Genomic DNA, 53,279 nt, shown 5'->3' with positions numbered 1-53,279 from the left:
CCCTCGTGCGTGGCGTACTCGGTCATGATGGACTGCTTGATCGCGCTGTCGAGCGGCACAGTTCTCCTCGGATGTCGTTGCGCGGTGCTCCGGGGCAGGTTCTCCCGGGCTCTCTGGGTCCGCGGCCTGGCTGAGCACCACACCGGGGCCGACGACGAGCGTGGTCGCGCCCTTGAGCAGGACGGTCGCCCCGGTGAGCTCGTGCGCTGCCCGGGCGTGCGCCAGCGGGGCCGCCTCGACCTGCTCACGTGCCGTCTCCCGGCCCAGCGCCGTGAGCAGCGCGGCGAGCTCACCGGCATGGGGTGTGAGCACGACGTGCGACCCGAACCGGCGACCGGCTGCGTCCGGTGCCAGCGCGCCCGCGTCCAGCGCCCGGGCGTCCAGCGCGCCCGCGTCCAGCACGGTCGGCACCCCCGCACGCGCCGCAGCCAGCACGGCCGCCAGGTCGGCGCGTCGGGACTCGTCCTGCGGGTCGACCCCGCTGCCGGCCGCCCACGCCTGCACCCGGCCGGCGCCGACCACCACCTCGGGGCGGGCCGCGAGCACAGCGCTCGCCAGCGCCCCGGTGCCGGCCGGCTCGTCCGCGACGAACCTCACCATGCCCACCCCGGCGCGCACCGCACCGCTGGCCGCGAGCACGGCGGCCCCCGGGTAGCGAGCCGTCCCGGCCACCAGGCCGAGCACGCCCCGGGTGTACTTGTGCGCGTCCCGCCCCGGCACCGGCCACAGCGCCGCGACGTCCGCCCCGGTGAGCCGCCCGACGGCCGGCGTCGCCAAGCCCAGGTCGAGCCCGATGTCGATCACCTCGACCCGGCCGGCGACGGTGTCCCCCGGCGGCAGCAGCAGCCCCGGCGTGGCCGCACCGAAGGTCACCGTGAGGTCTGCGCGCAGCACGGCGCCGCGCAGCCCGCCGTCGTCCACCCCGGCGCCCGACGGCACGTCGACCGCCACGACGAGCGGCCGCCGACCGCCCGCGGCGTCGAACCCGGCCACCAGCGCACCGGCCGCACCCCGCACCCCGGAGCCGTCGCCGCCGATCCCCACGAGGGCGTCGAGCACGAGGTCGGCCGCGTGCACCGTCCGGGGGTCGAGCTCAGCCAGCGCGGTGGTGCGCACCCCGGCGGCCCGTGCTGCGACCAGCCCGCCCTCGTGCACCCGGTCTGCGGCGAGCACCGCCTCGACCGCCATCCCCCGCCGGGCCAGCAGCGCCGCGGCGTGCAGCCCGTCACCCCCGTTGTTGCCGGCCCCCACGAGGACGACGACACGTGCCCCCGGCACCCGCCGCCCCGACCGGCGCAGCAGCGCCACGGACCGCACCGCCAGGGCATAGGCCGCCCGGTCCATGAGCGGTACCCCGGCACGCAGCAGGGGCGCCTCGGCGGCACGCACGTCGGCGGCGAGGTAGGCGAGGTCCACCCGACCATCCTGCCGCGCCTCGACCGGACCGGCGCCGGGTGCGGCGCCAGGACGTGTGCGTGCACCCCGACGGTCACGCCGCCCGTGCGTCCAGCCCGCGCTGCCGGACGGCGGATCCACCCCGTGCGTCCGGACGTCTGATCCGCCCGGACGCACGGAGGGCGGATCAGACGGTGAACCGCCCGGCACGTTCGGCGAGATCGCTCGCCCGGGCGGCGAGCTGGGTGACCGCCGCGTCCATCCGCTGCACCACGTCGCTGGTCCCGGCCGCGGCGCTGGCCAGGTCGGTGGTCGCCTCGGCGATCTGACCGGACCCGCTCGCAGCCTCGCTGATGCCCCGGCTCATCTCGTTGGTCGTGACGGTCTGCTCCTCCACCGCCGCAGCGATGGTCGTCTGGTAGTCGTTGATCTGCGCCACGATCGCCGCGATCTGACCGATCGCATCCACCGCACCCCCCGTCTCGGACTGGATCGCCTCCACCCGACGAGCGATGTCCTCGGTCGCCTTGGCCGTCTCCTGAGCCAGGTCCTTGACCTCACCCGCCACCACCGCGAACCCCTTACCCGCCTCACCAGCACGAGCAGCCTCGATCGTCGCGTTCAACGCCAACAGGTTCGTCTGCTCAGCGATCTGCGTGATCGTCTTGACCACCGCACCGATCTCCTGGCTCGACACCCCCAACCGACCCACCTGCTCATTGGTCGCCGCCGCCACATCCGTGGCCTGAGCCGCCACCTTCGCCGCCTGCGACGCGTTCTGCGCGATCTCACTGATCGAGCTACCCATCTGCTCGGCACCCGCAGCCACCGTCTGCACCTCACGGCTGACGCTGCCGGCCGAGGCGGCCACCTGGGTCGCGGTCGCACTGGTGCGCTGCGAACCACCTGCGACCTGCGCGACGTCACCCTCGATCGACTCCGCGGCCCGTGCGACGTCGCGGGCCACGTCGGCCACGTCCCGCACGGTCGCCCGCAGCGACTCCCGGGACTCGTCGAGCTGACCGGCCATGACGGCGATCTCGTCCACCGAGCGGACCGGGGCCGGGACGGTGAGGTCGCCCGCAGCCATCGCGGCGACGGAGGTCTGCACCGAGCGCACGGACCGGCTGATCCGCCGGGCGATCCCACCGGCGAGCAGCAGACCCGCACCGCCGCCGACGACGAGCACGCCGACCGTCCACCACCGTGCCGCGCTCGAGGTCGTGACCGAGGTCCGGGTGAGCGCGTCGACCCGTCCGGCGAGGCTCTCCTGCAACGAGGCCGTCGCCGTCCCCAGCGCGTAGTAGGCGTCGTAGCCCGGCCCGACGATGCGCGCGTCCGCAGCGTCCAGGTCGGCAGGGGTGCCCCGCTGGTAGTCGGTGACCACCTGGTCGTCGACCGCGAAGAAGGCGTCCCACTGCTGGTGCACCGTGGCGAGCAGCGCCTGCTCGTCGGAGGTGAGGGCGTTCGCGTCGATGGCGGCGAGCGCCTTCTGCAGCTGGGCCTTGGACGTGAGGAAGCCGGCCCGGTTCACCGAGGACGGGTCCACCGCCGCCGGTCCGCCGATCTTGCGCGCGTCCCAGGCGTAGGCGACCTGCCACCCCGACACGTCGGAGTTGAGCATCCGGATCTCACCGACCTGCGTGGTGAGCCGCTGCAGCGTCGCCAACCGGGCGACGGTGTCGCCCTGGACGTTCGACGAGGTCACGGACACCGCGCCGACCCCTGCAGCCATCACGAGGCCCAGGAAGGCGACGGCCATCACCTGGCGACGCACGGTCCGCCGCCACCAGCTCATCACCCCGGTCTGCCGCACGGTGCTGCTCGCTTCCACGTCCATGTCGTCCTCCGTCCTGTCCCCCCATCTCGCGCTGTCTCCTGCACGATCGGCCGCCCGCACGAGCCCCTGAGCGGGCGCACCTCACGTTCACGCAACGTTTGCCGGCGCCGTCCGGACCCGCGGTGTGCTCCCGACGCCGGGCACGACTAGCGTCCTGCCATGCGATTCGGGCTCTTCATCCCCCAGGGCTGGCGGCAGGACCTCGTCGGCATCGAACCGGCCGAGCACTGGGCGACCATGCACGGTCTGGCCGCGCACGCCGACGCGGGCGAGGCGTGGGAGTCGGTCTGGGTCTACGACCACATGCACGCGGTCCCCGAGCCCAACGGCGAGGCCGTGCACGAGGCGTGGACCCTCATGGCCGCCTTCGCCGCCTCGACCCGGCAGGTGCGCCTGGGCCAGATGTGCACCTGCATGGCGTACCGCAACCCCGCGCACCTGGCGAAGGTCGCCACCACGGTCGACGTGGTCTCGGGCGGCCGGGTCGAGATGGGGATCGGGGCCGGCTGGTACGAGCACGAGTGGCTCGCCTACGGCTACGGCTTCCCGCGGGCCGGGGTGCGGATCGCGATGCTCGACGAGGGCGTGCAGATCATGCGCCAGATGTGGACCGACGGCGTGGCGACCCTGGACGGCGAGCACTACCAGGTGGCCGGCGCCCAGCTGTCGCCGCTGCCGCTGCAGACCGACGGCCCGCCGCTGTGGGTCGCCGGCGGTGGCGAGAAGAAGACGTTGCGGATCGCCGCCGAGCACGCCGCCTACACCAACTTCGACGGCACCCCCGAAGGCTTCGTGCACAAGTCGGCGGTGCTGCGCGGGCACTGCGAGACGATCGGCCGCCCGTTCGAGGAGATCACCCGCTCGGCCAACTACAACGTGGTCATCGGTGCGACGCAGGCCGAGGTGGACGACAGGATCGCCTGGGTCGAGGAGCACTACGCCCGCACGGTCCCGGCCAAGGCGGCGAACGTCGCCGAGGAGTTCCGCCGCGGTCCGCTGGTCGGCACGCCTGAGCAGATCGTCGAGACCCTGCGGCACCTGGAGGGTCTGGGCATGACCTACGCGCTGTGCTACTTCGCCGAGGCCGCCTACGACCGGTCCGGCATCGAGCTGTTCGAGCGTGAGGTCGTCCCGGCGCTGCGCTGATCCATCGGGATCGACGATGCGTCCCGACGGTGGCACGGTCGTGGGGTGACCACCCGCCGCACCGAGCACGCCGCTGCCCTGCGCTCGCTCCCCGACGCCGAGCTGCGCGCCTACCTCACCGCGCACAGCGGTCTGCCGGGCCCGCGCGCCAACCTCGAGCTCATGGCCGCGGCGGCCGACGTGCTCACCCCCGCCCTCGCGCTCACGCTGGCCGACGACGAGGACGAGTACCTGCGCTGCTGCGGGGTCGTCACGCTGGGTCGCCTCGTGCTGGAGCACCCCGACGACCCCGCCCTCGTCGACCTGCTCACCGCCCGCGCCGCCGACCCGTCCTGGCGGGTGCGCGAGGCCGCGGCGATGGCCGGCCAACGGATCGGCGACGGTGACCCCGACCGGCTGGTCGCCCTCGTCCGGGCGTGGACCGACGACCGGGACCCGCTCGTCGTCCGGGCCGGGATCGCGGCGATCTGCGAGCCGCGGCTGCTGCGCGAGGGCGCGATGGCCGCGGCGGCTCTCGCAGCCTGCTCCCAGGCGACCGAGCACCTGCGGCAGGTCCCGTCGGCCCACCGCCGCGACGCCGACGTCCGGGTGCTCCGGCAGGGCCTGGCCTACTGCTGGTCGGTGGCGGTGGCTGCCGACCCGGTCACGGGGCTGCCCGTCTTCGAGGCACTGTCCAGGGGCCCTGCTGGCTCCGGGGTCGCGCAGGACGGCGACATCGCCTGGGTGGTCGCGCAGAACCTGCGCAAGAAGCGCCTGGCTCGTCTGCTCGACGCCCCGTCGTCATGACCGGGCCGGTCGGGCTCAGTCCCCGCCGGCCGGTCCGGGTCCCTCGGCACGGGCGGCACCCGGCGGCGGGTACGCGCCGCCCGTCCCCGGCAGGATCTCGAACCCCAGCTCGAAGTCGACCAGGAGGGCCGCGAACGCCTCGAGCAGGCTGCCGTCACCGTCGAGCACGACCGTCCCGGCGGCGATCTGCTGCGCAAGCGGCACGGCACCGACGAGTGCCTCCTCCAGGTCTGCCCGGTCGACCGTGATCGTCAGGTCCGGGTCCTCGGCGAGGAAGCCACCGAGGTTCGTGAGCGTCCCGTTGCTGAGCTCGACGACGAACTGCTCGCCGTTGTCCGGAGTCACCAGGTTGACGACGAAGGACAGCCCCTCGGCGGCCGAGGAGTCCAGCCGGATGCCCAGGAAGTCCAGGAGCTGGCCGGTCGTGAGCGCCCGGACGAGGTCCGGGCCGGTGGACGAGGGCGCCTGGCCCGACGGCAGGCCGCTGCGCAGCTCGAACGCCCCGGCCAGGAAGCTGTTCCGGACGCTGGCGCTCTCCTGCTGGTAGCCGATCTGCTCGAACGCGTCGGCCAGCAGCTCACGGGCCTCGACGTCGTCCGGTTCGGCATGCACCAGCTTGTCCAGGATCTCGGTCGCGAGCAGGTACTCGCCGTCGTCGACGAGGCTGCGCGCCCGGTCGAGGATGGCGCGGGCACCGCCCATCATCTCGACGTACAGGGGTGCGGACCGGCGTGGCGACAGCGGGATGAGGGTGGTCGGGTTGCCGTCCCAGTACCCGAGGTACCGGTTGATGACGGCGCGGGAGTTGTGCGCGACCGAGCCGTGGTAGCTGCGCGCCGCCCACTGCTGGTCGAGGCTCGCGGGGACCTGGTAGACGTTGTGGATCTCGTTGATCGTCACGCCCTGGTTCGCCAGGTGCAGCACCCCGTTGTTGAGGTGGGCGTAGGTGTCCCGCTGGGTGCGCAGGACCTCCTGGATGCGCTCGTTCCCCCACCGCGGCCAGGTGTGCGAGGAGAGCATGACCTCGGCCTGCCGTCCGAACATGTAGAGCGCCCGGTTGATCTGGCGGGACCACTCCAGGGGGTCGCGCACCAGGGCGCCGCGCAGGGTGTAGATGTTGTGGATCGTGGCGGTCACGTTCTCCGCGGCCCAGAACGCGTTCCACTGCGGGAACCACGTGTTCATCTCGGCGGGCGCCTCGGTGCCCGGGGTGTTCTGGAAGACCATCCGCACCCCGTCGACGACCAGCTCCTGCAGGTCGTCCTCGATCGTCACGGTCGGGGGGATCAGCCCGACGTTCCCGCTGGCGACGCCCTTGCCGATGGCCTGGTCGACGTGGCCGTACGGGCTGCGCTCGAGCAGGACCCCGTACTGGAAGAACATCCGGCGGTTCATCGCGTTGCCTGCGTAGACGTTCTCCGCGACGGCGTGCTCGAGGAACCCGGCCGGCGCGATGACCTGCACGGCGCCCGACCGCACGGCCTGCAGGTCCACCACCCCGTGCGCACCGCCGAAGTGGTCGCCGTGGGAGTGGGAGTAGACGACCGCGACCACCGGCCGCTCCCCCAGCTGCTCGGTCACCAGGGCCAACGCCGCGGCAGCCGTCTCCGTGGCCGTCAACGGGTCGAACACGATCCAGCCGGTGTCCGACCTGACGAACGTGATGTTGGCCAGGTCGAACCCACGCACCTGGTAGATCCGGTCGGGGACCACCTCGTAGAGGCCGAACTCCATGTTGAGCAGGGCCTGCCGCTGCAGCGACGGGTGGACGGAGTCGAGCTCCTGCCCGTCGAGCAGGAAGTCGTAGCTGCCGAGGTCCCAGACCACGCGCCCCGTCTCGCTGAGGATCTGCCGGGCGGCCGGGGCCGCGATGAAGCCCCGGCGGGCCTCGTCGAGGTCACGTCGGTCGGCGAAGGGCAACGACGCACGTGCGGCGCGCTGGGCCGCCACGGTCACCGCCGAGGGCTGCTTCCCCAGGGGGTGGAAGTGTTCGGTCATGACGAGGCCCTCCGCCGTCGGACCCGGGACGACGCTGTCCCGGTGGCACCACGTCACACGACACTAGCGACGCCCGCCGGACGCGCCACAGGTGGCCCGTCACGCACCGGCACAGCGGGCTCGGCCGTGCCCGGCCCGCGGTCCGCACCGAGGCGGGAACGGGGGAGACTCAGCCCTCGGCGACGGCGACCGCCGAGGCGATCCCGGCGTCGTGCGACAGCGACAGGTGCCACGAGCGCACCCCGAGCTCCTCGGCCCGCGCCGCGACGGTGCCGATGATCTGCACGACCGGCGCACCCCCGGAGACCCGGGTCACGGTGCAGTCCTGCCAGGACAGGCCGCCCGGCGCCCCCAGCGCCTTGGCGATCGCCTCCTTGGCCGCGAACCGCGCGGCCAGCGACTGCGCCGGCAGGTCACGCTCGGCGGCCGTGAACAGCCTCGTGCGCAGCCCCGGCGCGCGTTCGAGCGTCGCGACGAACCGTGCCACGTCCACCACGTCGATCCCGACCCCGACGATCACGGCCGGTCCGCCGGGGTGACGAGGTGGCGCCAGCGGCCCCACTTGTCCTCCAGCGCGGCGTCCAGGTCGACGTCGAACCGTTCGGCCAGCAGCAGCAGGTGGGCCAGCACATCGGCCAGCTCGGCGGCGACGGCGCCGGTGTCCGGCTCCCGCCGCGAGCGCCCCGAGGCCGCGAGGTAGGCCTGGGTGAGCTCGCCGACCTCCTCGGTGAGCTTGAGCACGAGCCAGTCGTCGGTGCGCTCGATGCCGTGCAGGCGCGCGTAGACCCGCGAGATCGTCTCGACCTCGCTCTGGGCCGCGCGCAGCTCCACCGCCGTGCGGCCGCTACTCGACCGTGACCGACTTGGCGAGGTTGCGCGGCTGGTCCACGTCCAGCCCCTTGGCGTTCGCCAGCTCGCAGGCGAACACCTGCAGCGGCACGACGGTGAGCAGCGGGGCCAGCAGGGTCGGTGCCTGCGGCACCCGGAACACCTCGTCGGCGAACGGCACCACGTCCTCGTCGCCGTCCTCGGCGATCACCAGGGTGCGGGCCCCGCGGGCCCGGATCTCCTGGATGTTCGAGACCACCTTGGAGTGCAGCGAGTGCCGCCCGCGCGGGGACGGCACGACGACGAACACAGGCTGCCCGGGTTCGATGAGCGCGATCGGCCCGTGCTTGAGCTCACCGGCGGCGAACCCCTCGGCGTGGATGTAGGCGAGCTCCTTGAGCTTGAGCGCGCCCTCCATCGCCACCGGGTAGCCGACGTGCCGGCCGAGGAACAGCACGGTCTGGGTGTCGGCCATCCAGCGGGCGATCTGCCGGACGCGGCCGGCCCGGTCGAGCACGGTCTGGATCTTGGCCGGCATCGCGCGCAGCTCGGCGAGGTGGGTCGCGACCTCGTCGGCGAACATGTTGCCGCGCAGCTGGGCCAGGTACAGACCCAGCAGGTAGGCCGCGGTGATCTGGGCGAGGAACGCCTTGGTGGAGGCGACCGCCACCTCGGGCCCGGCGTGGGTGTAGAGCACCGCATCGGACTCGCGCGGGATGGTCGAGCCGTGCGTGTTCACGATGGCCAGCGTGGTGCTGCCCTGCTCGTGCCCGTGCCGCACGGCCATGAGGGTGTCCATCGTCTCGCCCGACTGGGAGATGGCGACCACGAGCGTGCGCTCGTCGACGACGGGGTCGCGGTACCGGAACTCGTGCGCCAGCTCGACCTCGACCGGGATCCGGCACCAGTGCTCGATGGCGTACTTGGCCACGTGGCCGGCGTACGCCGCCGTCCCGCAGGCCACCACGACGATCTTGTCGATGCTGCGCAGCACCGCCTCGTCGATCCGGAGCTCGTCGAGCACGAGGCGCCCGGCGGCGTCGGTGCGACCCAGCAGCGTGTCGGCGACGGCCTGCGGCTGGTCGGCGATCTCCTTGTCCATGAAGGACCGGAAGCCGCCCTTCTCGGCGGCGGCGGCGTCCCAGTCGACGGTGAACCGCCGGGCATGGGCCGGGTTCCCGTCGAAGTCGGTGACCTGCACGGAGGTCGCAGTGATCGTGACGATCTCGTCCTGGCCCAGCTCGAGGGCCTCACGGGTGTGCGCGATGAACGCCGCGACGTCCGAGCCCAGGAAGTTCTCCCCCTCCCCGAGCCCGACGACCAGCGGGGAGTCGTGCCGGGCGCCGACGACCTCCTCCGGGTGGTCGGCGTGCACGGCGAGCAGCGTGAACGTGCCCTCCAACGAGCGCGCCACGGTGGCCATCGCCGCCGTGAGGTCACCGGTGAGGTCGTAGGCGGCGGACAGCAGGTGGGCGACCACCTCGGTGTCCGTCTCGGAGGTGAAGACGGCTCCCTGGGCGAGCAGATCGGCCTTGAGCCGGACGAAGTTCTCCACGATGCCGTTGTGGATCACCGCGATCTTGCCGGCCACGTGCGGATGCGCGTTGGTGTCCGTCGGGCCGCCGTGCGTCGCCCAGCGGGTGTGCCCGATCGCGGCACCGGCGGCGGGCAGCGGGTGTGCGTCCAGCTCCTCGACCAGGTTGGCGAGCTTGCCGGCCTTCTTCGCGGTGGCCAGCCCGACGCCGGGAACGACGAGCGCGACCCCGGCCGAGTCGTAGCCGCGGTACTCGAGCCGACGCAGACCCTCGATGACGACCTCGAGCCCCCGCGTGCTGACCGGTCCGCTCCCGACGTATCCCACGATGCCGCACATGGCGCCGATGCTACCTCCGGGCCCCGCGGCGTCCGGGGGCGTCGCGATCCGGCACAATCGACGCCGTGTCTTCGTCCTCCCCCTACGTCGACCTCGACCGGGATGCCTGGGCGCGGCTGTCCGCGTCGACGCCGCTGCCCTTCACCGACCAGGACGTGCGTCGGCTGCGCGGGATCGGCGACCCCATCGACCTGGCCGAGGCGGATGTGGTCTACCGCCCGTTGTCCCGGCTGCTCGACCTGTACATCGGCGCCACCCGCGGGCTGCACGCCGCCAGCGCGGCCTTCCTGCACGAGGACACCCCCCGCACGCCGTTCGTCATCGGGGTGGCCGGGTCGGTCGCCGTCGGCAAGTCCACGACGGCGCGGCTGCTGCGCGAGCTCATCGCCCGGTGGCCGGCGACCCCGCGGGTGGCGCTGGTCACGACGGACGGGTTCCTGCTCCCCAACGCCGAGCTGGAGCGTCGGGGCCTGCTGGGTCGCAAGGGGTTCCCGGAGTCGTACGACCGACGGGCGCTGCTGCGGTTCGTCGCCTCGGTGAAGGCCGGTCGCGCCGAGGTCACCGCGCCGGTGTACGACCACATCGCCTACGACATCGTCCCTGGTGAGCAGATCACGGTCCGCTCACCGGACGTGCTGATCGTCGAAGGCCTCAACGTGCTGCAGCCGGCCCGGCCGACGGGGCGCTCGAACCTCGCGGTGAGCGACTTCTTCGACTTCTCGATCTACGTCGACGCGCGCACCGACGACGTGCGCCAGTGGTACGTGGACCGGTTCCTCTCGTTGCGCCAGACGTCGTTCGCCCAGCCCGGCTCGTACTTCCGCCGGTACGCCGACCTGTCCGACGACGAGGCGCGCGCCGTCGGACGCCAGATCTGGGACGACATCAACGCCCCGAACCTGGAGGAGAACATCAAGCCGACCCGTGAGCGGGCGACGCTCGTGCTGCGCAAGGGCGCGGACCACTCGATCGAGCACGTCCGGCTGCGCAAGCTCTGAACCGTCCGGCCCGGCCCTCGCCGGGCCTGCGGGCCGCTCAGACCCTCGGCCGGTCCCGCAGGGGCTGGTCGGACTCGTCTTCGGGCGGGGCCACCGACGTGCCGGTGGGCTGCGACGGCGGGTCGGCGGACGCCCGGGCGGCGGGCCCACCGGCGCGGGCCGCCCACCGCTGCATGAGCTGGTCGACGAGGAGCCCGAGGAGCACCCCGCCCACGACACCGACGGCCACCGCGACCAGCGGGTTCTTGCCGAGGACCGCCCCAGCGGCGGCCCCGATGACGGTGGAGTACACGGCCCACATGAGCGAGGCGATGATGTCGGCGATGACGAACCGGCGCCGGCGGTAGCGCAGCGCACCCGCGGTCATGTTGACCGCGACCCGACCGACCGGGATGTACCGGGCGGCGATCACGTAGGAGGCGCCCCGTTCGGCCAGGGCCCGTTCGGCCCGGTCGAGCGCCGCCTGGCCGCGCGGCCCGCGGAACAGCCGCAGCCGCCGCACCGCGACCTTGGTGCCGATCTGGTAGGCGATCTGGTCGCCGCTGAACGCCCCGGCCGCCGCCACCAGCACGAGCAGGACCAGCTGTGGGTTTCCCGTCGACAAGGACAGCGCGGTGAGGGCGATGACCAACGACTCGCTGGGGATCGGCGGGAAGAATCCGTCGATCGTCGCGAACAGGTACATCACCACATACACCCAGCCGGAGCCGGCGAGCCCCTCGGCCCACAGCTCGAGCTGATCCATGTCGTTCCCCGCTCTGTCGCACACGTGAGTCCGGCCGCGGCGCGATCCCGGAGCTCCCCACGGTACGTCGATGTGACCTCGGCGACATCACCCCACGGGTTGATCGTGACCCGCCCATGGGATGAGCGAGAGGTCAGTGCGCGTGCACCTCGACGAACCGTCGCAGCACCGGCGGCACCGTGTCGACCCCCGCGGCAGCCGCCCGGGCGAGCACCTGGTCGAGCTCGTCCGGCAGGAAGTACCCGTGGTGCGCGACGGCTCGCACCCGCAGCTGCAGTCCGGCGAAGTCGAGCTCGGGGTGGAACTGTGTGGCGTAGACGTGCTGCCCCACCCGGAAGGCCTGCACGGGCGTCGCGTCCGACCGGGCCAGCGGCACCGCAGAGGCGGGCAGCCGGTGCACGGCCTCCTTGTGCCCGACGAACGCGGTGAAGGCTCCGCCGGCTGCACCGAGCACCGGATCGAGCAGCCCGGCCTGCGTGAGCTCGACGCGCACGGCACCCACCGGTTCGCCGTAGGTGGTGTCGACGGTCGCACCGATGTACCGACCCAGGGTGCCGATCCCGTAGCAGCAGCCCATGAAGGGCGTGTCGGCCGCGACCACCCGGTCCAGCAGGGCGTCCAGGTCACGCTCGACGCGCCGTTGCAGCGCCGACTTGGTCTCCTCCGGGTCGCTCACGCAGAACGGCCCGCCCCCGAGCAGCAGCCCGGAGTAGGCGGTCAGGTCGAGCTCGCCCAGCGGGGCCGCCTCGACGCGCACCCGGTGCAGGTCGTCGGGGTGCAGGCCGGTCGCCGTGAGCATCGCGGCGTACTCGTCGTCCGCGGCGTCGTCCTGCTCCCGCACCCCGAGGAAGAGGAACGGCCTCACGGCAGCCGGAAGCCCAGCTCGGCGGCCGACGTGCGGGGCACCGGCTCCGAGGCCCAGTGCCCGCCCCAGCCCGCCGACGCCGCCAGGGAGCGCAGCTCGGCCTTGTCCAGGTAGAGGATCCCGCCCAGGTGGTCGGTCTCGTGCTGGATGATCCGGGCCGGCCAGCCCGTGAGCACCTCGTCCAGCGCACCTCCGCGCTCGTCGGCCCCCGTGAGGTGGACGCTGCGGTACCGGGCGACGACCGCGGTGTACCCCTCGACCGACAGGCAGCCCTCGTAGAACCCGACCCTCTCGTCGTCGACCGCTGTGTACGCCGGGTTGACGAGCACCCGGGGCGCGAGCGGGCTGCGCTCGCGTGCGGCCGCGAGGTCCGGATGGCCCAGCCCCGGGTCCTCGACGACGGCGAGGGCGACCGACAGCCCGATCTGCGGTGCGGCGAGACCGACCCCGGGCGCCGCCCGCATGGTGACGAACATGAGTTCGAGCAGCGCAGCCAGCTCGTCGTCGGCCAGCTCACCGTCGTACGGGCGGGTCACGGCGCGCAGCACCGGGTCGCCCGCCTGGGTGATCGGGGCAGGCCCGTCACCGGCGAGCGCGAGCAGCCGGAGCACCTGCTCCCGCAGCGGGTTCGTCACCACATCAGTTCCTCCGGTCGTGCCGTGCCCGTCCGCCCGCTCACCGGGCGAGTCGTCCGCTCACAGCGCCAGTCGTTCGCGCACGACATCGGCCAGGTCGTGGGCGACCGCGTCGGCGTCGTCCTGGGTGCCGGCCTCGACCATGACCCGCACGAGCGGCTCGGTGCCCGACGGCCGCAGCAGCACCCGCCCGGTCTCCCCCAACCGGAGCTGGGCGGCCCCGACGGCGGCGGCCAGCGCCGCATCGGAGTCGACACCTGCACGGTCCACCCCCGAGACGTTGACGAGGGTCTGCGGCAGGCGGTGCACCACGCCCGCGAGATCGGCGAGCGTGCGTCCGGTCGCGGCGATGCGGGACGCCAGCTGCAGGGCCGTGAGCACACCGTCCCCGGTGGTGGCGTGCGCCGCGAAGATGATGTGCCCGGACTGCTCGCCACCGAGCGAGTACCCCCCGGCGCGCATGGCCTCGAGCACGTACCGGTCACCGACGGACGTGTCGATGCAGGTGATGCCCGCCTCGCGCATCGCGAGCCGGAGCCCGAGGTTGCTCATCACGGTGATGACGAGGGTGTCGTCGACGAGCGTCCCGGCCTCATGCATGGACAGCGCGAGCGTGCCCATGATCTGGTCACCGTCGACGAGCACCCCGCGGTGGTCCACCGCCAGGCACCGGTCGGCGTCGCCGTCGAACGCGACACCGAGGTCGGCCCCGGACGCGACCGTGGCGGCCTGCAGCTGCTCGGGGTGCGTCGAACCGCACTTCTCGTTGATGTTGCGGCCGTCGGGCGAGGCGTTGATGACGACGACGTCGGCACCGGCCTCGCGCAGCGCCTGCGGGCCGACCTCGCTGGCCGCACCGTTGGCGCAGTCCACCGCGATGCGCAGCCCGTCGAGCGGCGTGCTCACGGTGGCGACGAGGTGCTCGACGTACTGCGCACCGGCGCGACCGCCGTCGATCTTGATCCGGCCGACGTCCGCCCCGACGGGACGCTGCCACGACGACCCGCGCTGCGCCTCGATGGCGTCCTCGAGCTCGTCGTCGAGCTTGTGCCCGCCACGGGCCAGGAACTTGATGCCGTTGTCCGGCATCGGGTTGTGCGAGGCGGACAGCACGACCCCCAGGTCCACCCCGATGTGGGCCGTGAGGTACGCGACCGCGGGCGTGGGCAGCACACCGACGTCGATCACGTCCACCCCGGCCGAGGCCAGCCCGGCCCCGACGGCTGCCGAGAGGAACTCCCCCGACGCCCGGGAGTCACGGCCGAGCACCGCGCGCGGCCGGTGCCCGGCGAACACACCGCGGCTGGCCAGCACCCGGGCCGCCGCGACCGACAGGTCCAGGGCGAGCTCTGCGGTGATGTCCCTGTTGGCCAGACCACGGACGCCGTCCGTGCCGAAAAGTGCACCCATCCCCGACTCCTTCGTCCCCGAGCACCGTACCGGGCGGTGCCTCACACAGCGGTGGCCCCGCAGGTCCTCGTCGGACCGGCGGGGCCACCGTGCAGTCGATGTCGCGTCAGCGCTTGGAGTACTGCGGCGCCTTGCGGGCCTTCTTCAGACCGGCCTTCTTGCGCTCCACCACGCGGGCGTCGCGGGTGAGGAAGCCGGCCTTCTTGAGCGCCGCACGGTTGTGCTCGGCGTCGATCGCGTTGAGCGCGCGGGCGATGCCCAGGCGCAGGGCGCCGGCCTGGCCGGACATCCCGCCGCCGTTGATCCGCGCGATGACGTCGAAGCGACCCTCGACGTCCACGAGCTTGAGCGGGGAGTTCACCAGCTGCTGGTGGACCTTGTTCGGGAAGTAGTCCTCCAGCGAACGGCCGTTGACCGTCCACTGGCCGGTGCCGGGGACGAGCCGCACACGCGCGACCGCCTCCTTGCGGCGGCCGAGGGCCTGGGCAGGGGCCGTCAGCGACTGGCCGCGGCCGGCCGGTGCGGTGGTCTCGGAGGTGTAGCTGGACGGAGTCTCGTCGTCGATGTCGACCGTGGTCTGGGCCACTGGGTTCCTCGTGTTCTCGTCGTTCGTCGCGCGGGCGCTCACGCCTGCTGCGCGACCTGCGTCAGCTCGAAGGGCGTGGGCCGCTGTGCGGTGTGCGGGTGCTCGGGACCGGCGTAGACCTTGAGCTTGCTCAGCTGAGCGCGGCCCAGGGTGGTCTTCGGCAGCATGCCGGCAACCGCCTTCTCGATCACCCGAGTGGGGTGCTTGTCGATGAGCTCACCGATCGGGGTCGCCCGCAGACCGCCCGGGTAACCCGAGTGGCGGTACGCGAGCTTGCTGTCCCGCTTGGTTCCGGTGAGGGCGATCTTCTCCGCGTTGACGACGATGACGAAGTCACCGGTGTCGACGTGGCGGGCGAAGCTCGCCTTGTGCTTGCCACGCAGCAGCGTGGCGACCTGGCTGGCAAGCCGGCCCAGGACGACATCGGTCGCGTCGATGACGTACCAGTTCCGCTCGACCTCGCCGGGCTTCGGGGTGTACGTGCGCACGTTTCGTAGCCTTCTCGTTCGCGTGGTGGCCGGTGGGGCTCGTCCAGCTGCTCCGGACGTTCTCACCGGTACGGTGCCGGCGCATCCGCGGACCGGTGAGTGGGCCACCGAGACCTCCGCGGCGCCAGGGTGGTGAGAAGCCACCGGCGCGCACGGGGACGCAACACGACGTCCCAGAGTACCTGCCCGCACACCCGAGGGTCAAAGCGCCGCCGATCACGTCCGGCCGGCCCGACCGCTGGCTCCCCACCGCTGTCTCCCGGACCTCGCCACGGGGACCCGACCGACGCCCCCGGCCACCCTCCCAGGAGCAGTCGGGCACAGGTCGACCTCAGCGGGCCCGCACCACGCGTTCGGTGTCCCAGACCGCCTCGGGCGTCTCGACCACCCGCCCGTCCGAGCCGAGCACGAGGAAGCGGTCGAAGCCGCGCACGAACCAGCGGTCATGGGTGACCGCGAGCACCGTGCCCTCGAACGCCTCCAGCCCGGTCTGCAACGCCTGCGCCGAGTGCAGGTCGAGGTTGTCCGTCGGCTCGTCCAGGAGCAGCAGCGTGGCCCCGCCCAGCTCGAGCAGCAGGATCCCGAACCGGGCCTGCTGCCCACCGGAGAGCGTCTCGTACCGCTGCTCGGCCGCCGCCACCAGGTCGTACCGGTCCAGCGCCCGGCTCGCAGCGTCCCGGCCGATCCCGGCCCGGTGACCCGACCCGCGGTGCAGCACCTCGAGCAGCGTGCGCCCGACCAGCTCGGGGTGGCCGTGGTTCTGCGCGAACCAGCCGGGACGCACCCTGGACCCGAGCACCACCGACCCGGTGTGCGGCACCGGCGCGACCGCCGGCCCGCCGTCGTCGGGCGGCAGGTGCTCGGGCGACGGGTCGCTGCCACCGGCGGCCAGCAGCCGCAGCAGGTGCGACTTGCCCGACCCGTTCGAGCCCAGCACCGCGACCCGCTCGCCCCAGAACACCTCCAGGTCGAACGGCTGGAGCAGACCGGTGAGCTCCAGCCCGCGGGCCACCACGGCGCGCTTGGCCGTCCGCCCCCCGGTGAGCCGGACGTTCACCGTCGCCTGCTCGGCCGCGACCACCGGCGGCCCGTCCTTCTCGAACGCCGCCAACCGCGTCCGGGCCGCCGAGTAGCGCGAGGCCAGACCGTCGTTGAACTTCGCCTTCGTCTTGAGGGTCTCCACGAGCGTGCGCAGCTTCTCGTGCTCCTCGTCCCAGCGCCGGGCCAGCTCGGCCTGCCGGTCGTGGCGCACCTGGCGGGCCTGCGCCCAGGTCGCGAAGCCACCGCCGTGCACCCAGGCCTGACCGCCGTCGGGCGTCGGCTCCAGCGTCACGACGTGGGTGGCCACCCGGGCCAGCAGCTCGCGGTCGTGACTGATGAACAGCACGGTGCGCCCGCAGCCCACCAGCCGGTCCTCCAGCCATCGCTTGGTCGGCACGTCCAGGGCGTTGTCGGGCTCGTCGAGCACGAGCACCTCGGCCGGCCCGCGCAGCAGCGCCTCGAGCACCAGCCGCTTCTGCTCACCGCCGGACAGCGAGCGCACCGCCCGGTACTGGGCGCGTTCGAACGGGACGGACAGAACCGCGTCGGTCACCCGGTCCCAGCCGATCTCAGCCTCGTAGCCGCCGACGTCGGCCCAGTCGGCGAGCGCCTGGGCGTACCGCATCTGGTTCGGCTCGTCGTCGACCGCCATCATCGCGCCCTCGGCCGCCGACAGCTCGACCGCGGCCGCCCGGACCGCTGGTGGGGCGAGGTCGGCGAGCAGGTCACGCACGGTGCGGTCGTCGTCGACGCGGCCGATGTCCTGGCGCATCACCCCGAGCCCGCCCGAGACCGTGACGGCGCCGGCGGCCGGGTCCGTCTCGCCGCACACGATGCGCAGCAGGGTCGACTTGCCGATCCCGTTGGGCCCGACGAGCGCGGCACGGGCCCCCTCACCCACCCGGAACGTCACCCGGTCCAGCAGCGGGCGCCCGTCAGGCAGGACGACGCTGACACCGTTGACGTCCACATGGCCCATGGCACGGGAGTCTGCCCGTCCGGGTCAGGACGCGGCGACCTGTTTCACGGCGGCCTCAGCTGTCGCCGCGGCGATGCGCCGGTCAGGCGCGCGAGGTGGTCGCAGCGGGCGGTGGCGCCCGGCGCGCTCCGGTGCGAGCGTGGGGGCATGACCGAGGAGACACCCGCCACGAGCACCGACGCCGCGCTGGGCTCGGAGGGCGACACCGACCAGCTGTCGGCCGAGGAGATGCTCGTCGACCGCGGGGTGGAGGACCTGCTCGACGAGGGCTACTCGCCGCCCGAGCGGGATCGCAGCAACCGCTGGGGCGAGACGGCGTGGGAGCAGGCCCACGGCGAGGGTCTCGACCGGCGTCTCGCCGAGGAGGAGCCCGACGTCTGGGTCGCCGACCCTCGTCCGGTCGGCGGGCGCGAGCCCGGCCGGGCCGGTCGTCTGGTCGCCGACGACGACGCGGTCGAGGCCGGGGTGAACGACCAGTTCGCCCTCGACGCAGGCGTCGCCGGCGGCGGCGCGAGCGCCGAGGAGGCCGCCGTCCACCTGGTCGACGACCCGGACGGGCGGTTCGACCCCGAGAGCTGAGCCCCGGGCCGCCCTGCACCGGCGGCACGCCGAGCCGCGGCAGTGAGCAACGCCGCAGGTGTCAGCCCTCTCGGGCGATGGTCGTGCGCGGGCAGTTCCGCTAGCGTCTGGGGAAAACACCCCCGAGGAGAGCATGGACGGCACGATCGCCCTCGCCGCGCAGCGCGCGGCGCTCCTTGAGCGCACCACTGTGCGGTTCGGCGTGGTGGCCGGCTCGGGCTTCCTGGTGTCGGCCGCGACGGTGGCGGTCGCCGGCGCCGGCGGTTTCGCGCAGCAGGTGACGCTCCCGGCGCCCTGGAGCTTCTGGCCGACAGGGAGCGCGTCGTCCGAGGGCTGGCTGGCGATCGAGCTGCTGCTCGTCGCTCTGCTGTGCCTGCTGTGGTTCGTCCTGTCCCGGGCCTTCCTCGCGCTGCCGACGGCCGAACGACCCACGACGCCCTGGCTCGCAGGCGTGGCGGCGGTGTGGTCCCTGCCGTTCCTCATCGGTGGTCCGCTCGGCAGCCTGGACGTGTTCAGCTACGCCGCGGTGGGTCGTCTCGCCGAGCTCGGGCTGAACCCTTACCACGTCGGCCCCGGCATCCTCTCGGACGCCTACGCCGCCACAGTCAGCCCCATGTGGCGCACCACACCCACGCCGTACGGACCGCTGCAGGTCTCCCTGCTCAGGCTCCCGGCTGCGCTGGCCGGCACCGACGCCGGTGCGGCGATGCTCCTGGTCCGGCTCCTCGCCGTGGCCGGTCTCGCCGGGGCCGTCGCGGTGACGCTCCGCGCCGTCCGCGACCAGGACCGCACGGTGGTCCTGCTGCTCACGGCGCTCAACCCGCTCGTGCTCGTCACCATCGTGTCGGGCGCGCACCTCGACGTGCTGGTCGGGGCGCTCGCGGTCCTCGTGGTCCTGCTCGTCCGCTCGGGCCGCCCCGCATGGGCGATGGTCGCGGCGGTCGCCGCCTGCTTCATCAAGCTGCCGGGCGCCGTGCTCATCGGCTACGTCCTGCTGGACGCGCTGCGCCGCAGCCCCGCTCCCGTGCGCCGACGCGCGCTCGTCGGGGCGGTCGCGGCCGCCGCGGCCACCACAGGAGCGATCTGGCTGCTGGTCCCCGACGCCTTCGGCTGGGTCGGCGCCCTGGGGGTTCCGGGGACGACACGCGAAGGGATGGCCCCGAGCACCTGGGTCTCCTACCTTCTGGCAGCCGTGACGGGGAGCTTCACCGAACCCGCCCTCAGCTGGGCGTTCACGATCGGGCGGGTCCTCACAGCGGTCGCCGGCTCCGCAGCCGCGGGCCTCCTGCTGCTGCGCGCCACTGGTCGCGGCACCACGAAGGACGCCTACGCGGGGGTGGGCTGGGCGCTCGTCGTCGTGGCCGTGAGCGGCCCGTCGACGTACCCCTGGTACCTCACCTGGGGGTTGTTCGCCGTCGCGATCGGGTCGGGTGCCCGCGGACGCCGGGCGATCGCGGCACTCAGCGTGGTGCTGTGCGTCGTCGGGGTCTTCTCCGGCGGGCTGATCACGGTCGGCGCCCTCTGCCTCGTCATCGCCGGGGCATGGACGCTGATCCGACGGCGCCGTCCGGAGCTGCTCGCCATCCCCCTGGACTAGGCCGCGGCCGGACCGCTCCCCCGCGCGCCCGGCGCCTCCCGACCTTCGCCACGCGGACGAGCCGTCCTGTCTCCTGCCCTCGTCCGCGCTGTGCGGTCTCCCCCTCGGCGGACCGCGGTCCGTCAGTCGCAGCAGCCGCCCGGTTCGGGCAGTGAGCGTCGCGCTCGGGTTCGGTCCGCACGGTCGGCGAGTTCGCCGTCCGGCGGGTACTGCACGTCCTCCAGGGTGAGTCCGACCGCGGGGGCGACGGCCGCGCCCCGGCGCCCTTCGACCAGCAGCTGCGCCGGCCAGTCGACGTCGCGGCTGCCCTGGCCGACCGCGAGGCAGGCGCCCACGAGCGCACGCACCATCGAGTGGCAGAACGCGTCGGCCTGCACGTGCGCGACGAGCAGCCCGGCATCGGCCCCGTGCTGCGCCCGGAGCCAGCCGAAGGCCTCCAGGGTCCGGATGGTCGTGGCGCCCGGTCGCGGGCGGCAGAACGCGGCGAAGTCGTGCAGACCCTCGAGACGCCGTGCCGCGTCGTCCATCGCCCCGACCTCGAGCGGGTGCCGGTGCCACAGCACGTAGCCACGGGTCCACGGGTCCGGCGGGACGGCCCCGTCCCGCACCCGGTACGCGTAGGTGCGCCGCAGGGCGGAGAACCGCGCGTCGAACCCGTCCGCCGCCACCCGCGCCTCCCGCACGACGACGTCCGCCGGCAGCACACCCGCCAGCCGTCGGACCAGCACCTGAGGCCCCGCGGCACCGTCACGGGCCCGGAGCGCGGCCAGCCGGTCCGCGTCGACGTCCAGGTGGGCGACCTGCCCGCGGGCGTGCACACCGGCGTCGGTACGGCCGGCGACCACGAGGCGCACCTCGTCCCGCAGCACCGTCGCCAGCCCGTCCTCCAGCACACCCTGCACGGTGCGCAGGCCAGGCTGTCGCGCCCAGCCCGCGAAGTCGGTGCCCACGTAGGCCAGGTCGAGTCGCAGCCGCACGGTGGTCACGGCGCACCACCGTATCGGCGTTAGGTTGGGACGTGACCTCCGACCCGTTCACTCTGGCCGTCGACTGCGGCGGCGGCGGCATCAAGGCCTCGGTGCTCGACGCCGCCGGGACCCTGCACGCACCGGCGGTCCGGGTGCCCACGCCCTATCCGCTGCCCCCGGAGCGCCTGGTCGAGACCGTCGTGGAGCTGGCGGCGGGCCTCCCCCGTGCGGACCGACTCACGGTGGGCATGCCGGGGATGATCCGGCACGGCGTCGTCGTCTCGACCCCGCACTACATCAACCGCGCCGGACCCCGGACCGCGCCGCTGCCTGAGCTGGTGAGCGCCTGGGCGGGCTGCGACATCCGAGCACTCCTGTCGCAGCGGCTCTCGCTGCCCACCCTGGTGCTCAACGACGCCCAGGTGCACGGCGCCGGCGTCGTCTCCGGCACGGGCGTGGAGCTCGTGCTCACGCTGGGCACAGGGCTGGGGTGGGCCCTGTTCGACGGCGGCCGGCTGGCACCGCACCTGGAGATGTCGCACGCCCCGGTGACCCGCGCCACCACGTACGACTCGTACATCGGCCAGCCTGAGCGCGCCCGGCTCGGCGACGCCCTGTGGTCCCGCCGGGTGCGCCGCGTGGTCGACGGGCTACGCCCCGTGGTGGCCTGGGACCGGCTGTATCTCGGCGGCGGCAACTCCCGTCGGGTGAGCGCCCAGGTGCTCGACCGCCTCGGCGACGACGTGGTCGTGGTGCCGAACGCCGCCGGCATCGTCGGGGGTGTGCGGGCCTGGACCCTCGACGCCGGCTGACCCTCGTCGGCGCCCGGTGTCGTTCGTCCGGGTGATTCCGCGCAGCGGGGCTGGGCTGCCCGGACCGCGCGAACGTAGCCTGACCGCGTGTCGCATTTTGGTGGGTTTGCCCGGTCACCCCGGCTCGTCGCTCGGCTGGTGGCCGACCGCGGGCTGCACGCCCCCGAGGCGCCGGGTCCGGACTTCGCCCGCGGCCGGCTGATCGCTCCGGGGCTTCGGCAGCTGGCCGTCGGCGTGCGCGGCCGTGCCGTGCTCGGTCCGGTCGACCCCGCCGAGCACGGCGGCTGGGAGGACTGCACGCACAGGGCTGTGCGTGGGCTGTCCGCCCTGCCCGCCCCGCGGCACATGACGCTACGGGCCGGCGGCCACGCCCGGGTCGAGACCTACGTCGCGGACGACGTGTTCGGCAGCTCGCGGCTGCTGATCCTCGACCAGCTGCTCGCGAGCACGCTGCGGATCGAACGGCCCGACCACGGCGTCCTCGTCGTGGCTCCCAACCGTCACCTGCTCGCCGTCCACGTGCTCGAGCAGATCGAGGAGGTCGCGCCGGCACTCGCACTGCTCGGCGAGCTGGCGGTGGTCGAGCACCGCATCGCTGACCCCGTGAGCCCGTGGGTCTACTACCGCGCACCCGACGGGCGGCTCTCGCTGCTCACCGTCTCCCCCACGCGCAACGACCTCGACGAGGCGTTCGGCACCGCGCTGCAGCGGATGGCGGGCCCGAGCGCCTGAGGCCGCACCCGACGCACGACGAAGGGCCCGCACCCTCGGGGTGCGGGCCCTTCGCGTACTGCCAGGACTCAGGCCTCGTCGGCCTTGTCGGCCGCAGCGGACTCGGCCGGCTCGACCTCGGCGGCGTCGGTCGTCGGCTCGGCCTCGACGGCCTCCGCGGCCTCGACGGTCTCCTCGACCTCGACGACCGGGGCAGCCTTGGCCGCGGCCTTCGTCGCCTCGCGCACGACCTGCTGCTTCGGCGAGACCGGCTCGAGCACGAGCTCGATGACGGCCATGGGGGCGTTGTCGCCCTTGCGCGGGCCGATCTTGGTGATCCGCGTGTAGCCGCCCTCGCGGTCAGCCATGGCCGGCGCGATCTGCGTGAACAGCTCGTGCACCACGGACTTGTCGCGAACGACGGTCAGCACCCGGCGACGGGCGTGCAGGTCACCGCGCTTGGCGAAGGTGATGAGACGCTCGGCCAGCGGACGCACCCGCTTGGCCTTGGCCTCGGTGGTCGTGATGGACCGGTGCTCGAAGAGCTGGGTCGCGAGGTGCGCGAGGATCAGCCGCTCGTGAGCCGGACCGCCACCCAGGCGCGGACCCTTGGTGGGCGTGGGCATCGTCGTTCACTCCTTGGGAAGGTCGAGAAAAGGTCAGAACTGCTCGTCGTCGGCGAAGTCGCCCTCGTCGTCGGCGTAGTAGCCGGCCGACGTGCTGGGGTCGAAGTCGAGAGGCGAGTCCTTGAGGGTCAGCCCGAGCTCGGCGAGCTTCTCCTTCACCTCGACGATCGACTTGGCGCCGAAGTTGCGGATGTCGAGCAGGTCCGCCTCGGAACGCGCCACGAGCTCACCCACCGTGTGGATGCCCTCGCGCTTGAGGCAGTTGTACGACCGGATGGTCAGCTGCAGGTCCTCGATCGGCAGGGCCAGGTCGGCGGCGAGGGCGGCGTCCGTCGGGGACGGGCCGATCTCGATGCCCTCGGCCTCGACGTTGAGCTCACGCGCCAGGCCGAACAGCTCGACGAGCGTCTTGCCGGCGCTGGCCAGCGCGTCCCGCGGGCTGATCGCCGGCTTGGTCTCGACGTCGACGACGAGCTTGTCGAAGTCCGTGCGCTGCTCGACGCGGGTCGCCTCGACCTTGTAGGTCACCTTGAGCACCGGCGAGTAGATCGAGTCGACCGGGATCCGGCCGATCTCGGCGTCGAACGCCTTGTTCTGGTTGGCCGACACGTAGCCGCGACCGCGCTCGACCGTGAGCTCGATCTCCAGCTTGCCCTTGTCGTTGAGCGTCGCCAGGTGAAGGTCGGGGTTGTGCACCTCGACACCGGCCGGCGGCACGATGTCGGCCGCGGTGACCGCACCCGGGCCCTGCTTGCGCAGGTACATGACGACCGGCTCGTCGTTCTCCGAGGAGACGACGAGGTTCTTGATGTTGAGGATGAGCTCGGTGACATCCTCCTTGACGCCGGGCACGGTGGAGAACTCGTGCAGCACGCCGTCGATGCGGATGCTCGTGACCGCCGCACCCGGGATGGAGGACAGCAGGGTCCGACGCAGGGAGTTCCCGAGCGTGTAGCCGAAGCCCGGCTCGAGCGGCTCGATCGAGAACCGCGAGCGGTACTCGGAGATGACCTCTTCGGTCAGGGTGGGGCGCTGTGCGATGAGCACGGTGTGGTTCCTCTCAGCGGGCGTCCGCCATATGACGCCCCGCAGGTGTGGTGCACGCCGCTCGGTCTCGGTCCACCGAACGGCCGGTCGAGCCGGTGCCAGGGGCAGCCCCGGCACCGGCTGAGAGGTCAGACGCGGCGGCGCTTCGGCGGACGGCAGCCGTTGTGAGCCTGGGGCGTGACGTCCTGGATCGAGCCGACCTCGAGGCCGGTCGCGGTGAGCGAGCGGATCGCGGTCTCACGGCCGGAGCCGGGGCCCTTGACGAACACGTCGACCTTCTTCATGCCGTGCTCCTGGGCCCGACGGGCAGCGGCCTCGGCCGCGAGCTGCGCGGCGAACGGGGTCGACTTGCGCGAGCCCTTGAACCCGACCTGGCCGGACGAGGCCCAGGCGATGACGGCACCCGACGGGTCCGTGATCGACACGATCGTGTTGTTGAAGGTGCTCTTGATGTGCGCCTGCCCGTAGGCGACGTTCTTCTTCTCCTTGCGGCGCGGCTTGCGCACGCTTGCGCGGGTCTTCGGGGGCATTCTCGTCTTCTCTCAGGTCTACGGGGGGCGCTACTTGCGCCCGGCCTTCTTCTTGCCGGCCACGGTGCGCTTCGGGCCCTTGCGGGTGCGCGCGTTGGTCTTGGTGCGCTGACCGCGCACCGGAAGCCCGCGGCGGTGACGCAGACCCTGGTAGCAGCCGATCTCGACCTTGCGGCGGATGTCGGCGGCGACCTCGCGGCGCAGGTCACCCTCGAGCTTGAAGTTGCCCTCGAGGTAGTCGCGCAGCGTCACGAGCTGGGCGTCGGTGAGGTCCTTCACGCGCACGTCCGGGCTGATGCCGGTGGCGGCGAGGGTCTGGTCGGCGCGCGTGCGGCCGACCCCGTAGATGTAGGTGAGAGCGATCTCGACCCGCTTCTCGCGGGGGAGGTCGACTCCGATCAGACGTGCCATGTGCCTTCCGGCTCCCTGTACTGCGTCGGAGGTCCTCCGCACCGCCGTCCCGCTGACTCGCGGGCCCCGGCCTCCGACCGGGGGTTCATCGCGCAGAGCGCGATGTGACGGTGCGCTGACCGGCCCTGCTGGGCCGGGTGCGTCGGGCCTCAGCCCTGGCGCTGCTTGTGCCGCGGGTTCTCGCAGATGACCTGGACGCGACCGTGCCGGCGAATCACCTTGCACTTGTCGCAGATCGTCTTGACGCTCGGCTTGACCTTCATCGGATGTCCTTGCTCATCACTTGTAGCGGTAGACGATGCGACCGCGGGACAGGTCGTACGGGGTGAGCTCCACCACGACCCGATCCTCAGGGAGGATCCGGATGTAGTGCTGGCGCATCTTGCCCGAGATCGTGGCGAGCACACGGTGGCCGTTGGACAGCTCCACGCGGAACATCGCGTTCGGCAGTGCCTCGACCACGGAGCCCTCGATCTCGATGACACCGTCCTTCTTGGCCATGTCCTCCGCTAACTCTCTGACGTTGGTAGACGAGCCGCGCGAGCGCGCACCAACCATCCCCACAAGGTGTGCGGAGGAAGGTGGCGCACCCGGCCAACCAGGGCCCCGTCACTGGTCACCACGGGGATGACACCAACGAGGTCAGGGCAGGCAGCACGAACCCGACGGATCAGTGTAAGGCACGGTCGGGCATGATCGCGACCCGCGTGCGCCGCACGCGCTCGAGGCGATGTCGCCACCCGCTCCCGTCGGCGCGAGCAGGAAGGTCTCCGGCGGCCGTACGGGCCCCGAGAGCGTCCGGCCGAGCCGGGCTCCTCCGCTCGCGAACCTCACGCCTCATCGCGCCGGAACACTGAGCAGACTGCCACGCCGGCACGGACAGCTCTCGGTGACGCGCCGGCGCACGCTGCGCCCTGCACCTCGTCATCAGATCCCCGTCCGGTCGGTGCCGGACGACGAGCAGCCGCCTCTGGGCGCCAGCCACGCACCGAGCCGCCAGCACTCCCCCGGTTCAGGCGAGGTGCGCATCGCCGCACGGCGCGAGCACCCGCCCCGCTCCCGCTCTACTGCGGCAGCTCGCCCGTGAACTGCTCGATGGTCGCCAGCAGACGGCCGGTCACCTCGTCGACCTCACCAAGGCCGTCGACCTGGGCGAGGATGCCCCGGTTGACGTAGATCTCGGCCAACGGCGAGGTCTGCTCGGCGTAGACCGAGAGCCGGTGCCGGATGACGTCCTCGGTGTCGTCGACCCGTCCCTCGATCTGCGCGCGCTTGAGGAGCCGCGCCGTCACGACATCGGGGTCGACCGCCAGCTCGATGACCAGGTCGAGCTCGTGGTCGTCGGCCGCCAGCAGCGCGTCGAGCGCCGCCGCCTGGGCCCCGTTGCGCGGGTATCCGTCGAGCAGGAAGCCGTCGGCCGCGTCCGGCTGCGCGAGCCGGTCCGCGATGAGGGCGTCGGTGAGCTCGTCAGGAACCAGGTGGCCCTTCGACGTGTAGCCGACGACCTGACGGCCGAGCTCGGTGTCCCCGGCGATGTTGGCCCGGAAGATGTCACCGGTGGAGATCGTCGGGACACCCAGACGCTCGGCGAGGCGCACGGCCTGCGTGCCCTTGCCTGCACCAGGAGGACCGAACAGCACCAGACGCACGCTCATCGCAGGAACCCCTCGTAGTGCCGCTGCTGCAGCTGCGACTCGATCTGCTTGACCGTCTCGAGGCCGACACCGACCACGATGAGGATCGAGCTGCCGCCGAACGGGATGTTCTGGCCGACGTTCATCACGATGAACGTGACCGTCGGGATGAGGGCCACGATCGCCAGGTAGAGCGACCCCGGGGTGGTGATCCGGGTGATCACGTAGTCGAGGTACTCGGCGGTCGGCCGCCCGGCACGGATGCCGGGGATGAAGCCCCCGTAGGACTTCATGTTGTCCGCGACCTCGTCCGGGTTGAACGTGATCGCCGTGTAGAAGAAGCAGAAGAAGATGATGAGCACGACGTAGAGCACGAGGTGCAGCGGCGCCGAGGACAGCGCCAGGTTCGCCTGGATCCACTGCACCCAGCCGGCCGTCTGGTCGCCGAACCGCGCGATGAGGGTCGGCACCTGGAGCAGCGAGGCGGCGAAGATGATCGGGATCACGCCGGCCATGTTGATCTTGATCGGGATGTAGGTGCTCGAGCCGCCGTACATGCGCCGACCGACCATCCGCTTGGCGTACTGCACCGGGATGCGTCGCTGGGACTGCTCGACGAAGACCACGAGCCCGATCACCAGGACGATGACGAGCATCGCGATGATGAACTTGCCGACACCGCCGGCGCCGCCGGCGATCGACCACATGGCGGTCGGGAAGTTGGCCGCGATCGAGGTGAAGATCAGCAGCGACATGCCGTTGCCGACACCGCGCTCGGTGATGAGCTCGCCGAGCCACATGATGAGGCCGGTCCCGGCCGTCATCGTGATGATCATGATGGCCAGCGTGAGCAGGCTGTCGTCCGGGATGACCGACTTGGTGCAGCCGGTGAAGAAGTTGCCGCTGCGGACGGTCGCGATGATCGTCGTCGACTGCAGGACCGCCAGGCCGATGGTGAGGTACCGGGTGTACTGGGTCAGCTTGGTGGTGCCCGACTGACCTTCCTTGTGCAGCTCCTCGAAGCGCGGGATCACCACGCGCAGCAGCTGGATGATGATGCTCGCCGTGATGTACGGCATGATCCCCAGCGCGAAGACGGACAGCTGCAGGAGCGCGCCACCGCTGAAGAGGCTGATCGACCCCAGCAGGGTGTCGTTCGAGCCGGCCTGCTCGATGCAGGCCTGGACGTTGGAGTACGAGATGCCCGGCGTCGGCAGGAACGAACCGATCCGGAACACGACCATGATGCCGATCGTGAAGAGCAGCTTGCGCCGCAGGTCGGGCGTCTTGAACGCCCGCACGAATGCGCTGAACACCTGTCCTCCTGGGCCGCCCTGCGGCGACGGTCTCGCGGTCGGCGGGGCGCCGACCGGCGGGGTCCGGGTGTGCGCCTACGCCCCGGAGCACCCTAGCCGATACGACCGGACGCGGGTCGACGCCGTCCTACGACGTCGACCCGCGTCCGAGACGTTCAGCCGTTCGTCACGCTCCCGCCGGCAGCGAGGATCTTGTCCTTCGCCGAGGCAGACAGCTTGTCGACGTCGACCGTGAGCTTGACCGCGACCTCACCGGTGCCGAGCACCTTGACGGGAGCACCCTTGCGGACCGCACCCTTCGCGACCAGGTCGGCCACGGTGACGTCGCCGCCGGACGGGTACAGCTCGGCCAACCGGGAGAGGTTGACGACCTGGTACTCGGTGCGGAACGGGTTCTTGAAGCCGCGCAGCTTGGGCAGCCGCATGTGCAGCGGCATCTGCCCGCCCTCGAAGGCGGCAGGGACCTGGTACCGGGCCTTCGTGCCCTTGGTACCACGACCTGCCGTCTTGCCCTTGGACGCCTCACCACGACCCACACGGGTCTTGGGGGTGTGCGCACCCGGGGCCGGACGCAGGTGGTGCACGCGCAGCGTGCCGCCGTGGCCCTGCTCGACCGGCTTGGCGACGGGCTCGGCCTTCGCCTTGGCGGGGGCCTTGGTCGCCTTCGCCTTGGGCGCGGCGGCCTTGGCGGCCGTGCCCTCGGACGTGGCGGTCGCCTCAGCCTTGGCCGCGGCCGGCTTCTTGGCGGCGGCCCGGGGGGCCTTCGCCTTGGGCGCCTCGTCGGCCGTCACGTCAGCCTTCTCGTCCGCCATCAGTCCACCTCCTCGACCGCGACCAGGTGGCGCACCGTGGTGACCATGCCGCGGATCTCGGGACGGTCCGCCTTGACGACGACGTCACCGATCCGCTTCAGGCCCAGGGAGCGCAACGTGTCGCGCTGGTTCTGCTTGCCGCCGATGGCGGACTTCAACTGGGTCACCTTGAGCTGGGCCATCAGGCACCCACCTTCGCTGCCTCTGCCTTGGCGGCCAGACCGGCGGCCTGGGCGCGCAGGATGGCCGCGGGCACGACGTGGTCGGTCGGCAGGCCACGACGGGCGGCGACAGCCTCGGGCTGCTCCAGACCCTTGAGAGCCGCGACCGTCGCGTGCACGATGTTGATCGAGTTGGACGAGCCCAGCGACTTGCTCAGCACGTCGTGGATGCCGGCGCACTCGAGCACGGCGCGCACCGGACCACCGGCGATCACACCGGTACCCGGCGAGGCCGGACGCATGAACACGACACCGGCCGCGGCCTCACCCTGGACGGGGTGCGGGATGGTGCCCTGGATGCGCGGGACGCGGAAGAAGTTCTTCTTCGCCTCCTCGACACCCTTGGCGATCGCCGCGGGCACCTCCTTGGCCTTGCCGTAGCCGACACCGACGGTGCCGTCGCCGTCACCGACGACGACCAGCGCGGTGAAGGAGAACCGGCGGCCACCCTTGACGACCTTGGCCACGCGGTTGATGGTCACGACGCGCTCGAGGAACGCGCTCTTCTCGGCGGCCTCGCGCCGCCCACCCTCACGACGGCCACCGTCGCGGCGGTCGCCGCCGGTGCCGCCCTGGGCACCGGTGTTGCTGCGAGCTGGTGCAGCCATCAGATGGTCCTCTTCTTCGTCTTCGTCGTCGTGGTCACAGGGACAGACCGCCCTCGCGTGCGCCGTCCGCCACCGCGGCCACACGGCCGTGGTACTTGTTGCCGCCGCGGTCGAACACGACGGCCTCGACACCCTTGGCCTTCGCGCGCTCGGCGACGAGCTCGCCGATCTTGCGGGCCTTGGCGGTCTTGTCGCCGGCCAGGTCACGCAGCGACGACTCGATGGTCGACGCGGACGCGAGCGTCTGGCCGATGGTGTCGTCGACGACCTGGGCCGTGATGTGCCGGGCCGAACGGGTGACGACGAGGCGCGGACGGGCCGGCGTGCCGGTGACCTTCTTGCGCAGGCGCAGGTGACGGCGCTGGCGCGCGATCTGCTTGCCCTTGCCCTTGATGGAGATGGCCATGGCTTACTTCCCAGCCTTTCCGACCTTGCGACGCACGACCTCGTCCGCGTACCGCACACCCTTGCCCTTGTAGGGCTCCGGCTTGCGGATCTTGCGGATGTTGGCGGCGACCTCGCCCACCTGCTGCTTGTCGATGCCCGAGACCGAGAACTTCGTCGGCGACTCGACCTGGAACGAGATGCCCTCGGGCGCCTTGACCGGCACCGGGTGGCTGAAGCCGAGCGCGAACTCGAGGTCCGAACCCTTGGCCTGCACGCGGTAACCGGTACCGACGATCTCGAGCTTCTTCGTGTAGCCCTCGGTCACACCCGTGACCAGGTTGGCCAGCAGCGTGCGCGTGAGGCCGTGCAGCGAGCGCGATGCGCGCTCGTCGTCCGGGCGGGTCACCACGAGGGCTCCCTGCTCGTCCTTGGCGACCGCGATGGGCGCCGGCACCGTGTGCGTGAGGGTGCCCTTGGGGCCCTTCACCGTCACCACGGCGTCCTGGATGCTGACCTCGACGCCGGCCGGAACCGGGACGGGGACCTTGCCGATACGAGACATGGCTGTTCTCCTTCCGTCTCGGGGGGGTTACCAGACGTAGGCGAGGACTTCCCCGCCCACACCCTTCTTGGCGGCCTGCTTGTCGGTCAGCAGGCCGGAGGACGTGGACAGGATCGCCACGCCGAGGCCGCCGAGCACCTTGGGCAGGTTGGTCGACTTCGCGTACACACGCAGGCCCGGCTTGGACACACGCTTGACCCCCGCGAGCGCGCGCTCGCGGTCCGGGCCGTACTTGAGCGTGACCACGAGCTCGGAGCCGACGGAGGCCTCCTGCGTGGTCCAGCCTGCGATGTAGCCCTCGGCCACGAGGATCTCGGCGATCCGGGCCTTGAGCTTGGAGTAGGGAATCGTCACCGAGTCGTGGTGCGCGGAGTTCGCGTTGCGGATCCGCGTCAGGAAGTCGGCGATCGGGTCGGTCATGGTCATCGGGCGTCAGCCCTTCCTGCCGGGGTATCCGTGCGCAGAGTGCACGGACCTACCGGCGTAGGGAGTCGGTTACCAGCTGCTCTTGGTGACACCGGGCAGCTCGCCGCGGTGCGCCATCTCGCGCACGCAGATGCGGCAGAGGCCGAACTTCTGGTACACGGCGCGCGGCCGGCCGCAGCGCTGGCAGCGCGTGTAGGCACGGACGGCGAACTTCTGCTTGCCGGTCGCCTTGTTGACGAGGGCGGTCTTCGCCATGGTCAGTTCTCCTTGAACGGGAAGCCGAGGAGCTTGAGGAACGCGCGCCCCTCGTCATCGGTCGTCGCAGTGGTGACGACCGTGATGTCCATGCCGCGGACGCGGTCGATCTTGTCCTGGTCGATCTCGTGGAAGACCGACTGCTCGGTGAGCCCGAAGGTGTAGTTGCCGTTGCCGTCGAACTGCTGCGCCGACAGCCCACGGAAGTCGCGGATGCGCGGCAGCGCGGTCGACAGCAGCCGGTCCAGGAACTCCCAGGCACGGTCGCCGCGGAGCGTGACGTGCGCACCGATCGGCATGCCCTCGCGCAGCTTGAACTGGGCGATGGACTTGCGGGCCCGGGTCACGGTCGGCTTCTGACCGGTGATCAGCGTGAGGTCGCGCACAGCGCCCTCGATGAGCTTGGAGTCCTTGGCGGCCTCACCGACGCCCATGTTGACGACGACCTTGACCAGGCGCGCCACCTCGTTGACGTTGGCGTGCCCGAACTGCTCGAGCAGCGCCGGCTTGATCTCCTCGGCGTACTTCGTCTTCAGACGAGGAAGCTCGGGGGCCTCGACGGTGGTGGTCATCAGACGTCCTTCCCGGAGCGCTTGGCGACGCGGACCCGGACGGTGCGGGTGCGGCCGTCACGCTCGACCTGCTCGGAGCGGTAGCCGACCCGGGTGCCCTTCTTGGTCTCCGGGTCCACCAGCATGACGTTGCTGATGTGGATCGGGGCCTCGACGTTCTCGATGCCGCCGGTGCGCGTGCCCCGGTTCGTCGTGCCGGCCTTGGTGTGCTTGGTCACCCGGTGGATGCCCTCGACGACGACGCGGTCACGGTCGGTGAGCACCTCCAGGACACGACCCTGCTTGCCGCGGTCCTTGCGGGAGCCCGAGATGACGACGACGAGGTCGCCCTTCTTGATCTTGGCCATGGTCAGATCACCTCCGGTGCGAGCGAAATGATCTTCATGAACTTCTTGTCGCGAAGCTCGCGACCGACCGGGCCGAAGATGCGGGTACCGCGCGGCTCCCCGTCGTTCTTGAGGATCACCGCAGCGTTCTCGTCGAACTTGATGTACGAGCCGTCGGGCCGACGGCGCTCCTTGACGGTGCGCACGACGACCGCCTTGACGACGTCGCCCTTCTTGACGTTGCCGCCGGGGATGGCGTCCTTGACGGTGGCGACGATGACGTCACCGATGCCGGCGTAGCGACGGCCCGAGCCGCCGAGCACGCGGATGCAGAGGATCTCCTTCGCACCCGTGTTGTCGGCGACTCGAAGTCGCGACTCCTGCTGGATCATTGACCTGCTCCTGTCGTCTGGCGGGTTCTCGGCTCATCCCGTGCGGGGATCCGAGCCTGGCCGAACGGATGGTTTGGCTCCGGCTGGGCCGGAGTACTACTTGGCCTTCTCGAGGACCTCGACCAGACGCCAGCGCTTGGTGGCCGACAGCGGACGGGTCTCCATGATGAGGACGAGGTCGCCGACGCCGGCCGTGCCGAGCTCGTCGTGCACCTTGACCTTGCTCGTACGGCGGATGACCTTGCCGTACAGCGCGTGCTTCACGCGGTCCTCGACCTCGACCACGATCGTCTTGTCCATCTTGTCGGACACGACGTAACCGCGACGGGTCTTGCGGTAGGGGCGTGCCTCGGCCACAGCCGTCGTCGACGGCTTGTCGGCCGCGGGGGCCTTCTCGTTCGCGCTCATCGTCCTCACTCGCTCGCGCTCGGGGCAGTACGGATACCGAGCTCACGCTCACGCAGGACCGTGTAGATCCGTGCGATGTCGCGCTTCACGGCCTTGAGCCGACCGTGGCTCTCCAGCTGACCGGTCGCCGACTGGAAGCGGAGGTTGAACAGCTCCTCCTTGGCCTTCTTCAGCTCGGCCACCAGCTTGTCGTCGTCGAACGTGTCGAGCTCGCTCGTCGCGAGCTCCGGGGTCCCGATCGTCATCAGCTGGCACCTCCTTCACGAACGATGAAACGGGTCTTCATCGGCAGCTTGTGCTGGGCGCGGCGCATGGCCTCACGGGCCAGCTCCTCGTCCACACCGGCCAGCTCGAACATGACCCGACCGGGCTTGACGTTGGCGATCCACCACTCCGGCGAGCCCTTACCGGAACCCATACGGGTCTCAGCGGGCTTCTTGGTGAGCGGACGGTCCGGGAAGATGTTGATCCAGACCTTGCCACCACGCTTGATGTGGCGGGTCATCGCGATACGAGCGGCCTCGATCTGCCGGTTGGTGACGTACGCCGGCTCGAGAGCCTGGATGCCGTACTCGCCGAAGGAGATCGTCGTGCCGCCGGTCGCAGCGCCCGAGCGACCCGGGTGGTGCTGCTTGCGGTGCTTCAGCCTGCGCGGGATCAGCATGGTCAGGCCTCCGTTCCGGTGGCGGTGGTCTCGGCCGGAGCCGCGGCGGACGCCTCGGCGGCGGCGGGGGCGCCCTCACGGTCGCGGCGCGGTCCGCCGGCACGCGGGCCGCGGTCGCCGCCGCGCTCGGGACGGTCACCACGCGGGCCGCGGGACGGACGCGGTGCGGCCGTCGCCTGCTCGCGGGCGAACTCCTTCTCGGTCATGTCGCCCTTGTAGACCCAGACCTTCACGCCGATGCGGCCGAAGGTGGTGCGGGCCTCGAAGAAGCCGTAGTCGATGTTCGCGCGCAGCGTGTGCAGCGGGACGCGACCCTCACGGTAGAACTCCGTGCGGCTCATCTCCGCGCCGCCGAGGCGACCGGAGACCTGCACCCGGATGCCCTTGGCACCAGCGCGCTGGGCCGACTGGATGCCCTTGCGCATGGCGCGACGGAACGACACACGGCTCGCGAGCTGCTCGGCGATGCCCTGAGCCACCAGCTGCGCCTCGATCTCGGGGTTCTTCACCTCGAGGATGTTGAGCTGCACCTGCTTGCCCGTGAGCTTCTCGAGCTCGCCACGGATGCGGTCGGCCTCGGCACCACGCCGGCCGATGACGATGCCCGGCCGAGCGGTGTGGATGTCGACGCGGACGCGGTCACGGGTGCGCTCGATCTCGACGCGAGCGATGCCCGCGCGCTCGAGACCGGTGCCCATGAGCTTGCGGATCTTCACGTCCTCGCGCACGTAGTCGCGGTAGCGCTGACCCGTCTTCGTCGAGTCCGCGAACCAACGGCTGCGGTGGTCGGTGGTGATGCCCAGGCGATACCCGAGCGGGTTGACCTTCTGTCCCACTAGCGGGTCCTTCCCTTCTGGCTGTCCGTGCGCTCGCGCTCGGCGACCACCACGGTGATGTGGCTGGTCCGCTTGAGGATCCGACCGGCACGACCCTGCGCCCGCGGCCGGAACCGCTTGAGCGTCGGGCCCTCGTCGACGAACGCCTCGCTGATGTAGAGCGCCGACTCGTCCAGACGCTGTCCGTCGCGGCGAGCACCCTCACGGGCGTTCGCGATCGCGGACTCGACGACCTTGAGCACGGGCTCGCTGGCCGCCTGCGGCGCGAACCGCAGCACGGCCACCGCCTCTTCGGCTCGCTTGCCCCGCACCAGGTCGACCACGCGTCGGGCCTTCATGGGCGTGACGCGGATGAACCGCGCCTTCGCCGTGGCTTCCATCGCTGTCCTGCCTTCTTCTTCTGCCGTCAGGCGTCGCACACCGACCCGGGGGTCAGCGACGACGGCCCTTCCGGTCGTCCTTCTCGTGCCCGCGGAACGTCCGGGTGGGGGCGAACTCGCCGAGCTTGTGCCCGACCATCGACTCGGTGACGAACACCGGCGTGTGCTTGCGACCGTCGTGGACCGCAAAGGTGTGGCCCAGGAAGTCGGGCGTGATCACCGAACGGCGCGACCACGTCTTGATGACGTTCTTGGTCCCGGCCGCGTTCTGCGAGTCGACCTTCTTCTGCAGGTGGCCGTCGACGAACGGGCCCTTCTTGAGGCTGCGAGGCATTCTCCAGGGCTCCTATCAGCGCTTCTTGCCGGTACGCCGACGGCGCACGATGAGCTTGTCGCTCGCCTTGTTCGGGCGGCGGGTACGTCCCTCGGGCTGGCCCCAGGGGCTGACGGGGTGACGACCACCGGACGTCTTGCCCTCACCACCACCGTGCGGGTGGTCGATCGGGTTCATCGCCACACCACGGACGGTCGGGCGCTTGCCCTTCCACCGCGAGCGGCCGGCCTTGCCCCAGTTGATGTTCGACTGCTCGGCGTTGCCGACCTCGCCGATCGTCGCGCGGCAGCGCAGGTCGACGTTGCGGATCTCGCCGGACGGCATGCGCAACTGCGCGTACGGCCCGTCCTTGGCGACCAGCTGCACCGAGGTGCCGGCCGAGCGGGCGATCTTCGCGCCGCCGCCGGGCTTCAGCTCGATGGCGTGGATGACCGTACCGGTCGGGATGTTGCGCAGCGGCAGCGAGTTGCCCGGCTTGATGTCCGCGCCGGCACCGTTCTCGATCGTGTCGCCCTGGGCCAGCTTGTTCGGCGCCAGGATGTAGCGCTTCTCGCCGTCCGCGTAGTGCAGCAGCGCGATCCGCGCCGTGCGGTTCGGGTCGTACTCGATGTGCGCGACCTTGGCCGGCACGCCGTCCTTGTCGTGGCGACGGAAGTCGATCACGCGGTAGGCGCGCTTGTGCCCACCACCCTTGTGGCGGGTCGTGATGCGACCGGTCGAGTTGCGACCGCCGGACTTGGTGAGCGGCCGGACGAGGGACTTCTCCGGCGTCGTCCGCGTGATCTCAGCGAAGTCTGCGACGGAGGAGCCACGACGGCCAGGCGTCGTCGGCTTGTACTTACGGATTCCCATGATTCCTCACTCGCTCCGCGTCAGCCGACCGGTCCGCCGAAGATGTCGATCGTGCCCTCGCGGAGGGTGACGATCGCACGCTTCGTGGACTTGCGGCGGCCGAGGCCGGTACGGGTGCGCCGCACCTTGCCCTGACGGTTGGCCGTGTTGACCGAGTCGACCTTGACGCCGAAGACCTGCTCGACAGCGATCTTGATCTCGGTCTTGTTCGCCCGCGGGTCGACGAGGAAGGTGTACTTGCCCTCGTCGAGCAGGCCGTAGCTCTTCTCGGAGACGACCGGCGCGATGAGGATGTCGCGCGGGTCCTTGCCGACGCTGGTCACTTGCCCTCCTGGTCAGTGCGGCCGAGGAACGCGTCGAGCGCGCCGGCCGTGAACACGACGTCGTCGGAGACGAGCACGTCGTAGGTGTTGAGCTGGTCGACGACGAGCAGGTGGACCCGCTCGACGTTGCGCAGCGACTTCCACGTGGTCTCGTCGTTCCGCTCGACCACGACGAGCACGTGCCGACGCTCGGAGAGCGTGTCGAGCACGGCGATCGCCGTCTTGGTCGACGGGGCGTCGCCCACGGCGAAGCCGGTGACGACGTGGACGCGGCCGGCGCGAGCCCGGTCGGAGAGGGCACCGCGCAGGGCGGCCGCCTTCATCTTCTTGGGGGTGCGCTGGCTGTAGTCACGCGGCTGCGGGCCGTGCACCGTGCCACCGCCGGCGAACTGCGGCGCACGGGTCGACCCCTGACGCGCGCGGCCGGTGCCCTTCTGCTTGTAAGGCTTGCGCCCACCGCCGGACACCTCCCCGCGAGTCTTCGTGGAGTGCGTGCCCTGGCGTGCCGCAGCGAGCTGCGCGACGACGACCTGGTGGATGAGCGGAACGTTCGTGGGCGCGTCGAACACCTCGGCGGGCAGCTCGGCCGTACCGGCCACCGCGCCCTTCGGGTCGACCACGTCGACGGTCAGCGTGTCGGACATGGGATCACGCGCCCTTCACTGCGGAGCGGACGAGGACGACGCCGCCACGGGGCCCGGGAACCGCACCCTTGAGGAGCAGCAGGCCCTTCTCGGCGTCGACCGCGTGCACGGTCAGGTTCTGCACGGTGAGCTTGTCGCCACCCATCCGGCCGGCCATCTTCAGGCCACGGAACACCCGGGACGGGGTCGAGGCCTCACCGATCGAACCGGGCTTGCGGTGGTTGCGGTGCGAACCGTGCGACGCGCTCACGCCCTTGAAGCCGTGACGCTTCATGACACCGGCGAAGCCCTTGCCCTTGGTGGTGCCGGAGACGTCGACCTTGGAGCCGGCCTCGAACACGTCGGCGGCGATCTCCTGGCCGAGGCTGTACTCCGCGGCGTTGTTGGTGCGCACCTCGGCGACGAAGCGACGAGGCGTGACACCCGCCTTCTCGAAGTGGCCGCGCAGCGGCTGCGTCACCTTGCGGGGGTCGATCTGGCCGGTCGCGAGCTGCACGGCCGTGTAGCCGTCAGTCTCCTGCGAGCGGACCTGGGTCACGACGTTGGTGCCGACGTTGACGACGGTCACCGGGACGAGACGCCCGGCCTCGTCCCACACCTGGGTCATGCCCAGCTTGGTGCCGAGGAGCGCCGTGACGGGACGGTTGTTCTGCGGGGTAACCATGACGATCAGTTCCTTCCCGCCGTCACAGCTTGATTTCGATGTTCACGTCCGCGGGCAGGTCGAGACGCATGAGCGAGTCGACCGCCTTCGGCGTGGGATCGATGATGTCGATGAGACGCTTGTGAGTACGCATCTCGAAGTGCTCGCGGCTGTCCTTGTACTTGTGGGGCGACCGGATGACGCAGAAGACGTTCTTCTCCGTCGGCAACGGCACCGGGCCCACGACCGACGCACCAGCGCGAGTCACCGTGTCGACGATCTTGCGCGCCGAGCTGTCGATGACCTCGTGGTCGTAGGACTTGAGCCGGATGCGGATCTTCTGTCCCGCCATGGCGTCGTCTACTTCTCTCTCTTCGAACCGGTCCGTCCTACCGACCCCCGCACTCGGGCGTGTCGCTCTTGCGACCCATCTCCGCGCGCGAACCTTGACACGCGGGATCGGTGGTTGCGGTCGAGCTCCACCACCAGGTCTCCCCGGGGTGCACAGCCCTCCACGTTTCGCGCCCGGCCGGACGAGGCGCATGACGCACCACAGCCACAGCGGGCAACCCGAACAGTTTGCCAGATGATCGCCCAGAACTCCAATCCTGCGCGGAACCGGCCCGCGACACGCGGTCCGGAGTGCCGCTGCGGACTGGCTGAGCCTCTCCCAGTGCCGGTCGCGACGCCTCCGGCCACGCGAAAGAGCCCGGGTCCCGCATGCGGGACCCGGGCTCTCCCGGAGACGTCAGACGACGTCGAGCGAAGCGCCCCGAGGGGCAGGCCTCACTTGAGGATCTTCGTGACCCGGCCCGAGCCGACGGTCCGGCCACCCTCACGGATGGCGAAGCCGAGGCCCTCCTCCATGGCAATGGGCTGGATGAGCGTCACGTGGATCTCGGTGTTGTCGCCGGGCATGACCATCTCGGTGCCCTCGGGCAGCGTGATGACGCCGGTGACGTCCGTGGTCCGGAAGTAGAACTGCGGGCGGTAGTTCGCGTAGAACGGGTTGTGACGCCCGCCCTCGTCCTTGGCCAGGATGTAGACCTGGCCCTCGAACTCCGTGTGCGGGGTGATCGAACCCGGCTTGACGACGACCTGGCCGCGCTCCACCTCCTCGCGCTTGGTGCCGCGCAGCAGCAGACCGACGTTCTCGCCGGCCTCGGCGTAGTCGAGCAGCTTGCGGAAGGTCTCGACACCGGTGACGGTGGTCTTGATCGCCTTCTCCTTGATGCCGACGATCTCCACCTCCTCGTTCACCTTGAGACGGCCGCGCTCCACACGACCGGTCACGACGGTGCCGCGGCCGGTGATGGTGAAGACGTCCTCGACGGGCATGAGGAACGGCTTGTCGACGTCGCGCACCGGCTCCGGCACGTTCTCGTCGACCGCGTCGAGGAGCTCCTCGATCTTCTTGGCCCACTCCGGGTCGCCCTCGAGCGCCTTGAGAGCGGAGACGCGCACGACCGGCACGTCGTCGCCGGCGAAGCCCTGGGAGGTCAGCAGCTCGCGGACCTCGAGCTCGACGAGCTCCAGGATCTCCTCGTCGTCGACCGCGTCGGACTTGTTGAGCGCCACGAGCAGGTACGGGACGCCGACCTGGCGAGCCAGGAGGACGTGCTCACGCGTCTGCGCCATGGGGCCGTCGGTCGCCGCGACCACGAGGATCGCGCCGTCCATCTGAGCGGCACCGGTGATCATGTTCTTGATGTAGTCGGCGTGACCAGGAGCGTCGACGTGCGCGTAGTGGCGCTTCTCCGTCTGGTACTCGACGTGCGCGATGTTGATGGTGATGCCGCGAGCCTTCTCCTCCGGCGCCTTGTCGATCTCGTCGAACGGCGTGAAGGGGTTCAGGTCCGGGTACTTGTCGTGCAGCACCTTCGTGATGGCGGCGGTCAGCGTCGTCTTGCCGTGGTCGACGTGGCCGATCGTGCCGATGTTGACGTGCGGCTTGGTCCGCTCGAACTTCGCCTTGCCCACTGGGTGTCCTCCTCAGGACTGGGTAGTCATTGCCCGCTGGCAGTCACCTGACGGTACCTGCTTCGCGAACGGTCCTACGGGTCGGAAATTGAACTTGCTGGGGTCGCCCCGTGGACTCACTCGCCCCGGGTCTTCTTGATGATCTCGTCGGCCACGTTGCGAGGGACCTCGGCGTAGCTGTCGAACTGCATCGAGTACACAGCACGGCCCTGCGTCTTGCTGCGCAGGTCGCCGACGTACCCGAACATCTCCGAGAGCGGGACCTGCGCCCGGATGACCTTGACGCCAGTGGCGTCCTCCATGGACTGGATCATGCCGCGACGCGAGTTCAGGTCGCCGATGACATCGCCCATGTACTCCTCGGGGGTACGGACCTCGACCGCCATGATCGGCTCGAGAAGAGCCGGGTCGGCCTTGCGGACCGCTTCCTTGAGGATCATCGAGCCGGCGATCTTGAACGCCATCTCGGAGGAGTCCACCTCGTGGTAGGCCCCGTCGAGCAGCGTCGCCTTGACCCCGACCAGCGGGAAGCCGGCGAGCACGCCGAGCTGCATCGCGCTCTGCACACCCGCGTCGACCGACGGGATGTACTCGCGAGGCACGCGGCCACCGGTGACCTTGTTCTCGAACTCGTAGAGCTCGCCCTCGGCGGGGTCGAGCGGCTCGAAGGACATCTGCACCTTGGCGTACTGGCCGGAGCCACCCGTCTGCTTCTTGTGGACGTAGTCGATCTTGTCCACGGCACGACGGATCGTCTCGCGGTAGGCCACCTGCGGCTTGCCGACGTTGGCCTCGACGTGGAACTCCCGGCGCATGCGGTCCACCAGGATGTCGAGGTGGAGCTCACCCATACCGCCGATGACGGTCTGGCCGGTCTCCTCGTCGTGCTTGACCCGGAAGGTCGGGTCCTCCTCGGCGAGCTTCTGGATGGCGACCGACAGCTTCTCCTGGTCGCCCTTCGTCTTCGGCTCGATCGCCACGTCGATGACGGGCTCCGGGAAGGTCATCGACTCCAGCACCACCGGCGCGGACGGGTCGCTCAGGGTCTCCCCCGTCGTCACGTCCTTGAGGCCGATGAACGCGTAGATGTGACCTGCCTGGGCCTCCTCGACCGGGTTCTCCTTGTTGGAGTGCATCTGGAACATCTTCCCGATGCGCTCCTTCTTGTTCTTGGTCGAGTTCAGCACCTGGGCGCCGCTGGCCACCTTGCCGGAGTACACCCGGATGTAGGTCAGCTTGCCGAAGAACGGGTGCGTCGCAACCTTGAACGCGAGGGCGGAGAACGGCTCGGAGGCGTCGGCGTGCCGCTCGACCTCGATCGACTCGTCCTTCATGTCGTGACCGACGACGGCCGGCACGTCCAGCGGCGAGGGCAGGTAGTCCACGACGGCGTCGAGCATGGGCTGCACGCCCTTGTTCTTGAACGCCGAGCCGCAGAGCACCGGGTAGGCCTCCGAGGCGATCGTGAGCTTGCGGATGCCGGCCTTGATCTCGGCGACCGTGAGCTCCTCGCCGCCCAGGTACTTCTCGAGCAGCTCCTCGTCCGTCTCAGCGACAGCCTCGACGAGCTCGGCGCGGTACTTGTCGGCCTGCTCGCGCAGGTCGGCCGGGATCTCCTCGATCTCGTACTTCTCGCCGAGCTTGGTCTCGCCGTGCCAGACCAGAGCCTTCATCTCGACCAGGTCGACGACGCCCGTGAAGGCCGACTCCGCACCGATCGGGATCTGGATGACCAGCGGCTTGGCCTTGAGCCGGTCGACGATGGTCTTGACGGTGTAGTAGAAGTCCGCGCCGAGCTTGTCCATCTTGTTGACGAAGCAGATGCGCGGGACGTCGTACTTGTCGGCCTGGCGCCAGACGGTCTCCGACTGGGGCTCCACGCCCTCCTTGCCGTCGAACACCGCGACCGCACCGTCGAGGACGCGCAGCGAGCGCTCGACCTCGACCGTGAAGTCCACGTGGCCCGGGGTGTCGATGATGTTGATCTGGTTGTTGTTCCAGAAGCAGGTCGTCGCGGCAGACGTGATCGTGATGCCGCGCTCCTGCTCCTGCTCCATCCAGTCCATCGTGGCAGCGCCCTCGTGGACCTCACCGATCTTGTACGTGATCCCGGTGTAGAAGAGGATCCGCTCGGTGGTCGTCGTCTTGCCGGCATCGATGTGCGCCATGATGCCGATGTTGCGGACCTTGGTCAGGTCCGTGAGCACGTCGAGTGCCACGTGTTCTCGCCCCTCGTGTTGGCTGATGAGCACCGGGGCCGCGGTTGCGGCCCCGGCACGGCGACTACCAGCGGTAGTGCGCGAAGGCCCGGTTGGACTCGGCCATCTTGTGCATGTCCTCGCGGCGCTTGACTGCAGCACCCAGGCCGTTGGAGGCGTCGAGGATCTCGTTCATGAGGCGCTCGGTCATCGTCTTCTCGCGACGGGCGCGCGAGAAGTCGGTGAGCCAGCGCAGGGCGAGGGTGGTGGCCCGGACCGGACGCACCTCGATCGGGACCTGGTAGGTCGCGCCACCGACGCGGCGGGACTTGACCTCGATCGACGGCCGGACGTTGTCCAGCGCGCGCTTGAGGACCACGACCGGGTCGGAGCCGGTCTTCTCGCGGACACCCTCGAGGGCGCCGTAGACGATGGACTCGGCGACGGTCTTCTTGCCGTCGAGGAGCACCTTGTTGATGAGCTGCGTGACGACCGGCGAACCGTAGACCGGGTCGACGATCAGCGGCCGCTTCGGGGCCGGACCCTTGCGAGGCATCTGTCTCAGCCCTTCTTCGCGCCGTAGCGGCTGCGCGCCTGCTTGCGGTTCTTCACGCCCTGGGTGTCCAGCGCGCCACGAATGATCTTGTAGCGCACGCCGGGCAGGTCCTTCACACGCCCGCCGCGCACGAGCACGATCGAGTGCTCCTGCAGGTTGTGGCCCACACCCGGGATGTAGGCCGTGACCTCGATCCCGGAGGACAGCCGGACGCGCGCGACCTTGCGCAGCGCGGAGTTCGGCTTCTTGGGGGTGGTGGTGTAGACGCGGGTGCACACACCGCGCCGCTGGGGGGAGCCCTTGAGGGCAGGCGTCTTCGACTTGTTCGTCTTCGCCTGCCGGCCCTTGCGGACCAGCTGCTGAATCGTGGGCACTACGTCTCCGTGTCCGTCGGTGGATCTCTGGTCGACCGGCACCCGTCACCTGGGACGGCCGGCTGGCTGCGGCTCGCCGTGTCGTCCGGCTACCCCGCGGGTCTTGCGTCCCGCACCGACCCCCGTACCCGGGCGTGTCGTCCCAGACCCTCCCGGCGCGACTCAGGACCGCAGTCCTGGTCGTTCCGTGACGGTGGGCTTCACACCCGGCGCCGCACCGGTCCCGACGGGGTACAGGTGCACGCACGCACAAGGGCCCGACGACGCGGGCACAGCCTCCTACGCTACCCGCCCCCTGGGAGGGCGTCAAAGCAGTGCGGCCCGCTCCCCCGTCCGCCGGGCGTCACCGGGGGCCGCGGACCTCCCCGGAACCCGACCAGGCGCGAGCCACACACACGAGCGGGGGCCCGCCGGCGAACCGACGGACCCCCGCTCGTGCGATGACTCAGCGGAAGTCGCCGAAGTCGATGTCCTCCAGCGGGATCGCCTCGCCCGAGCCCAGACCCAGGGCCGGGAAGTCGATCTCGTCGTAGCCGAAGGCCGGGTAGAGCTCGGCCTTCGCCTCCTCGGTCGGCTCCACGGTGACCTCGTGGTAGCGCGGCAGCCCGGTCCCCGCGGGGATGAGCTTGCCGAGGATGACGTTCTCCTTCAGACCCAGCAACGGGTCCGAGCGGCTCGACATCGCGGCCTCGGTGAGCACCTTGGTGGTCTCCTGGAAGGAGGCCGCCGACAGCCACGAGTCCGTGGCCAGCGACGCCTTGGTGATCCCCATGAGCTCGGGACGACCGGCCGCCGGCTGGGCGCCCTCGGACACCGCCTTGCGGTTGGCGTCCTCGAACTTGCCACGCTCGGCCAGCTCACCCGGCAGCAGCCCGGTGTCACCCGAGTCGAGCACCGTCACCCGGCGCAGCATCTGCCGGACGATGACCTCGATGTGCTTGTCGTGGATGTCCACGCCCTGGGAGCGGTAGACCTCCTGCACCTCGTCGACCAGGTGCTTCTGCGTGGCCCGCGGGCCGAGGATGCGCAGCACCTTCTTCGGGTCGACCGCGCCCAGCACGAGCTGGGTGCCGACGGCCACGTGGTCGCCGTCCGCCACCTGCAGGCGCGACCGCTTGGTGATCGGGTAGGCGATCTCCTCGGAGCCGTCGTCCGGCGTGAGCACGATGCGCCGGCTGCGGTCGCCGTCCTCGATGGTCACCCGGCCGGAGAACTCCGCGATCGGCGCCTCACCCTTGGGGGTACGGGCCTCGAAGAGCTCCTGGACACGCGGCAGACCCTGCGTGATGTCCTCCGCCGACGCGACACCACCGGTGTGGAAGGTACGCATCGTCAGCTGGGTGCCGGGCTCACCGATCGACTGGGCCGCGATGATGCCGACCGCCTCGCCGATGTCCACCAGCTTGCCGGTCGCCAGCGAGCGGCCGTAGCAACGGGCGCAGGTGCCGACCCGGGACTCGCAGGTGAGCACGGAGCGCACCTTGAGCTCGGTGACACCGGCCTCCAGCAGCCGGTCGAGCAGCACGTCGCCGACGTCGTCACCGGCACGGCCGATGACCTCGTCGCCGATCGTCACGTCCTGCGCCAGGGTGCGCGAGTAGACGCTGGTCTCGACCTTGTCGTGGCGGCGCAGCGTGCCGTCAGCGGCCGGGACGCCGATCGCCATCGTGAGACCGCGCTCGGTGCCGCAGTCGTCCTCGCGGACGATCACGTCCTGGGACACGTCCACCAGACGACGGGTCAGGTAGCCCGAGTCGGCGGTCCGCAGAGCGGTGTCCGCCAGACCCTTGCGGGCACCGTGCGTCGCGATGAAGTACTCGAGGACCGACAGACCCTCCCGGTAGTTCGCCTTGATCGGGCGCGGGATGATCTCACCCTTCGGGTTGGCCACCAGACCACGCATACCGGCGATCTGACGCACCTGCATCCAGTTGCCTCGAGCGCCCGAACCCACCATGCGGTACACCGTGTTGCGCACCGGGAAGTTCTTCTGCATCGCCTTGGCGACCTGCTCGGTCGCCTGCGTCCAGATGTCGATGAGCTCCTGACGACGCTCGTCGTCGGTGATGAGGCCCTTGTCGTACTGACCCTGCACCTTGGCGGCCTTCGCCTCGTGCTCCTCGAGGATGCCCGCCTTGGCGGCCGGGGTCGCCACGTCGGAGATCGCGATCGTGATGCCCGACCGCGTCGCCCAGCGGAAACCGGCCTCCTTGAGCGCGTCGAGCGAGGCAGCGACCTCGACCTTCGGGTAGCGCTCGGCCAGGTCGTTGACGATGACCGACAGCCGCTTCTTGTCGACGACGCCGTTCTCGTACGGGTAGTCCACCGGCAGCAGCTCGTTGAACAGCGCGCGACCCAGGGTCGTCTCGAACAGCAGCGGCTCGCCCGGCGTCCAGCCCTCGGGCGCCGCGTCCTCCGCGAGCACGAGGTCGTCCATCCGGATCTTGACGACGGCGTTGAGGTCGAGGACCTTCGCGTCGAACGCCATGATCGCCTCGGCCACCGAGCTGAACGCCCGGCCCTGGCCCAGTGCGTCGGGACGGTCGGACGTCAGGTGGAACAGACCGATGATCATGTCCTGCGAGGGCATGGTCACCGGACGGCCGTCCGACGGCTTGAGGATGTTGTTGCTGGACAGCATGAGGATGCGGGCCTCGGCCTGCGCCTCGGCGCTCAGCGGCAGGTGCACGGCCATCTGGTCACCGTCGAAGTCGGCGTTGAACGCGCCGCAGACGAGCGGGTGCAGGTGGATCGCCTTGCCCTCGACCAGCTGGGGCTCGAACGCCTGGATGCCCAAGCGGTGCAGCGTGGGCGCACGGTTGAGCAGCACCGGGTGCTCGGTGATGACCTCTTCGAGGACGTCCCACACGACCGGGCGCGCACGCTCGACCATCCGCTTGGCGGACTTGATGTTCTGGGCGTGACCCAGGTCCACCAGACGCTTCATGACGAACGGCTTGAACAGCTCGAGGGCCATCTGCTTGGGCAGACCGCACTGGTGCAGCTTGAGCTGCGGGCCGACCACGATGACCGAACGGCCCGAGTAGTCGACGCGCTTGCCGAGCAGGTTCTGGCGGAACCGCCCCTGCTTGCCCTTGAGCATGTCCGAGATCGACTTGAGCGGCCGGTTGCCCGGGCCCGTCACCGGGCGACCACGGCGGCCGTTGTCGAACAGCGAGTCGACGGCCTCCTGGAGCATCCGCTTCTCGTTGTTGACGATGATCTCGGGCGCGCCCAGGTCGAGCAGCCGCTTGAGGCGGTTGTTCCGGTTGATGACGCGGCGGTACAGGTCGTTGAGGTCCGAGGTGGCGAACCGGCCACCGTCGAGCTGGACCATCGGACGCAGGTCCGGCGGGATGACCGGGACGGCGTCGAGGACCATGCCGGTCGGCGAGTTGCTCGTCGTCAGGAACGCGTTGACGACCTTGAGCCGCTTGAGGGCGCGGGTCTTGCGCTGGCCCTTGCCGGAACGGATGATCTCGCGCAGCGAGGCGGCCTCGGCCTCCAGGTCGAACGACTCCAGGCGCTTCTGGATCGCCGAGGCGCCCATCGAGCCGGCGAAGTAGTTGCCGTAGCGGTCCTGCAGCTGGCGGTAGAGCAGCTCGTCACCCTCGAGGTCGGCGACCTTGAGGTTCTTGAACCGGTCCCACACGGTGTCGAGGCGGTCCAGCTCGTTCTCCGCACGCTTGCGGATCTGGGCCATCTCGCGCTCGGCCGAGTCGCGCACCTTGCGGCGCACGTCGGCCTTGGCACCCTCGGCCTCGAGCTCGGCGAGGTCGGACTCCAGCTTGACGGCGCGGGAGTTGACGTCCGCGTCGCGCCGGTTCTCGATCTCCTTGCGCTCCAGGTCGATCTCGGCCTGCAGGTTGGGCAGGTCCTCGGCCCGGCCGTCCACGTCCACCCACGTGATCATGTAGGCGGCGAAGTAGATGACCTTCTCCAGGTCCTTCGGCGCCAGGTCGAGCAGGTAGCCCAGACGGGAGGGCACGCCCTTGAAGAACCAGATGTGGGTGACGGGCGCGGCGAGCTCGATGTGCCCCATCCGCTCGCGACGGACCTTCGACCGGGTCACCTCGACGCCGCAGCGCTCGCAGATGATGCCCTTGAAGCGCACGCGCTTGTACTTGCCGCAGTAGCACTCCCAGTCCCGGGTGGGACCGAAGATCTTCTCGCAGAACAGACCGTCCTTCTCAGGCTTGAGAGTCCGGTAGTTGATGGTCTCGGGCTTCTTCACCTCACCGTGCGACCAGGCACGGATGTCGTCGGCCGTAGCCAGACCGATGCGCAGCTCGTCGAAGACGTTGACGTCGAGCAAGGCTTCCTACTTCCTTCGCAAGCCGGCGGCCGTACGAGCCGCCGGCGCTGGGGTGGAAAACGATGGTGTCGGCTCCCCCGACCCCGCGGTGCGCGGGGTCGGGGGGCGCGGCTCAGATCTCGTCGATGTTCGAGGCGTTGGGGCGCCGGGACAGGTCGATGCCGAGCTCTTCCGCGGCGCGGTAGACCTCGTCGTCGTTCTCCTTCATGTCGATGATCGTGCCGTCGGACGACAGCACCTCGACGTTCAGGCAGAGCGACTGCATCTCCTTGAGCAGGACCTTGAAGGACTCCGGGATCCCCGAGTCGGGGATGTTCTCGCCCTTGACGATCGCCTCGTACACCTTGACGCGGCCGGGCACGTCGTCCGACTTGATGGTGAGCAGCTCCTGGAGCGTGTAGGCGGCGCCGTACGCCTCCAGGGCCCACACCTCCATCTCGCCGAACCGCTGACCGCCGAACTGCGCCTTACCACCGAGCGGCTGCTGGGTGATCATCGAGTACGGGCCGGTCGAGCGCGCGTGGATCTTGTCGTCCACCAGGTGGTGCAGCTTGAGGATGTACATGTAGCCGACGGACACCGGCTCCGGGAACGGCTCCCCGGAACGGCCGTCGAACAGCCGCGCCTTGCCGTCGCCAGCCACCATGCGGTCGCCGTCGCGGTTCGGCAGCGTGCTCGACAGCAGACCCGTGAGCGCGTCCTCGTGCAGACCGTCGAACACCGGCGTCGCCACCGGGTTGCCCTTGGGGCTGGCGTGGGCGGCCGGCGGGAGCTGGTCCTTCCACGACAGGTCGCCCTCGGTGGCCAGGTCGATGTCCCAGCCCTGGGCCGCGATCCAGCCCAGGTGGACCTCGAGCACCTGCCCGACGTTCATACGACCGGGCACACCCATCGGGTTCAGGATGATGTCGACCGGGGTCCCGTCGGGGAGGAACGGCATGTCCTCCTCGGGCAGGATGATCGAGATGACGCCCTTGTTGCCGTGACGGCCGGCGAGCTTGTCACCCGCGGTGATCTTGCGGCGCTGGGCGATGTACACCCGGACCAGCTCGTTGACGCCGGCGGGCAGCTCGTCGCCGTCCTCACGGTTGAACGTGCGGACCTCGATGACCGTGCCGGACTCGCCGTGCGGGACCTTGAGCGAGGTGTCGCGCACCTCGCGCGCCTTCTCGCCGAAGATCGCGCGCAGCAGGCGCTCCTCCGGGGTGAGCTCGGTCTCGCCCTTGGGCGTGACCTTGCCGACCAGGATGTCGCCGGCGTTCACCTCGGCGCCGATGCGGATGATGCCCCGCTCGTCGAGGTCGGCCAGCACCTCCTCGGACACGTTCGGGATGTCCCGCGTGATCTCCTCGGGGCCGAGCTTGGTGTCGCGCGCGTCGACCTCGTGCTCCTCGATGTGGATCGAGGACAGCACGTCCTCCGACACCAGGCGCTGGGAGAGGATGATCGCGTCCTCGTAGTTGTGGCCCTCCCACGACATGAACGCGACCAGCAGGTTGCGGCCGAGCGCGAGCTCGCCCTCGTCGGTCGCCGGGCCGTCGGCCAGCACCGAGCCGACCTCGACCCGCGCACCACCCTCGACCAGGACGCGCTGGTTGTAGCTCGTGCCCTGGTTGGACCGGCGGAACTTGGCGACCGGGTAGCTGGAGTACGTGCCGTCGTCGTTCGCGACCACGATGATGTCGGCGGACACCTCGGTGACCACACCGGCCTTCTTGGCCACGATCACGTCACCGGCGTCGATCGCCGCGCGGCGCTCCATGCCGGTCCCGACGATGGGTGCCTCCGAGCGGACCAGCGGGACCGCCTGGCGCTGCATGTTGGCACCCATGAGGGCACGGTTGGCGTCGTCGTGCTCGAGGAACGGGATGAGCGCGGTGGCGACGGACACCATCTGCCGCGGCGAGACGTCCATGTAGTCGACGTTGAGGCCGGGGACCAGGTCGGGCTCCCCGCCCTTGGTCCGCACGAGCACGCGGTCCTCGGCGAACGAGCCGTCGGCCCGCAGCATGGCGTTGGCCTGGGCGATGATGTGCCGGTCCTCGTCGTCCGCGGTGAGGTAGTCGACGTCGTCGGTCACCTTGCCGCCGATGACCTTGCGGTACGGGGTCTCGACGAAGCCGAACGGGTTGATCCGCCCGTACGTCGCGAGCGAGCCGATGAGGCCGATGTTCGGGCCCTCAGGGGTCTCGATCGGGCACATGCGGCCGTAGTGCGACGGGTGGACGTCACGGACCTCCATGCCGGCGCGGTCGCGGGACAGACCACCCGGGCCCAGCGCGGACAGACGACGCTTGTGCGTCAGCCCCGCGAGCGGGTTGTTCTGGTCCATGAACTGGCTGAGCTGGGAGGTCCCGAAGAACTCCTTGATGCTCGCCACGACCGGGCGGATGTTGATGAGCGTCTGCGGTGTGATCGCCTCGACGTCCTGCGTCGTCATGCGCTCGCGCACGACGCGCTCCATCCGGGACAGGCCCGTGCGGACCTGGTTCTGGATGAGCTCGCCGACGGCGCGGATGCGACGGTTGCCGAAGTGGTCGATGTCGTCCGGCTCGACCCGCACGTCGACGGCCTCGCCGGCACGCGTGCCCGGGAGCACCGGCTTGTCGATGTGCAGCGCGCAGATGTACTTGAGCGTGCCCACGATGTCGTCGATCGACAGCACCGAGTCCGACAGCGGGGCGTCCAGGCCGAGCTTCTTGTTGATCTTGTAGCGGCCGACCTTGGCCAGGTCGTAGCGCTTGGAGTTGAAGTAGAAGTTCTCCAGCAGCGCACGACCGGCCTCGACCGTCGGCGGCTCGCCCGGGCGGATCTTGCGGTAGAGGTCGAGCAGGGCCTCGTCCTGGGTCTGGACGTGGTCCTTCTCCAGCGTGTCGATCATCGCCGGGTAGTCGGCGAACGCCTCGCGGATCTCACCCTCGGTCATGCCCAGCGCCTTGAGCAGCACGGTGGCGTTCTGCTTGCGCTTGCGGTCGACGCGCACACCGACGTTGTCACGCTTGTCGATCTCGAACTCGAGCCAGGCGCCGCGGCTCGGGATCACCTTGGCGGTGAGGACGTCCTTGTCGGACGTCTTGTCGGCGGTCCGCTCGAAGTAGACGCCCGGGGAACGCACCAGCTGGGAGACGACGACGCGCTCGGTGCCGTTGATGATGAACGTGCCGCGCTCGGTCATGATCGGGAAGTCGCCCATGAACACCGTCTGGCTCTTGATCTCGCCGGTGGTGTAGTTGACGAACTCGGCCGTGACAAACAGCGGCTGGGCGAAGGTGAAGTCCTTCTCCTTGCACTCCTCCGCGGTGTACTTCGGGTCCTCGAAGCGGTGGTCGCGGAACGACAGCGACATGGTGCCGCCGAAGTCCTCGATCGGGGAGATCTCCTCGAAGATCTCCTCCAGCCCGGCGGTCGCCGGCACGTCGTGCCGACCTGACTCCAGCGCGGCAGCCACCCGGGCCTGCCACCGCTCGTTCCCGAGCAGCCAGTCGAAGCTCTCGGTCTGCAGGCCGAGCAGGTCCGGAACCTCGAGCGGCTCACGGATCTGGGCGAACGAGATGCGGCGCGAGGCGGTGCGATTGGCGATGGCGTCAGCGTCGGCAGATGGTGCAGAAGGGATGCGCGAGGCAGCCAAGAGGGGTCCTTCCCTGCGGATCGAGTGCACGCTGCGCTGCCTGACGAGGCGCGATCCCCCGGCCGCGGAGCCCCCACGACGTCGCGCATGTACGACGTCGACGGGCTCGGGTTATACGGGATCGCAGGCACAGGCCAGCGCAAAGCGCTAGCGTACTCGCCTCGGCGCGTGAAGTCCACCAGGGCGTCCGGTGCTCGCCCCGTACACCCCAAGGACTCGCACCGCACCGGACGGGGTGACCCGCCCCGGCGACCTCCTCGTCGCCGCGCACATGGTGGCACAGCCAGCGCCCGCACGGAAAGACGGCCCACCGGCGGGCGCGTCCCGGGGCCCCACGACCCGAGAACGGGCGACGTCCGGACGCCGCCGACAACGACGACGACCCGCCCCCGCCGGAGCGGGAACGGGTCGTCGTGCGTCGGCCGGAGCCGACGAGGTCGAGCGCGGGTCCGCCGGAGCAGACCCTCAGGTCACTTGAGGGTGACGGTGGCGCCGGCGCCCTCGAGGGCGGCCTTGGCCTTGTCGGCGGCCTCCTTGTTGACACCCTCCAGGACGGGCTTCGGGGCGCCGTCGACGAGGTCCTTGGCCTCCTTGAGGCCCAGGCTCGTGAGGGCGCGGACCTCCTTGATGACCTGGATCTTCTTGTCGCCCGCGGCCTCGAGGATGACGTCGAAGGAGTCCTTCTCCTCCTCGGCCTCGGCCTCGGCGGCAGCGCCGCCGGCGGCGGGGGCCGCGGCAACGGCGACCGGCGCAGCGGCGGTGACGCCGAACGCCTCCTCGAATGCCTTCACGAACTCGGAGAGCTCGATCAGCGTGAGGCCCTTGAACTGCTCGATGAGCTCCTCGGTGGACAGCTTCGCCATGGTGGCGTTCCTTCCTCGATCTGTTGCTGCTGGTGTCGGTGGGGTGGATCAGGCCGCGGCCTGCTCCTCGGCGCGCTGCGCGCGCAGTGCGTCGACGACGCGGGCAGCTGCAGCCGCCGGAGCCGTGAACAGGTACGCCGCCTGGTACAGCGACGCGGTGAATGCGCCGGCCGCCTTGGCCAGCAGGACCTCGCGGGACTCGAGGTCCGCGAGCTTGGTGACCTCCGCTGCGGTCAGGGGGCGTCCGTCGAGGACACCACCCTTGACGACCAGTGCGGGGTTCGCCTTGGCGAAGTCACGCAGACCCTTGGCCACCTCGACCGGGTCACCGGTGACGAAGGCGATGGCGGACGGCCCCTTGAGGTCGTCACCGAGCCCTTCGTAGCCGGCTTCCCGAGCCGCGATCGCGGTCAGCGTGTTCTTCACCACGGCGTACTGCGCGTTGCCGCTGAGCACGCGGCGCAGCTGCTTGAGCTGCGCCACGGTGAGCCCGCGGTACTCGGTCAGCACGGCGGCGTTCGAGCGGCGGAACATCTCCGTCAGCTCGGCGACCGCGGCTGCCTTGTCCGGCCTCGCCATGGCAATCCTTCCGGTGGTGATGCCACCGGTCGCACCCCTCGTCCCCAGGAACGACGAGAGCCCCGCGCAGGCGCGGGGCTCGTGACCCGTGCACGACCGAACGGCCGCACGAATCGGAACTCTCACCTGCGCTGGCCCCCGCTGTTGCGGGACTTCGGGCGACCCGTCCTGATGCGCGACGCATGACGCGTGCGATCCGACAGGCCGACGACCGGCGGTCTTGGGCACGTTGATGCTACGGCACCCGGCCACCACCACCAAAACGCTCAGCCGGCACCGTGCGCGGCGAACGTGCACCAGCTCACGAACCCGCCCGGGGTGGACAGGTCGAGCGTGCTCCGCGCGGCGTGCAGCGCGCGGGCCATCGTCGCCCCCGCGGCGAGCTCCCGGTGCAGCGCCACCATGAGGCCGACGGCCTCGACATCGGGCACCGCCGCCAGGCTGGCGACCACGGCACAGGTCCCCCGCGAGAGCGTCGCCGCGACGAAACCGAGCACCTCGTCACCGGCGTAGGCGACGTCCGCCCCCGAGTGGCACGAGGCCAGGACCAGTCGACGCGGTGCCGCACCCGCACCGTGCAGCTCCTGCACCGTCACCGGACCGTCGGCGAGCACCACCGAGGAGAACATCGGGCTGTCGGCACGCAGCACGCCGTGGCAGGCCAGGTGCGCCAGGTCGGCGCCGGCCAGCGCGGCCAGGACGGCGCCTGCGGTCCCGTCCTGCGGACCGAGCACCAGGGCACCGGGGTGGACCGCGCGCAGCGCCTCGACCTCCTCGCGCGCACCGTCCAGCTGGGGACCCGCCACGAGCACCGTCCGTCCCGACGGTGCCGACGCCCCCGCGGTGCGCACCCAGGCGGCCGCCGACGGTGCGAGCGCCACGGGCGCCTCGTGCAGGGCCGACCAGGGCACCGAGTGCAGCAGCCCCACCGGCACCACGACGAGCTCGACGTCGGGGTCGAGCCCGAGCGGGTCGAGCAGCAGAGCGCGCAGCCGGACCAGCCGGGCCTGCGCGTTCACCCGCGCCGCCTGCGACGAGGCCGAGCTGCGCGGGTCGGCGAGGCGACGCAGCGCGAACAGCAACCCGTGCAGCTGGTCGGTCACCGCGTCGACCCCGGCCAGCTCGACCAGCCGTACCCGACGACCGTCGAGCACCACTGCCACGAGACGACCACCGTGCTGACCGAGCTCGACCAGCACCCGACCGTCCAGCGCGGTCCGCAGCTGTGCCAACGTCGGCACCGCATGGGCCGGCGCGCGCCCGTGACCGCGCGGGCGCCACGACGCGGCCTCGACCC

The 53,279-nt window shown here is 70.8% G+C and carries 59 protein-coding genes; 7 read left to right on the top strand and 52 right to left on the bottom strand.

Features of this window, described 5'->3' with window-relative positions; translation table 11 throughout:
* Window positions 1-1,416 (bottom strand): bifunctional ADP-dependent NAD(P)H-hydrate dehydratase/NAD(P)H-hydrate epimerase (locus F2B26_RS01665; protein WP_159805744.1); only part of this gene is annotated, 1,416 nt, incomplete at its 3' end.
* A 166-nt stretch (window positions 1,417-1,582) separates the two neighbouring features.
* Window positions 1,583-3,235, bottom strand: a complete 1,653-nt coding sequence (locus tag F2B26_RS01660; protein WP_235929437.1) for a methyl-accepting chemotaxis protein — start codon at window positions 3,233-3,235, stop codon at window positions 1,583-1,585.
* A gap of 159 nt (window positions 3,236-3,394) precedes the next feature.
* On the opposite strand from F2B26_RS01660, the gene F2B26_RS01655 reads away from it, so the two are divergent.
* The gene (locus F2B26_RS01655) at window positions 3,395-4,381 is read left to right on the top strand and encodes an LLM class F420-dependent oxidoreductase (RefSeq protein WP_159805742.1); all 987 of its coding nucleotides are present in this window, start codon (window positions 3,395-3,397) and stop codon (window positions 4,379-4,381) included.
* A 45-nt stretch (window positions 4,382-4,426) separates the two neighbouring features.
* Window positions 4,427-5,167 carry a HEAT repeat domain-containing protein gene (locus tag F2B26_RS01650; RefSeq protein ID WP_201292555.1) on the top strand — a complete coding sequence of 247 codons (741 nt, stop codon included), beginning with the start codon at window positions 4,427-4,429 and terminating at the stop codon, window positions 5,165-5,167.
* 15 nt (window positions 5,168-5,182) lie between these two features.
* On the opposite strand, the gene F2B26_RS01645 is transcribed toward F2B26_RS01650, so the two are convergent.
* From F2B26_RS01645 to glmS, 4 genes are all read right to left on the bottom strand, one after another.
* Window positions 5,183-7,165: an alkyl/aryl-sulfatase gene (locus F2B26_RS01645; RefSeq protein ID WP_159805740.1), complete on the bottom strand. Its 1,983-nt coding sequence runs from the start codon at window positions 7,163-7,165 to the stop codon at window positions 5,183-5,185.
* Window positions 7,166-7,334: 169 nt separating this feature from the next.
* A complete protein-coding gene (locus tag F2B26_RS01640) occupies window positions 7,335-7,685 on the bottom strand; it encodes a holo-ACP synthase (protein ID WP_159805738.1) in 351 nt (116 codons plus the stop codon).
* Complete coding sequence (locus tag F2B26_RS01635; protein ID WP_159805736.1) at window positions 7,682-7,996, bottom strand: MazG nucleotide pyrophosphohydrolase domain-containing protein; 315 nt, start codon at window positions 7,994-7,996, stop codon at window positions 7,682-7,684. The genes F2B26_RS01640 and F2B26_RS01635 overlap by 4 nt, the downstream gene beginning before the upstream one ends.
* A gap of 13 nt (window positions 7,997-8,009) precedes the next feature.
* Entirely contained in the window at window positions 8,010-9,866 is a 1,857-nt protein-coding gene (gene glmS / locus F2B26_RS01630; RefSeq protein ID WP_159805734.1) for a glutamine--fructose-6-phosphate transaminase (isomerizing), read from the bottom strand.
* A 65-nt stretch (window positions 9,867-9,931) separates the two neighbouring features.
* Between glmS and coaA the strand changes: the two genes are divergently transcribed.
* The gene (coaA, locus tag F2B26_RS01625) at window positions 9,932-10,864 is read left to right on the top strand and encodes a type I pantothenate kinase (RefSeq protein ID WP_438939156.1); all 933 of its coding nucleotides are present in this window, start codon (window positions 9,932-9,934) and stop codon (window positions 10,862-10,864) included.
* A 37-nt stretch (window positions 10,865-10,901) separates the two neighbouring features.
* On the opposite strand, the gene F2B26_RS01620 is transcribed toward coaA, so the two are convergent.
* The 7 genes from F2B26_RS01620 to F2B26_RS01590 form a co-directional block, all read right to left on the bottom strand.
* On the bottom strand, window positions 10,902-11,609 hold the full coding sequence (locus F2B26_RS01620; protein WP_159805732.1) for a DedA family protein: 708 nt from the start codon (window positions 11,607-11,609) through the stop codon (window positions 10,902-10,904).
* Window positions 11,610-11,742: 133 nt separating this feature from the next.
* The gene (locus tag F2B26_RS01615; RefSeq protein WP_159805730.1) at window positions 11,743-12,474 is read right to left on the bottom strand and encodes a glutamine amidotransferase; all 732 of its coding nucleotides are present in this window, start codon (window positions 12,472-12,474) and stop codon (window positions 11,743-11,745) included.
* On the bottom strand, window positions 12,471-13,109 hold the full coding sequence (locus F2B26_RS01610) for a peptide deformylase (RefSeq protein ID WP_235929436.1): 639 nt from the start codon (window positions 13,107-13,109) through the stop codon (window positions 12,471-12,473). Before F2B26_RS01610 ends, F2B26_RS01615 begins: the two co-directional genes overlap by 4 nt.
* Window positions 13,110-13,169: 60 nt before the next feature.
* A complete protein-coding gene (gene glmM, locus F2B26_RS01605) occupies window positions 13,170-14,519 on the bottom strand; it encodes a phosphoglucosamine mutase (protein WP_159805726.1) in 1,350 nt (449 codons plus the stop codon).
* 106 nt (window positions 14,520-14,625) lie between these two features.
* Complete coding sequence (gene rpsI, locus F2B26_RS01600) at window positions 14,626-15,105, bottom strand: 30S ribosomal protein S9 (protein WP_159805746.1); 480 nt, start codon at window positions 15,103-15,105, stop codon at window positions 14,626-14,628.
* A 38-nt stretch (window positions 15,106-15,143) separates the two neighbouring features.
* Window positions 15,144-15,593: a 50S ribosomal protein L13 gene (rplM, locus tag F2B26_RS01595; RefSeq protein WP_159805724.1), complete on the bottom strand. Its 450-nt coding sequence runs from the start codon at window positions 15,591-15,593 to the stop codon at window positions 15,144-15,146.
* 331 nt (window positions 15,594-15,924) lie between these two features.
* A complete protein-coding gene (locus F2B26_RS01590; protein WP_159805722.1) occupies window positions 15,925-17,613 on the bottom strand; it encodes an ABC-F family ATP-binding cassette domain-containing protein in 1,689 nt (562 codons plus the stop codon).
* 147 nt (window positions 17,614-17,760) lie between these two features.
* On the opposite strand from F2B26_RS01590, the gene F2B26_RS01585 reads away from it, so the two are divergent.
* Both F2B26_RS01585 and mptB read left to right on the top strand, forming a co-directional pair.
* The gene (locus tag F2B26_RS01585; protein WP_159805720.1) at window positions 17,761-18,192 is read left to right on the top strand and encodes a DUF5709 domain-containing protein; all 432 of its coding nucleotides are present in this window, start codon (window positions 17,761-17,763) and stop codon (window positions 18,190-18,192) included.
* A gap of 133 nt (window positions 18,193-18,325) precedes the next feature.
* On the top strand, window positions 18,326-19,789 hold the full coding sequence (gene mptB / locus F2B26_RS01580; RefSeq protein ID WP_159805718.1) for a polyprenol phosphomannose-dependent alpha 1,6 mannosyltransferase MptB: 1,464 nt from the start codon (window positions 18,326-18,328) through the stop codon (window positions 19,787-19,789).
* Between the two features lie 122 nt (window positions 19,790-19,911).
* Here mptB and F2B26_RS01575 read toward each other — a convergent pair whose 3' ends face one another.
* The gene (locus F2B26_RS01575; RefSeq protein ID WP_159805716.1) at window positions 19,912-20,775 is read right to left on the bottom strand and encodes a tRNA pseudouridine synthase A; all 864 of its coding nucleotides are present in this window, start codon (window positions 20,773-20,775) and stop codon (window positions 19,912-19,914) included.
* A 32-nt stretch (window positions 20,776-20,807) separates the two neighbouring features.
* Between F2B26_RS01575 and F2B26_RS01570 the strand changes: the two genes are divergently transcribed.
* Both F2B26_RS01570 and F2B26_RS01565 read left to right on the top strand, forming a co-directional pair.
* Window positions 20,808-21,569, top strand: a complete 762-nt coding sequence (locus tag F2B26_RS01570; protein ID WP_159805714.1) for an ROK family protein — start codon at window positions 20,808-20,810, stop codon at window positions 21,567-21,569.
* An 87-nt stretch (window positions 21,570-21,656) separates the two neighbouring features.
* Window positions 21,657-22,301: a hypothetical protein gene (locus F2B26_RS01565; RefSeq protein WP_159805712.1), complete on the top strand. Its 645-nt coding sequence runs from the start codon at window positions 21,657-21,659 to the stop codon at window positions 22,299-22,301.
* Between the two features lie 68 nt (window positions 22,302-22,369).
* Here the strand turns inward: F2B26_RS01565 and rplQ are convergent, their stop codons facing one another.
* The 38 genes from rplQ to F2B26_RS01375 form a co-directional block, all read right to left on the bottom strand.
* Window positions 22,370-22,906: a 50S ribosomal protein L17 gene (gene rplQ, locus F2B26_RS01560; RefSeq protein ID WP_159805710.1), complete on the bottom strand. Its 537-nt coding sequence runs from the start codon at window positions 22,904-22,906 to the stop codon at window positions 22,370-22,372.
* A 33-nt stretch (window positions 22,907-22,939) separates the two neighbouring features.
* Window positions 22,940-23,953, bottom strand: coding sequence for a DNA-directed RNA polymerase subunit alpha (locus F2B26_RS01555; RefSeq protein WP_159805708.1), 1,014 nt, complete (start codon window positions 23,951-23,953; stop codon window positions 22,940-22,942).
* Window positions 23,954-24,081: 128 nt separating this feature from the next.
* Window positions 24,082-24,483 carry a 30S ribosomal protein S11 gene (gene rpsK / locus F2B26_RS01550; protein WP_159805706.1) on the bottom strand — a complete coding sequence of 134 codons (402 nt, stop codon included), beginning with the start codon at window positions 24,481-24,483 and terminating at the stop codon, window positions 24,082-24,084.
* 30 nt (window positions 24,484-24,513) lie between these two features.
* Window positions 24,514-24,894, bottom strand: coding sequence for a 30S ribosomal protein S13 (gene rpsM, locus F2B26_RS01545; protein WP_159805703.1), 381 nt, complete (start codon window positions 24,892-24,894; stop codon window positions 24,514-24,516).
* 149 nt (window positions 24,895-25,043) lie between these two features.
* Window positions 25,044-25,157 carry a 50S ribosomal protein L36 gene (rpmJ, locus tag F2B26_RS01540; RefSeq protein WP_159805701.1) on the bottom strand — a complete coding sequence of 38 codons (114 nt, stop codon included), beginning with the start codon at window positions 25,155-25,157 and terminating at the stop codon, window positions 25,044-25,046.
* A gap of 16 nt (window positions 25,158-25,173) precedes the next feature.
* Window positions 25,174-25,395, bottom strand: coding sequence for a translation initiation factor IF-1 (infA, locus tag F2B26_RS01535; protein WP_159805699.1), 222 nt, complete (start codon window positions 25,393-25,395; stop codon window positions 25,174-25,176).
* 563 nt (window positions 25,396-25,958) lie between these two features.
* Window positions 25,959-26,549: an adenylate kinase gene (locus tag F2B26_RS01530; RefSeq protein ID WP_159805697.1), complete on the bottom strand. Its 591-nt coding sequence runs from the start codon at window positions 26,547-26,549 to the stop codon at window positions 25,959-25,961.
* The gene (secY, locus tag F2B26_RS01525; RefSeq protein WP_159805695.1) at window positions 26,546-27,844 is read right to left on the bottom strand and encodes a preprotein translocase subunit SecY; all 1,299 of its coding nucleotides are present in this window, start codon (window positions 27,842-27,844) and stop codon (window positions 26,546-26,548) included. The genes F2B26_RS01530 and secY overlap by 4 nt, the downstream gene beginning before the upstream one ends.
* Before the next feature lie 155 nt (window positions 27,845-27,999).
* Complete coding sequence (gene rplO, locus F2B26_RS01520; protein ID WP_159805693.1) at window positions 28,000-28,656, bottom strand: 50S ribosomal protein L15; 657 nt, start codon at window positions 28,654-28,656, stop codon at window positions 28,000-28,002.
* Window positions 28,656-28,838, bottom strand: a complete 183-nt coding sequence (gene rpmD / locus F2B26_RS01515) for a 50S ribosomal protein L30 (RefSeq protein WP_159805691.1) — start codon at window positions 28,836-28,838, stop codon at window positions 28,656-28,658. Before rpmD ends, rplO begins: the two co-directional genes overlap by 1 nt.
* Entirely contained in the window at window positions 28,838-29,485 is a 648-nt protein-coding gene (rpsE, locus tag F2B26_RS01510; protein ID WP_159805689.1) for a 30S ribosomal protein S5, read from the bottom strand. The genes rpmD and rpsE overlap by 1 nt, the downstream gene beginning before the upstream one ends.
* A gap of 34 nt (window positions 29,486-29,519) precedes the next feature.
* Complete coding sequence (gene rplR, locus F2B26_RS01505) at window positions 29,520-29,891, bottom strand: 50S ribosomal protein L18 (RefSeq protein ID WP_159805687.1); 372 nt, start codon at window positions 29,889-29,891, stop codon at window positions 29,520-29,522.
* Window positions 29,892-29,894: 3 nt separating this feature from the next.
* Window positions 29,895-30,434, bottom strand: coding sequence for a 50S ribosomal protein L6 (rplF, locus tag F2B26_RS01500; RefSeq protein ID WP_159805685.1), 540 nt, complete (start codon window positions 30,432-30,434; stop codon window positions 29,895-29,897).
* Window positions 30,435-30,461: 27 nt separating this feature from the next.
* Entirely contained in the window at window positions 30,462-30,860 is a 399-nt protein-coding gene (rpsH, locus tag F2B26_RS01495) for a 30S ribosomal protein S8 (RefSeq protein WP_159805683.1), read from the bottom strand.
* A 69-nt stretch (window positions 30,861-30,929) separates the two neighbouring features.
* Window positions 30,930-31,115 carry a type Z 30S ribosomal protein S14 gene (locus F2B26_RS01490; protein ID WP_159805681.1) on the bottom strand — a complete coding sequence of 62 codons (186 nt, stop codon included), beginning with the start codon at window positions 31,113-31,115 and terminating at the stop codon, window positions 30,930-30,932.
* 2 nt (window positions 31,116-31,117) lie between these two features.
* Window positions 31,118-31,687: a 50S ribosomal protein L5 gene (gene rplE, locus F2B26_RS01485; RefSeq protein WP_159805679.1), complete on the bottom strand. Its 570-nt coding sequence runs from the start codon at window positions 31,685-31,687 to the stop codon at window positions 31,118-31,120.
* Window positions 31,687-32,034, bottom strand: a complete 348-nt coding sequence (gene rplX / locus F2B26_RS01480) for a 50S ribosomal protein L24 (RefSeq protein ID WP_159805677.1) — start codon at window positions 32,032-32,034, stop codon at window positions 31,687-31,689. Before rplX ends, rplE begins: the two co-directional genes overlap by 1 nt.
* 2 nt (window positions 32,035-32,036) lie before the next feature.
* The gene (rplN, locus tag F2B26_RS01475) at window positions 32,037-32,405 is read right to left on the bottom strand and encodes a 50S ribosomal protein L14 (RefSeq protein ID WP_159805675.1); all 369 of its coding nucleotides are present in this window, start codon (window positions 32,403-32,405) and stop codon (window positions 32,037-32,039) included.
* Between the two features lie 96 nt (window positions 32,406-32,501).
* Window positions 32,502-32,813, bottom strand: a complete 312-nt coding sequence (rpsQ, locus tag F2B26_RS01470; protein WP_159805673.1) for a 30S ribosomal protein S17 — start codon at window positions 32,811-32,813, stop codon at window positions 32,502-32,504.
* 5 nt (window positions 32,814-32,818) lie between these two features.
* Window positions 32,819-33,058, bottom strand: a complete 240-nt coding sequence (rpmC, locus tag F2B26_RS01465; protein ID WP_159805671.1) for a 50S ribosomal protein L29 — start codon at window positions 33,056-33,058, stop codon at window positions 32,819-32,821.
* Window positions 33,058-33,477 (bottom strand): 50S ribosomal protein L16, encoded by a 420-nt coding sequence (gene rplP / locus F2B26_RS01460; RefSeq protein WP_159805669.1) that lies wholly within the window; start codon window positions 33,475-33,477, stop codon window positions 33,058-33,060. Before rplP ends, rpmC begins: the two co-directional genes overlap by 1 nt.
* A 2-nt stretch (window positions 33,478-33,479) precedes the next feature.
* A complete protein-coding gene (gene rpsC, locus F2B26_RS01455) occupies window positions 33,480-34,313 on the bottom strand; it encodes a 30S ribosomal protein S3 (RefSeq protein WP_159805667.1) in 834 nt (277 codons plus the stop codon).
* Complete coding sequence (gene rplV, locus F2B26_RS01450; protein WP_159805665.1) at window positions 34,313-34,693, bottom strand: 50S ribosomal protein L22; 381 nt, start codon at window positions 34,691-34,693, stop codon at window positions 34,313-34,315. Before rplV ends, rpsC begins: the two co-directional genes overlap by 1 nt.
* Window positions 34,694-34,745: 52 nt before the next feature.
* Window positions 34,746-35,027: a 30S ribosomal protein S19 gene (gene rpsS / locus F2B26_RS01445; protein WP_159805663.1), complete on the bottom strand. Its 282-nt coding sequence runs from the start codon at window positions 35,025-35,027 to the stop codon at window positions 34,746-34,748.
* Window positions 35,028-35,042: 15 nt separating this feature from the next.
* Complete coding sequence (rplB, locus tag F2B26_RS01440) at window positions 35,043-35,879, bottom strand: 50S ribosomal protein L2 (protein WP_159805661.1); 837 nt, start codon at window positions 35,877-35,879, stop codon at window positions 35,043-35,045.
* A gap of 20 nt (window positions 35,880-35,899) precedes the next feature.
* The gene (gene rplW / locus F2B26_RS01435; RefSeq protein WP_159805659.1) at window positions 35,900-36,202 is read right to left on the bottom strand and encodes a 50S ribosomal protein L23; all 303 of its coding nucleotides are present in this window, start codon (window positions 36,200-36,202) and stop codon (window positions 35,900-35,902) included.
* Window positions 36,199-36,846, bottom strand: coding sequence for a 50S ribosomal protein L4 (rplD, locus tag F2B26_RS01430; RefSeq protein ID WP_159805657.1), 648 nt, complete (start codon window positions 36,844-36,846; stop codon window positions 36,199-36,201). Before rplD ends, rplW begins: the two co-directional genes overlap by 4 nt.
* Before the next feature lie 4 nt (window positions 36,847-36,850).
* Entirely contained in the window at window positions 36,851-37,510 is a 660-nt protein-coding gene (rplC, locus tag F2B26_RS01425; RefSeq protein ID WP_159805655.1) for a 50S ribosomal protein L3, read from the bottom strand.
* Between the two features lie 22 nt (window positions 37,511-37,532).
* Window positions 37,533-37,841, bottom strand: a complete 309-nt coding sequence (gene rpsJ / locus F2B26_RS01420) for a 30S ribosomal protein S10 (RefSeq protein WP_013117879.1) — start codon at window positions 37,839-37,841, stop codon at window positions 37,533-37,535.
* A gap of 434 nt (window positions 37,842-38,275) precedes the next feature.
* Window positions 38,276-39,469 (bottom strand): elongation factor Tu, encoded by a 1,194-nt coding sequence (gene tuf, locus F2B26_RS01415; protein WP_159805653.1) that lies wholly within the window; start codon window positions 39,467-39,469, stop codon window positions 38,276-38,278.
* A 116-nt stretch (window positions 39,470-39,585) separates the two neighbouring features.
* Window positions 39,586-41,688, bottom strand: coding sequence for an elongation factor G (fusA, locus tag F2B26_RS01410; protein ID WP_159805651.1), 2,103 nt, complete (start codon window positions 41,686-41,688; stop codon window positions 39,586-39,588).
* Window positions 41,689-41,752: 64 nt separating this feature from the next.
* On the bottom strand, window positions 41,753-42,223 hold the full coding sequence (gene rpsG / locus F2B26_RS01405) for a 30S ribosomal protein S7 (protein ID WP_159805649.1): 471 nt from the start codon (window positions 42,221-42,223) through the stop codon (window positions 41,753-41,755).
* 5 nt (window positions 42,224-42,228) lie between these two features.
* Window positions 42,229-42,597 (bottom strand): 30S ribosomal protein S12, encoded by a 369-nt coding sequence (gene rpsL / locus F2B26_RS01400; RefSeq protein ID WP_159805647.1) that lies wholly within the window; start codon window positions 42,595-42,597, stop codon window positions 42,229-42,231.
* 445 nt (window positions 42,598-43,042) lie between these two features.
* Complete coding sequence (locus F2B26_RS01395) at window positions 43,043-46,912, bottom strand: DNA-directed RNA polymerase subunit beta' (protein WP_159805645.1); 3,870 nt, start codon at window positions 46,910-46,912, stop codon at window positions 43,043-43,045.
* 112 nt (window positions 46,913-47,024) lie between these two features.
* On the bottom strand, window positions 47,025-50,540 hold the full coding sequence (rpoB, locus tag F2B26_RS01390; RefSeq protein WP_159805643.1) for a DNA-directed RNA polymerase subunit beta: 3,516 nt from the start codon (window positions 50,538-50,540) through the stop codon (window positions 47,025-47,027).
* A 470-nt stretch (window positions 50,541-51,010) separates the two neighbouring features.
* The gene (gene rplL / locus F2B26_RS01385; protein ID WP_159805641.1) at window positions 51,011-51,403 is read right to left on the bottom strand and encodes a 50S ribosomal protein L7/L12; all 393 of its coding nucleotides are present in this window, start codon (window positions 51,401-51,403) and stop codon (window positions 51,011-51,013) included.
* Between the two features lie 48 nt (window positions 51,404-51,451).
* A complete protein-coding gene (gene rplJ, locus F2B26_RS01380; protein ID WP_159805639.1) occupies window positions 51,452-51,982 on the bottom strand; it encodes a 50S ribosomal protein L10 in 531 nt (176 codons plus the stop codon).
* 266 nt (window positions 51,983-52,248) lie between these two features.
* Window positions 52,249-53,279 (bottom strand): CHAT domain-containing protein (locus F2B26_RS01375; protein ID WP_210766838.1); only part of this gene is annotated, 1,031 nt, incomplete at its 5' end.

The sequence above is a fragment of the Cellulomonas citrea genome, from assembly GCF_009829685.1.
GTDB lineage: Bacteria > Actinomycetota > Actinomycetes > Actinomycetales > Cellulomonadaceae > Cellulomonas > Cellulomonas citrea.
Note: the sequence above shows the minus strand (reverse complement) of the source record. Positions and strands in the feature narration are given on the sequence as shown.

Bases quoted from the DNA above. Each gene is read 5' to 3' on its own strand.
- F2B26_RS01660 (WP_235929437.1), bottom strand. From the start codon at position 3,235: ATGGACGTGGAAGCGAGCAGCACCGTGCGGCAGACCGGGGTGATGAGC.
- F2B26_RS01655 (WP_159805742.1), top strand. From the start codon at position 3,395: ATGCGATTCGGGCTCTTCATCCCCCAGGGCTGGCGGCAGGACCTCGTC.
- F2B26_RS01645 (WP_159805740.1), bottom strand. From the start codon at position 7,165: ATGACCGAACACTTCCACCCCCTGGGGAAGCAGCCCTCGGCGGTGACC.
- glmS (WP_159805734.1), bottom strand. From the start codon at position 9,866: ATGTGCGGCATCGTGGGATACGTCGGGAGCGGACCGGTCAGCACGCGG.
- F2B26_RS01620 (WP_159805732.1), bottom strand. From the start codon at position 11,609: ATGGATCAGCTCGAGCTGTGGGCCGAGGGGCTCGCCGGCTCCGGCTGG.
- glmM (WP_159805726.1), bottom strand. From the start codon at position 14,519: ATGGGTGCACTTTTCGGCACGGACGGCGTCCGTGGTCTGGCCAACAGG.
- F2B26_RS01590 (WP_159805722.1), bottom strand. From the start codon at position 17,613: ATGGGCCATGTGGACGTCAACGGTGTCAGCGTCGTCCTGCCTGACGGG.
- F2B26_RS01585 (WP_159805720.1), top strand. From the start codon at position 17,761: ATGACCGAGGAGACACCCGCCACGAGCACCGACGCCGCGCTGGGCTCG.
- mptB (WP_159805718.1), top strand. From the start codon at position 18,326: ATGGACGGCACGATCGCCCTCGCCGCGCAGCGCGCGGCGCTCCTTGAG.
- rplQ (WP_159805710.1), bottom strand. From the start codon at position 22,906: ATGCCCACGCCCACCAAGGGTCCGCGCCTGGGTGGCGGTCCGGCTCAC.
- rpsK (WP_159805706.1), bottom strand. From the start codon at position 24,483: ATGCCCCCGAAGACCCGCGCAAGCGTGCGCAAGCCGCGCCGCAAGGAG.
- rpsM (WP_159805703.1), bottom strand. From the start codon at position 24,894: ATGGCACGTCTGATCGGAGTCGACCTCCCCCGCGAGAAGCGGGTCGAG.
- rpmJ (WP_159805701.1), bottom strand. From the start codon at position 25,157: ATGAAGGTCAAGCCGAGCGTCAAGACGATCTGCGACAAGTGCAAGGTG.
- infA (WP_159805699.1), bottom strand. From the start codon at position 25,395: ATGGCCAAGAAGGACGGTGTCATCGAGATCGAGGGCTCCGTGGTCGAG.
- F2B26_RS01530 (WP_159805697.1), bottom strand. From the start codon at position 26,549: ATGAGCGTGCGTCTGGTGCTGTTCGGTCCTCCTGGTGCAGGCAAGGGC.
- rplO (WP_159805693.1), bottom strand. From the start codon at position 28,656: ATGGCGGACGAGAAGGCTGACGTGACGGCCGACGAGGCGCCCAAGGCG.
- rpmD (WP_159805691.1), bottom strand. From the start codon at position 28,838: ATGGCCCAGCTCAAGGTGACCCAGTTGAAGTCCGCCATCGGCGGCAAG.
- rpsE (WP_159805689.1), bottom strand. From the start codon at position 29,485: ATGGCTGCACCAGCTCGCAGCAACACCGGTGCCCAGGGCGGCACCGGC.
- rplR (WP_159805687.1), bottom strand. From the start codon at position 29,891: ATGGCCATCTCCATCAAGGGCAAGGGCAAGCAGATCGCGCGCCAGCGC.
- rplF (WP_159805685.1), bottom strand. From the start codon at position 30,434: ATGTCTCGTATCGGCAAGGTCCCCGTCCCGGTTCCGGCCGGCGTCGAG.
- rpsH (WP_159805683.1), bottom strand. From the start codon at position 30,860: ATGACCATGACCGACCCGATCGCCGACTTCCTGACGCGGATCCGCAAC.
- F2B26_RS01490 (WP_159805681.1), bottom strand. From the start codon at position 31,115: ATGGCGAAGACCGCCCTCGTCAACAAGGCGACCGGCAAGCAGAAGTTC.
- rplE (WP_159805679.1), bottom strand. From the start codon at position 31,687: ATGACCACCACCGTCGAGGCCCCCGAGCTTCCTCGTCTGAAGACGAAG.
- rplX (WP_159805677.1), bottom strand. From the start codon at position 32,034: ATGGCCAAGATCAAGAAGGGCGACCTCGTCGTCGTCATCTCGGGCTCC.
- rplN (WP_159805675.1), bottom strand. From the start codon at position 32,405: ATGATCCAGCAGGAGTCGCGACTTCGAGTCGCCGACAACACGGGTGCG.
- rpsQ (WP_159805673.1), bottom strand. From the start codon at position 32,813: ATGAGCGCGAACGAGAAGGCCCCCGCGGCCGACAAGCCGTCGACGACG.
- rpmC (WP_159805671.1), bottom strand. From the start codon at position 33,058: ATGACGATCGGGACCCCGGAGCTCGCGACGAGCGAGCTCGACACGTTC.
- rplP (WP_159805669.1), bottom strand. From the start codon at position 33,477: ATGCTGATCCCGCGCAGGCTGAAGCACCGCAAGCAGCACCACCCGGGT.
- rplV (WP_159805665.1), bottom strand. From the start codon at position 34,693: ATGGAAGCCACGGCGAAGGCGCGGTTCATCCGCGTCACGCCCATGAAG.
- rpsS (WP_159805663.1), bottom strand. From the start codon at position 35,027: ATGCCTCGCAGCCTCAAGAAGGGCCCGTTCGTCGACGGCCACCTGCAG.
- rplB (WP_159805661.1), bottom strand. From the start codon at position 35,879: ATGGGAATCCGTAAGTACAAGCCGACGACGCCTGGCCGTCGTGGCTCC.
- rplD (WP_159805657.1), bottom strand. From the start codon at position 36,846: ATGTCCGACACGCTGACCGTCGACGTGGTCGACCCGAAGGGCGCGGTG.
- rplC (WP_159805655.1), bottom strand. From the start codon at position 37,510: ATGGTTACCCCGCAGAACAACCGTCCCGTCACGGCGCTCCTCGGCACC.
- rpsJ (WP_013117879.1), bottom strand. From the start codon at position 37,841: ATGGCGGGACAGAAGATCCGCATCCGGCTCAAGTCCTACGACCACGAG.
- rpsG (WP_159805649.1), bottom strand. From the start codon at position 42,223: ATGCCTCGCAAGGGTCCGGCCCCGAAGCGGCCGCTGATCGTCGACCCG.
- rplL (WP_159805641.1), bottom strand. From the start codon at position 51,403: ATGGCGAAGCTGTCCACCGAGGAGCTCATCGAGCAGTTCAAGGGCCTC.
- rplJ (WP_159805639.1), bottom strand. From the start codon at position 51,982: ATGGCGAGGCCGGACAAGGCAGCCGCGGTCGCCGAGCTGACGGAGATG.